This is a genomic window from Gordonia amicalis (assembly GCF_022059885.1).
GTDB classification, from domain to species: Bacteria; Actinomycetota; Actinomycetes; order Mycobacteriales; family Mycobacteriaceae; genus Gordonia; species Gordonia amicalis.
Genome location: NZ_CP091855.1, coordinates 3,514,192 through 3,571,862, shown reverse-complemented (window position 1 = coordinate 3,571,862; position 57,671 = coordinate 3,514,192). Strand labels below are relative to the sequence as shown.

General features: G+C 68.9%; 49 protein-coding genes and 1 pseudogene (2 of these 50 only partly in view). 42 read left to right on the top strand and 8 right to left on the bottom strand.

The genetic code is table 11. The annotated features are described in order from the left end of the window. Nucleotides 1-1,697, top strand: the 3' portion of a protein-coding gene (locus IHQ52_RS16300) for a RelA/SpoT family protein (protein WP_024497165.1). 679 nt of this gene lie to the left of the window's left edge; only the last 1,697 of its 2,376 coding nucleotides appear in the window; its start codon lies off the left edge, out of view; it ends in the stop codon at nucleotides 1,695-1,697. Nucleotides 1,698-2,072: 375 nt separating this feature from the next. Here the strand turns inward: IHQ52_RS16300 and IHQ52_RS16295 are convergent, their stop codons facing one another. Further along, nucleotides 2,073-2,993, bottom strand: coding sequence for a peptidylprolyl isomerase (locus IHQ52_RS16295; protein ID WP_024497164.1), 921 nt, complete (start codon nucleotides 2,991-2,993; stop codon nucleotides 2,073-2,075). 228 nt (nucleotides 2,994-3,221) lie between these two features. Between IHQ52_RS16295 and IHQ52_RS16290 the strand changes: the two genes are divergently transcribed. After that, entirely contained in the window at nucleotides 3,222-3,968 is a 747-nt protein-coding gene (locus IHQ52_RS16290) for an MBL fold metallo-hydrolase (protein ID WP_024497163.1), read from the top strand. Further along, a complete protein-coding gene (gene hisS / locus IHQ52_RS16285) occupies nucleotides 3,965-5,230 on the top strand; it encodes a histidine--tRNA ligase (protein ID WP_024497162.1) in 1,266 nt (421 codons plus the stop codon). Before IHQ52_RS16290 ends, hisS begins: the two co-directional genes overlap by 4 nt. Here hisS and IHQ52_RS16280 read toward each other — a convergent pair. Further along, nucleotides 5,211-5,879, bottom strand: coding sequence for a TetR/AcrR family transcriptional regulator (locus tag IHQ52_RS16280; protein ID WP_024497161.1), 669 nt, complete (start codon nucleotides 5,877-5,879; stop codon nucleotides 5,211-5,213). The genes hisS and IHQ52_RS16280 overlap by 20 nt on opposite strands. Nucleotides 5,880-5,990: 111 nt before the next feature. On the opposite strand from IHQ52_RS16280, the gene IHQ52_RS16275 reads away from it, so the two are divergent. The 3 genes from IHQ52_RS16275 to IHQ52_RS16270 are packed head-to-tail and all read left to right on the top strand — an operon-like array spanning nucleotide 5,991 to nucleotide 7,479. Further along, complete coding sequence (locus IHQ52_RS16275) at nucleotides 5,991-6,563, top strand: hypothetical protein (RefSeq protein WP_316249287.1); 573 nt, start codon at nucleotides 5,991-5,993, stop codon at nucleotides 6,561-6,563. Continuing rightward, nucleotides 6,515-6,667 (top strand): hypothetical protein, encoded by a 153-nt coding sequence (locus IHQ52_RS23705; protein WP_316249286.1) that lies wholly within the window; start codon nucleotides 6,515-6,517, stop codon nucleotides 6,665-6,667. The genes IHQ52_RS16275 and IHQ52_RS23705 overlap by 49 nt, the downstream gene beginning before the upstream one ends. Further along, nucleotides 6,664-7,479 (top strand): SDR family oxidoreductase, encoded by an 816-nt coding sequence (locus tag IHQ52_RS16270; RefSeq protein ID WP_024497160.1) that lies wholly within the window; start codon nucleotides 6,664-6,666, stop codon nucleotides 7,477-7,479. Before IHQ52_RS23705 ends, IHQ52_RS16270 begins: the two co-directional genes overlap by 4 nt. Before the next feature lie 3 nt (nucleotides 7,480-7,482). Here IHQ52_RS16270 and IHQ52_RS16265 read toward each other — a convergent pair whose 3' ends face one another. Together IHQ52_RS16265 and ypfJ are read right to left on the bottom strand one after the other, a co-directional pair. Then, a complete protein-coding gene (locus IHQ52_RS16265; protein WP_035760020.1) occupies nucleotides 7,483-9,153 on the bottom strand; it encodes a DUF885 domain-containing protein in 1,671 nt (556 codons plus the stop codon). A 21-nt stretch (nucleotides 9,154-9,174) separates the two neighbouring features. Next, nucleotides 9,175-10,029, bottom strand: a complete 855-nt coding sequence (ypfJ, locus tag IHQ52_RS16260) for a KPN_02809 family neutral zinc metallopeptidase (protein ID WP_024497158.1) — start codon at nucleotides 10,027-10,029, stop codon at nucleotides 9,175-9,177. A 193-nt stretch (nucleotides 10,030-10,222) separates the two neighbouring features. Between ypfJ and aspS the strand changes: the two genes are divergently transcribed. The 14 genes and pseudogenes from aspS to aroB all read left to right on the top strand — a co-directional run bounded on the left by aspS (nucleotide 10,223) and on the right by aroB (nucleotide 31,437). Further along, on the top strand, nucleotides 10,223-12,076 hold the full coding sequence (gene aspS, locus IHQ52_RS16255) for an aspartate--tRNA ligase (protein ID WP_024497157.1): 1,854 nt from the start codon (nucleotides 10,223-10,225) through the stop codon (nucleotides 12,074-12,076). A 143-nt stretch (nucleotides 12,077-12,219) separates the two neighbouring features. After that, nucleotides 12,220-15,710, top strand: a pseudogene (locus IHQ52_RS16250) (transglutaminase family protein). Further along, nucleotides 15,707-18,436: a circularly permuted type 2 ATP-grasp protein gene (locus IHQ52_RS16245; protein ID WP_024497156.1), complete on the top strand. Its 2,730-nt coding sequence runs from the start codon at nucleotides 15,707-15,709 to the stop codon at nucleotides 18,434-18,436. The pseudogene IHQ52_RS16250 and the gene IHQ52_RS16245 overlap by 4 nt, the downstream one beginning before the upstream one ends. Next, nucleotides 18,433-19,347 (top strand): transglutaminase family protein, encoded by a 915-nt coding sequence (locus IHQ52_RS16240; protein WP_024497155.1) that lies wholly within the window; start codon nucleotides 18,433-18,435, stop codon nucleotides 19,345-19,347. The genes IHQ52_RS16245 and IHQ52_RS16240 overlap by 4 nt, the downstream gene beginning before the upstream one ends. A 179-nt stretch (nucleotides 19,348-19,526) precedes the next feature. Then, a complete protein-coding gene (locus tag IHQ52_RS16235; RefSeq protein ID WP_024497154.1) occupies nucleotides 19,527-20,765 on the top strand; it encodes a protein kinase family protein in 1,239 nt (412 codons plus the stop codon). A 7-nt stretch (nucleotides 20,766-20,772) separates the two neighbouring features. Next, on the top strand, nucleotides 20,773-22,146 hold the full coding sequence (locus IHQ52_RS16230; RefSeq protein WP_024497153.1) for a replication-associated recombination protein A: 1,374 nt from the start codon (nucleotides 20,773-20,775) through the stop codon (nucleotides 22,144-22,146). Nucleotides 22,147-22,239: 93 nt separating this feature from the next. Then, complete coding sequence (alaS, locus tag IHQ52_RS16225; protein WP_024497152.1) at nucleotides 22,240-24,951, top strand: alanine--tRNA ligase; 2,712 nt, start codon at nucleotides 22,240-22,242, stop codon at nucleotides 24,949-24,951. Further along, nucleotides 24,951-25,400 carry a Holliday junction resolvase RuvX gene (gene ruvX / locus IHQ52_RS16220; protein WP_024497151.1) on the top strand — a complete coding sequence of 150 codons (450 nt, stop codon included), beginning with the start codon at nucleotides 24,951-24,953 and terminating at the stop codon, nucleotides 25,398-25,400. Before alaS ends, ruvX begins: the two co-directional genes overlap by 1 nt. Beyond that, nucleotides 25,387-27,207, top strand: a complete 1,821-nt coding sequence (gene mltG, locus IHQ52_RS16215) for an endolytic transglycosylase MltG (protein ID WP_024497150.1) — start codon at nucleotides 25,387-25,389, stop codon at nucleotides 27,205-27,207. The genes ruvX and mltG overlap by 14 nt, the downstream gene beginning before the upstream one ends. Next, the gene (locus tag IHQ52_RS16210; protein WP_051349534.1) at nucleotides 27,198-28,058 is read left to right on the top strand and encodes a shikimate dehydrogenase; all 861 of its coding nucleotides are present in this window, start codon (nucleotides 27,198-27,200) and stop codon (nucleotides 28,056-28,058) included. The genes mltG and IHQ52_RS16210 overlap by 10 nt, the downstream gene beginning before the upstream one ends. 52 nt (nucleotides 28,059-28,110) lie before the next feature. Then, nucleotides 28,111-28,518 carry an A24 family peptidase gene (locus IHQ52_RS16205; protein WP_024497148.1) on the top strand — a complete coding sequence of 136 codons (408 nt, stop codon included), beginning with the start codon at nucleotides 28,111-28,113 and terminating at the stop codon, nucleotides 28,516-28,518. 42 nt (nucleotides 28,519-28,560) lie between these two features. Further along, a complete protein-coding gene (gene aroC, locus IHQ52_RS16200) occupies nucleotides 28,561-29,769 on the top strand; it encodes a chorismate synthase (RefSeq protein WP_024497147.1) in 1,209 nt (402 codons plus the stop codon). Then, the gene (locus IHQ52_RS16195; protein ID WP_024497146.1) at nucleotides 29,766-30,314 is read left to right on the top strand and encodes a shikimate kinase; all 549 of its coding nucleotides are present in this window, start codon (nucleotides 29,766-29,768) and stop codon (nucleotides 30,312-30,314) included. The genes aroC and IHQ52_RS16195 overlap by 4 nt, the downstream gene beginning before the upstream one ends. Nucleotides 30,315-30,324: 10 nt before the next feature. Continuing rightward, nucleotides 30,325-31,437 (top strand): 3-dehydroquinate synthase, encoded by a 1,113-nt coding sequence (gene aroB / locus IHQ52_RS16190; RefSeq protein ID WP_024497145.1) that lies wholly within the window; start codon nucleotides 30,325-30,327, stop codon nucleotides 31,435-31,437. Nucleotides 31,438-31,517: 80 nt separating this feature from the next. On the opposite strand, the gene IHQ52_RS16185 is transcribed toward aroB, so the two are convergent. Then, entirely contained in the window at nucleotides 31,518-32,003 is a 486-nt protein-coding gene (locus IHQ52_RS16185) for a B-4DMT family transporter (protein ID WP_024497144.1), read from the bottom strand. 109 nt (nucleotides 32,004-32,112) lie between these two features. On the opposite strand from IHQ52_RS16185, the gene IHQ52_RS16180 reads away from it, so the two are divergent. The 18 genes from IHQ52_RS16180 (at nucleotide 32,113) to IHQ52_RS16095 (ending at nucleotide 52,113) form a co-directional block, all read left to right on the top strand. Beyond that, entirely contained in the window at nucleotides 32,113-33,231 is a 1,119-nt protein-coding gene (locus IHQ52_RS16180) for a M24 family metallopeptidase (RefSeq protein WP_024497143.1), read from the top strand. Nucleotides 33,232-33,252: 21 nt separating this feature from the next. Further along, nucleotides 33,253-33,816, top strand: a complete 564-nt coding sequence (gene efp, locus IHQ52_RS16175; RefSeq protein WP_006436310.1) for an elongation factor P — start codon at nucleotides 33,253-33,255, stop codon at nucleotides 33,814-33,816. A gap of 3 nt (nucleotides 33,817-33,819) precedes the next feature. Continuing rightward, nucleotides 33,820-34,305, top strand: coding sequence for a transcription antitermination factor NusB (nusB, locus tag IHQ52_RS16170; RefSeq protein WP_024497142.1), 486 nt, complete (start codon nucleotides 33,820-33,822; stop codon nucleotides 34,303-34,305). A gap of 150 nt (nucleotides 34,306-34,455) precedes the next feature. Further along, nucleotides 34,456-35,040 carry a bifunctional pyr operon transcriptional regulator/uracil phosphoribosyltransferase PyrR gene (gene pyrR, locus IHQ52_RS16165; protein ID WP_024497141.1) on the top strand — a complete coding sequence of 195 codons (585 nt, stop codon included), beginning with the start codon at nucleotides 34,456-34,458 and terminating at the stop codon, nucleotides 35,038-35,040. Continuing rightward, on the top strand, nucleotides 35,040-35,990 hold the full coding sequence (locus IHQ52_RS16160) for an aspartate carbamoyltransferase catalytic subunit (protein ID WP_006436307.1): 951 nt from the start codon (nucleotides 35,040-35,042) through the stop codon (nucleotides 35,988-35,990). The genes pyrR and IHQ52_RS16160 overlap by 1 nt, the downstream gene beginning before the upstream one ends. Before the next feature lie 31 nt (nucleotides 35,991-36,021). After that, the gene (locus tag IHQ52_RS16155) at nucleotides 36,022-37,332 is read left to right on the top strand and encodes a dihydroorotase (RefSeq protein WP_024497140.1); all 1,311 of its coding nucleotides are present in this window, start codon (nucleotides 36,022-36,024) and stop codon (nucleotides 37,330-37,332) included. Then, nucleotides 37,329-37,943 (top strand): PH-like domain-containing protein, encoded by a 615-nt coding sequence (locus IHQ52_RS16150; RefSeq protein WP_024497139.1) that lies wholly within the window; start codon nucleotides 37,329-37,331, stop codon nucleotides 37,941-37,943. The genes IHQ52_RS16155 and IHQ52_RS16150 overlap by 4 nt, the downstream gene beginning before the upstream one ends. Beyond that, a complete protein-coding gene (carA, locus tag IHQ52_RS16145; RefSeq protein WP_024497138.1) occupies nucleotides 37,940-39,127 on the top strand; it encodes a glutamine-hydrolyzing carbamoyl-phosphate synthase small subunit in 1,188 nt (395 codons plus the stop codon). Before IHQ52_RS16150 ends, carA begins: the two co-directional genes overlap by 4 nt. After that, entirely contained in the window at nucleotides 39,127-42,462 is a 3,336-nt protein-coding gene (gene carB, locus IHQ52_RS16140; protein ID WP_024497137.1) for a carbamoyl-phosphate synthase large subunit, read from the top strand. The genes carA and carB overlap by 1 nt, the downstream gene beginning before the upstream one ends. 13 nt (nucleotides 42,463-42,475) lie before the next feature. Continuing rightward, nucleotides 42,476-43,306 carry an orotidine-5'-phosphate decarboxylase gene (pyrF, locus tag IHQ52_RS16135; protein WP_024497136.1) on the top strand — a complete coding sequence of 277 codons (831 nt, stop codon included), beginning with the start codon at nucleotides 42,476-42,478 and terminating at the stop codon, nucleotides 43,304-43,306. Nucleotides 43,307-43,782: 476 nt separating this feature from the next. Continuing rightward, nucleotides 43,783-44,097, top strand: coding sequence for an integration host factor, actinobacterial type (gene mihF / locus IHQ52_RS16130; RefSeq protein ID WP_004021989.1), 315 nt, complete (start codon nucleotides 43,783-43,785; stop codon nucleotides 44,095-44,097). 40 nt (nucleotides 44,098-44,137) lie between these two features. Next, nucleotides 44,138-44,767 (top strand): guanylate kinase, encoded by a 630-nt coding sequence (gene gmk / locus IHQ52_RS16125; RefSeq protein WP_006436301.1) that lies wholly within the window; start codon nucleotides 44,138-44,140, stop codon nucleotides 44,765-44,767. A 41-nt stretch (nucleotides 44,768-44,808) separates the two neighbouring features. Continuing rightward, nucleotides 44,809-45,108 carry a DNA-directed RNA polymerase subunit omega gene (gene rpoZ / locus IHQ52_RS16120; protein WP_006436300.1) on the top strand — a complete coding sequence of 100 codons (300 nt, stop codon included), beginning with the start codon at nucleotides 44,809-44,811 and terminating at the stop codon, nucleotides 45,106-45,108. A 14-nt stretch (nucleotides 45,109-45,122) separates the two neighbouring features. Beyond that, on the top strand, nucleotides 45,123-46,382 hold the full coding sequence (gene coaBC, locus IHQ52_RS16115; protein WP_024497135.1) for a bifunctional phosphopantothenoylcysteine decarboxylase/phosphopantothenate--cysteine ligase CoaBC: 1,260 nt from the start codon (nucleotides 45,123-45,125) through the stop codon (nucleotides 46,380-46,382). A 122-nt stretch (nucleotides 46,383-46,504) separates the two neighbouring features. Next, nucleotides 46,505-47,713 (top strand): methionine adenosyltransferase, encoded by a 1,209-nt coding sequence (gene metK, locus IHQ52_RS16110; RefSeq protein ID WP_006436298.1) that lies wholly within the window; start codon nucleotides 46,505-46,507, stop codon nucleotides 47,711-47,713. Between the two features lie 60 nt (nucleotides 47,714-47,773). Continuing rightward, nucleotides 47,774-49,741 carry a primosomal protein N' gene (locus IHQ52_RS16105; protein ID WP_006436297.1) on the top strand — a complete coding sequence of 656 codons (1,968 nt, stop codon included), beginning with the start codon at nucleotides 47,774-47,776 and terminating at the stop codon, nucleotides 49,739-49,741. Next, nucleotides 49,742-50,701: a methionyl-tRNA formyltransferase gene (fmt, locus tag IHQ52_RS16100; protein WP_024497134.1), complete on the top strand. Its 960-nt coding sequence runs from the start codon at nucleotides 49,742-49,744 to the stop codon at nucleotides 50,699-50,701. Continuing rightward, nucleotides 50,698-52,113, top strand: a complete 1,416-nt coding sequence (locus IHQ52_RS16095; RefSeq protein ID WP_238063611.1) for an RsmB/NOP family class I SAM-dependent RNA methyltransferase — start codon at nucleotides 50,698-50,700, stop codon at nucleotides 52,111-52,113. The genes fmt and IHQ52_RS16095 overlap by 4 nt, the downstream gene beginning before the upstream one ends. Before the next feature lie 40 nt (nucleotides 52,114-52,153). Here the strand turns inward: IHQ52_RS16095 and IHQ52_RS16090 are convergent, their stop codons facing one another. Continuing rightward, a complete protein-coding gene (locus IHQ52_RS16090) occupies nucleotides 52,154-53,629 on the bottom strand; it encodes an MFS transporter (RefSeq protein ID WP_051349533.1) in 1,476 nt (491 codons plus the stop codon). Between the two features lie 190 nt (nucleotides 53,630-53,819). Here IHQ52_RS16090 and IHQ52_RS16085 point away from each other — a divergent pair, with 190 nt between their 5' ends. Next, nucleotides 53,820-54,395, top strand: a complete 576-nt coding sequence (locus IHQ52_RS16085; protein ID WP_024497131.1) for a TetR/AcrR family transcriptional regulator — start codon at nucleotides 53,820-53,822, stop codon at nucleotides 54,393-54,395. Between the two features lie 3 nt (nucleotides 54,396-54,398). On the opposite strand, the gene IHQ52_RS16080 is transcribed toward IHQ52_RS16085, so the two are convergent. After that, a complete protein-coding gene (locus IHQ52_RS16080) occupies nucleotides 54,399-54,878 on the bottom strand; it encodes an SRPBCC domain-containing protein (RefSeq protein WP_024497130.1) in 480 nt (159 codons plus the stop codon). After that, nucleotides 54,875-55,210, bottom strand: a complete 336-nt coding sequence (locus IHQ52_RS16075; RefSeq protein WP_024497129.1) for an ArsR/SmtB family transcription factor — start codon at nucleotides 55,208-55,210, stop codon at nucleotides 54,875-54,877. The genes IHQ52_RS16080 and IHQ52_RS16075 overlap by 4 nt, the downstream gene beginning before the upstream one ends. A 190-nt stretch (nucleotides 55,211-55,400) precedes the next feature. On the opposite strand from IHQ52_RS16075, the gene IHQ52_RS16070 reads away from it, so the two are divergent. From IHQ52_RS16070 to IHQ52_RS16055, 3 genes are all read left to right on the top strand, one after another. Continuing rightward, nucleotides 55,401-56,660 carry a 13E12 repeat family protein gene (locus IHQ52_RS16070; RefSeq protein WP_024497128.1) on the top strand — a complete coding sequence of 420 codons (1,260 nt, stop codon included), beginning with the start codon at nucleotides 55,401-55,403 and terminating at the stop codon, nucleotides 56,658-56,660. Nucleotides 56,661-57,239: 579 nt separating this feature from the next. Further along, nucleotides 57,240-57,545, top strand: a complete 306-nt coding sequence (locus IHQ52_RS16060) for a hypothetical protein (protein WP_024497127.1) — start codon at nucleotides 57,240-57,242, stop codon at nucleotides 57,543-57,545. Then, nucleotides 57,545-57,671, top strand: the start of a protein-coding gene (locus tag IHQ52_RS16055; RefSeq protein ID WP_024497126.1) for a TPR repeat domain-containing protein. The gene runs 2,387 nt beyond the window's last position; the window shows 127 of its 2,514 coding nt (coding positions 1-127); it begins with the start codon at nucleotides 57,545-57,547; the stop codon falls past the right edge of the window. Before IHQ52_RS16060 ends, IHQ52_RS16055 begins: the two co-directional genes overlap by 1 nt.

Below are 57,671 nucleotides of genomic sequence, written 5' to 3'. Positions count from 1 at the left end.
CGCCGCTTGCGCATCGGCTCGGTATGGCGACCGTGAAGTGGGAGCTCGAGGACCTCTCGTTCGCGATCCTGCATCCCAAGCGCTACGAGGAGATCGTGCGTCTGGTCGCCGACCGCGCCCCGTCGCGTGACACCTACCTCGCGCGGGTGCGGGCCGACATCAACAACGCGTTGTCCGCGGCGCGGATCCACGCGACGGTCGAGGGGCGTCCCAAGCACTACTGGTCGATCTATCAGAAGATGATCGTCAAGGGACGCGACTTCGACGACATCCACGACCTGGTCGGCATGCGCATCCTGTGCGAAGAGGACCGTGACTGCTACGCCGCGGTCGGCGTCGTCCACTCGCTGTGGCAGCCCATGGCGGGACGCTTCAAGGACTACATAGCCCAGCCGCGCTTCGGCGTCTATCAGTCGTTGCACACCACCGTGATCGGGCCCGAGGGCAAGCCGCTCGAGGTGCAGATCCGGACGCACGAGATGCACCGGACCGCCGAGTTCGGCATCGCCGCGCACTGGCGCTACAAGGAGAACGGCTACCGGAAGTCGGGCAAGAAGTCCGACACCACCGAGATCGACGACATGGCGTGGATGCGCCAGCTGCTCGACTGGCAGCGTGAGGCCGCCGACCCCGGTGAGTTCCTCGAATCGTTGCGGTACGACCTCGCGGTCCGGGAGATCTTCGTCTTCACGCCGAAGGGCGACGTGGTCACCCTCCCGGCCGGTTCGACGCCGGTCGACTTCGCCTACGCGGTCCACACCGAGGTCGGTCACCGCTGTATCGGTGCCCGCGTCAACGGCCGGCTGGTCGCGCTCGAACGCAAGCTCGAGAACGGCGAGGTGGTGGAGGTGTTCACCTCCAAGGCGCCCACCGCCGGCCCGTCGAAGGACTGGCAGACCTTCGTGGTGTCGCCGCGGGCCAAGGCCAAGATCCGCCAGTGGTTCGCCAAGGAACGCCGCGAGGAGGCCCTCGAAGCCGGTAAGGATGCGATCGCCAAGGAGGTCCGCCGCGGCGGACTTCCGTTGCAGCGCTTGCTGTCGGCGGAGTCGATGGCGGCGATCGCCAAGGAGCTGCGGTACACCGACGTCACCGCGCTGTACACGGCGGTGGGGGAGAATCATGTCTCCGCACGGCATGTCGTCAACCGGCTCGTGGCATCTCTGGGTGGTATCGAGGACGCGGAGGAGGCGCTCGCCGAGCGGTCCACACCGTCGACGATGCCGACCCGCTCGCGTCAGGGCGGGGATGCCGGCGTGGTCGTCGACGGCGTCGACAACGTGGTGATCAAACTCGCCAAATGTTGTACGCCCGTACCAGGCGACGACATCATGGGCTTCGTCACCCGCGGCGGCGGTATCAGCGTGCACCGCACGGACTGCACCAATGCGACCTCGCTCCAGCAGCAGTCGGAACGGATCCTCGACGTGTCGTGGGCGCCGTCCCCGGAGTCGGTCTTCCTCGTCGCCATCCAGGTCGAGGCCCTCGACCGTCACCGCCTGCTGTCCGACGTCACCAAGGTGCTCGCCGACGAACGCGTCAACATCCTCTCGGCGTCGGTGACCACCAGCCGCGACCGCGTGGCCATCAGCAAGTTCACCTTCGAGATGGGCGACCCCAAGCATCTCGGCCACGTGCTCAACGTGGTCCGCAACGTGGAGGGCGTCTACGACGTCTACCGCGTCACCTCGGCGGCGTGACCTCGATACGCGGCGTCCTCGCTACGCTCGGTCGACGCTACTCGGCCAGCGGGGCGCTGGTTGAGCCGGCACCGAGCGCGGCGAGGAACCCTCCTGCTGGTTGAGCCGGCACCGAGCGCAGCGAGGAACCTCCCTGCTGGTTGAGCCGGCACCGAGCGCAGCGAGGAACCTCCCTGCTGGTTGAGCCGGCACCGAGCGAAGCGAGGAACCCTCCCGCTGGTTGAGCCGACACCGAGCGAAGCGAGGAAACCTCCCGCTGGTTGAGCCGGCACCGAGCGCAGCGAGGAGCCGTGTCGAAACCACAGATCCCGTTGCGTCTTGTCCCGGTAGCCGGGCCAGAACGCAACGGGATCTGTGTCGTCGGAGCCGGTTTCGCTAGTCGATGACCGCGGTCTCGATCGTCACCGGGAGCTTCGGCTTGCCGTCGCCGGGTTGGCTGCCGGCCGGGCCGGGGGTGATGCCGCCGGCGTAGACCTTGTCCAGCACGGCGAGGCCGGGCTCGTCGACCTTGCCCACGATGGAGTAGTCGGGACCTAGTTCGCTGTCGTTGATCACGATGAACAACTGGCTGGACCCGGTGTTCGGGTTCTGCCCGCCCTGGCTGCTGTTGGCGATCGCCACCGTGCCGCGCGGGTAGACCACCGGCTGCGATCCGCTCATCGGGTCGGGCTGTCCGACCTTCTTCAGGTCGGTCGGTGGCTCGTCGGGGCTGGTCCAGCCGGGCCCGCTCATGCCGGTGCCGGTCGGGTCGCCGCACTGCAGGATCTTCAGCTTGTCGCTGGTGGTCATGCGGTGGCAGGTCGTGTCGTCGTAGAACTTGTTCTCGATCAGCGAGGTGACCGCGGCGACATTGCACGGGGCGCTGTCACGTTCCAGTGTGACCGGCAGGACACCCTGGGTGGTCGTGAAGGTGGCCTGCTCGGTGCCGGACTTCAGGACCTTGTCGTCGGGCTTGGGGGACTTGCGCTCGTTCTTCGCCGCCGCCTTCAGCTCGTCGAGTTCGGCCTGGTACTGCGGCTTCTGATCGGCCGGCACGGTGTCGGGAACCTGGTCGGGGAGCTGGTCGAACCGGCTCGGCGAGTCCTCGAACGCGCAGGTGGTCCAGCGTGCGGCCTCCCGGTCGTCCATGATCTTCTTCACCACGACGGCGGTCACGCCGGCGACGACGGCGACCACGACGGCGGTCGAGACCGAGGCGATGACGATCTTCCGCTTGCGCCGTGCGAGACGCTCGGTTTCGAGGCGTTCCTCGAGCTTCCGCTTGGCCGCCTCGCGGCGCTCCTCATTGGTGGTCACGCGGGTGGATCCTCCTGAATCCCGGCATAGTCTGCCGACGATCTGCGCGGACGTCACTTACTCGAGAGGCAAGTGTGCCAGTTGTACCTGAGAACAGCGTTCAGTGGGTGGTGGAGTGGGGTGTCGCGGCACGCGTGCCAGCGCGACCGCACCGCCTGTCGGCCGCCGTGGGCAGCTAGGACACAATGGAGGGACCCGCGACCCGATCCGAGACCCTCGAGGAGTGCCATGCTGATCACCGGATTCCCTGCCGGCATGTTTCAGACGAACTGCTACCTCGTGGCGGCCGAAGCCGGATCTGATGCGGTGATCATCGACCCGGGCCAGGACGCCGCGCCGCGCGTGCGCGAACTGCTCGCCGAGAACGACCTCACCCCGGTCGCCGTCCTGCTGACCCACGGCCATCTGGACCACACCTGGAACGCCACGCAGTTGTGCGACGAGTACTCCATTCCCGTCTACATCCATGCCGCCGACCGGCCGATGCTGACCGATCCCGGCCTGGGCATCGGGCGCGCGCTCGGCGCGATGATCGGCGACGAGAAGTTCCGCGAACCGGAGAAGGTCGTCGAGTTCGACGACGGTGAGCCCGTCGAACTCGCCGGCATCCACTTCTCGGTGGACCTCGCACCCGGCCACACCCAGGGCTCGGTGCTGTTGGGCATCGAGGTGACCGTTCCGGGGGAGCCCGGGTCCGACGCTCCGACGACGGTCCCGGTCTGCTTCTCCGGTGACGTGTTGTTCGCCGGGTCCATCGGACGCACCGACCTGCCCGGCGGCAACCATCAGCAGCTGCTCGACTCCATCGCCGCGAAGCTGCTGCCGTTGCCGGACGACACCCTGGTGCTGCCCGGGCACGGACCGCAGACCACGATCGCGCAGGAACGCGCTGCAAACCCCTTCCTGGTCGACCTTCGGGCACCGGGAACCGACACCATCGCCACTGATCGACCGAAGGGACGACACGGACTGTGAGCGGAGCATTTCAGGCACCCCGGGGTATCCCGGACTACTTCCCGCCGAGTTCGGCGGACTTCCGGAAGGTGCGGGACACGCTCACCGACGCGGCGCGTCGTGCGGGATACGGACACATCGAGCTGCCGATCTTCGAGGAGACGGCGCTGTTCGCCCGCGGCGTCGGCGAGTCGACCGACGTCGTCAGCAAGGAGATGTACACCTTCACCGACCGCGGTGACCGGTCGGTGACGCTGCGACCCGAGGGCACCGCGGGCGTGGTGCGCGCGGTCATCCAGCACGGCCTCGACCGCGGTCAGTTGCCGGTCAAGGTCTGCTACGCCGGACCGTTCTTCCGCTACGAGAAGCCGCAGACGGGTCGCTACCGGCAGCTGCAGCAGGTCGGCGTCGAGGCGATCGGCGTCGACGACCCGGCACTCGACGCCGAGGTCGTGGCCGTCGCCGACGAGGGTTACAAGCGACTCGGACTGTCCGGCTATCGCCTGGAGATCACCTCGCTCGGTGACGATGCGAGCCGTCCGCGCTACCGGGAGGCGTTGCAGGAGTTCCTCTTCGGGCTCGATCTCGACGAGGCGACCCGTAAGCGCGCCGAGATCAACCCGCTGCGCGTGCTCGACGACAAGCGTCCGGAGATCCGTGAGGCGACCGCGAACGCGCCGTTGCTGATCGACTACCTGTCCGACGAGTCGAAGACGCACTTCGACCTCGTGCTGGCCAACCTGGACCGCCTCGGCGTGGCCTACGAGATCAACCCGCGACTCGTGCGCGGCCTGGACTACTACACCAAGACCACCTTCGAGTTCGTGCACGACGGTCTCGGCGCGCAGTCGGGCATCGGCGGCGGCGGACGCTACGACGGACTGATGCGCCAGCTGGGCGCCAAACAGGATCTGTCGGGCATCGGTTTCGGCATCGGTGTCGACCGCACGATGCTGGCGCTCGAGGCCGAGGGTGTCGCCGGCACCCAGGCGGCGCGCTGCCAGGTCTTCGGCGTCCCGCTCGGTGCAGACGCCAAGGCTGAACTCGTCGGCGTCGCAGGCTCATTGCGTGCTGCGGGCATCAGCGTCGACATCGCCTACGGCGATCGCGGACTCAAGGGTGCGATGAAGGCCGCCGACCGCTCCGGCGCGCGTCTCGCGCTCGTGCTCGGCGAGAACGAACTCGCGGGGCGCCGCATCGAGATCAAGGATCTGGGCAACGGTGAGCAGCAGCAGGTCTCGCTCGACGACGTCGTCGCCGAGGTCACCCGCCTCCTGGGCTGAGGCGCGAGCGCGCCAGATCGCTCGCGGACGCGCCTATTCCGAGCCATAGTTCGGCGAGGTCGTCGGCAAGTTGCTCCCGGCTGACCGGGAGGGTGCCCTCGGCCCACGAGAGGATCGCCTGGGCCGTGCCGCCGATGACGAAGGCCGGCGCGGTGTGGGCGAGGGAATCGGCCTCGAGTTCGACGCCGTGGATGGTCCGCGCGTGTTCGACGAGGATCGCGGTGAGGCCGGCCATCGCGTCGCTTCGCCGGGTGAGCGCGGCAGGTGTCCCGGCTGCCCCGCCCAACAGGATTCGAGCCTTGCGCCGATCGGTGCCGAGCACACCGATGATCGCGTCGACCGCTCTGCGGGCCTGTACGTCGAGGGGGGCGTCCAGCGATGCCAGGTATGCGGCGATCGCCGACTGTGCGACCTCGGTCGAGATGGTGTCGATCACCGCGTCCGCGAGGGTGTCGAGATCGGGGAAGCTCTCGTAGAAGTAGCGCTTGTTGAGGCCGGCATCGGCGCAGATGCCGGCCACGGTCGCCGCCCGCCACCGTCCTTCACTCATGAGGGTCGAGGCGACGTCGACGAGCGCCGTGCGTCGGCGCGCGGACCTGTCCGCGGCGGACTCGCCGCCGTAGCTGCGCTCGCTGCTCGTCGAACTCACCGGCCCATCCTTCCATCCGCGATGCCTCGGGTGTTGACACCCCACACCCTATCTGGCACATTTCGGTACCACATGGATGTGGCACGCGCTGGTACCAGAAATGAGGATGCGATGAGTGCAGAGTTGACCACGGCCGATCAGAGACGCGGAGGGGAGCGGGCGCCGCTCGCCATGCTGTCCGAACTTCGAGCGCTTGCCGCCGACCATCCGCACCGGGCGCGCGTGGAGACCTGGAACTATCTGCGCCAGTTGGGATCTCGTCAGGACCGGGAAGCTCTGCGGTTGTTGTTCGGCGAGGGTGACGAACCGGAAGGCCTCGACGGCAAACTCGAAGGCCAGATCGTCGGCAAGCTGTTCGGGATCCACGAGGCCGCGCTGGCCAATCCGCTGATGAAGATCGATCCCACGTGGCGAGGGAAGTCGTTCGACGCGCGGGCGGGTACGGGTCTCAACCGGTTGTCTCCGATCGCGGCGGTGGTCATGCCGATCATCACCGCCGGCCACCTCGGTCTGCGCTACGTCGACGGTGAGATGGAGGGGTTCCACTTCGACCATGCCCCGGACATCGGGCTCATCGAGCCGCGGGTCCGGGTGCGGCCCTCGATTACGGTGTCCCGCAGTACAACAACCCGGCGGTGCGCACGTTCCCGATCCGCCGGACCCGCGACGAGATCGTCGAACTGACACCGGGCGTGTACCTCGGTCGTGCGCTGCTGTTCGCGTCGGACGAGGACGTGCGCCTGATCGCCTACTTCGCGCTGCGTCAGCCCGTGGGCAGCCCGCTGTGATCGCGCTTGCGGGTGCTCGCGTCTGCGTGACCGGCGGTGCTCGCGGGATCGGTGCCGCGACCGCCGCGGCGCTGGTCGAGCGTGGGGCGACGGTGTGGATCGGCGACCGTGACCTGGTGGCGGCCACCGCGACCGCCGACCGGCTCGGACCCCGGGCACACGCCCATCATCTCGATGTCACCGACACCGACTCCTTCGCCGGGTTCATCGACGCGGCCTCGGCACGCGGGCCGGTCGACATGCTGGTCAACAACGCCGGAATCCAACACATGGGACGTCTCGTCGACCAGGACCTCGACGCGTTGCAGCGCGAGCTGGACATCAATCTCGGCGCGGTGCTGACGGGCACCCGCCTCGTTCTGCCCGAGATGATCGAGCGCGGACGCGGCCACGTGGTCAACGTGTCGTCGATGGCGGGCAAGATCACCACGCCGGGGATCGCGACCTACTGCGCCTCGAAGTTCGGGGTCGTGGCGCTCTCACGGGCGGTCCGCGCCGAACTGGCGGGCACCGGTGTCACGTTGACGACGATCATGCCCGCGGCCACCCGCACCGACCTCACCTCGGGGGTGCTGCTGCGACTGCAGCCGACGCTCGATCCCGCGGAGGTGGCGGCGGCGATCGTCGACAGCGCGCGGCACGGCCGGGGAGAGGTCACCGTCCCGCGGTACCTCGCCGGCATGGGAGTCCTCGAGGAACTCATCCCGTCGCCGATCATGTGGTGGCTCAAGAGGTTCGTCGGGGGAGTCGACTACGGGGCCTTCGACCCCGCCAGGCGGAAGGCCTACCTGGACCGCAGTCGGGCGTCGTAGGGGTCAGGCCTCGTGCCGGCCGGTCATCTCGTCGGCCAGTACGTCCAGCGACACACCGCCCAACGCCAGTGCGCGCGAGTGGAAGTCCTTGAGCGTCCACTCCGGATGAGCGCTCAGTGCGGCGTGCCTGGTGTGCTCCCAGACCCGTTGTCCCAGTGCGTATGACGGCGCCTGCCCGGGCCAGCCGAGGTAGCGGTCGAGTTCGAAGCGCAGCACCGAGTGGTCCATGGCGACCGAGGCGGTCAGGAACTCCCAGGCCTTCTCCGCGTCCCAGATCCCGCCACCGAGCGGCTCCGGAGCCGGCAGGCGGCAGTGCACACCGATGTCGACGACCACCCGGGCCGCGCGCAGCCGCTGGGAATCGAGCATGCCCATCCGATCGCCCGGATCCTCGAGCCAGCCGAGTTCGTCCATCAGCCGCTCGGCGTAGAGTGCCCAGCCCTCACCGTGTCCCGAGGTGAACGACGCCAGCTTGCGCCACGCGTTGAGGTCGGGATCGACGATGGCCGAACCGAGTTGGAGATGATGGCCGGGGACGCCCTCGTGGTAGACGGTCGTCTTCTCCTGCCACGTGTGGAAAACGGTCTGGTCGTCGGGGACCGCCCACCACATGCGGCCCGGCCGCGACAGGTCGGCGGTCGGCTGGGTGTAGTAGATGATCCCGGTCGACGACGGCGCCAGGCGGCATTCGATGCGGGACAGTCGTTCCGGGATGTCGAAGTGGCGGCCGCCTAGTCCGGCGACGGCGGCGTCGGAGGTCTCCTGCATCCACTCCACGAATTCGTGACGATCGTGGATCTGGTACTGCGGCTGCCGATCCAGCCAGGCGAGGGTCTCGGCGACCCCGCGTCCGGGGAGGAGCCCCTCCGCGATCTCGTGCTGCTCGGCGACGATCTGTTCGAGGCGCGTGATCGCCCACGCGTAGGCCTCCTCCGGATCGGCGTCGGCGCCCAGATACGACGGCAGGTGGAGCAGGTAGCGGTCCCGGCCCACCGCGTCGTCGTCGACGGCGGACGGGAGGACCTGGGTCTCGAGGTAGTGGGCGAAGGTGCCGAACGCGGTCCGGGCCGCGTCGAGGGCGGTGCCCAGCGTGCCGGCGAGCGCCGGGTCGTCGGCGATGGCCCCCGTGTTCTCGGCGATGGCATCGGTGGCCGAATCGGCCTGCCGGACCACCGCGGCGACCTGACGGCGCGCGATCGGGGGACCGTGCCGCAGTCGGTGTGCCAACCCGTCGACGGCCCGGTTCAACGCGCCGGGGATCGCGGTGAGGCGGGCGAGGAACACCTCGCGATCGGACCGGGTGTCGGTGGGCATCAGGTCGAAGATGTCCCGCATGGCCTGCAGCGGTGAAGCGATGACGTTGCACTCGCCGATGTGCTCACCCGCGTCCGCGAGGGCGAGTTCCCGTCGCAGTGATGCGGTCATCGTCGCGACGGTCACCCGGTCGATCGCGTCGGCGACGGGAGCGTCGGCCAGTGCGGCCAGGGTGTCTGCGGCGACCGCGGCCCGTTCGGCACACCCGTGCGCGGAGAAGTCGGTCAGCGCGTCGTTCCGGCCGTCGTACCCGATCTCGGTGCTCAGCAGCGGATCGAGCTCGCACAGTCGATCGAGGTGGGCCTCGGCGATCGCGTCCACTTCGGTGCGTCGACGGGGACTCGTGGGGGTTGCGGCCATGGGGGTCATCTCGACATCGCGTCAGAGGTCGTTGGTGGCGAAGGTGTCACACCGGTTGGGGTCGCCGGACTGGTATCCGATGCCGAACCACCGCGCACGCTGCGTGGCCGAACCGTGCGTCCAGCCCTCCGGGTTGGAGCCCGGTCCCTGGATGGTGTCGTCGCCGATCGCCTTCGCGGTCTGGATGACGGTCGTGATCTGCTGCTCGGAGATGGGGGCGAGCAGGGCATCGGGACCGTCGTCGGCGTGATTGGCCCAGACGCCGGCGAGGCAGTCGGCCTGCAGTTCCACGCGCACCGACCCCGAGCGCGGGCCCTGCGAACCCATCCGCTGGCCCTTGGCGAGGGCACCGGTGAGGTTCTGCACGTGATGCCCGTACTCGTGGGCGACCACGTATTCCTGGGCGAGCGGACCGTCGCTGCCGCCCATGCGGCGCAGCTGCGTGAAGAAGGACGGATCGAAGTAGGCGGTACGGTCGGCGGGGCAGTAGAACGGCCCGGTCGCCGCACTGGCCGCGCCGCACCCGGTGTTGACCGAGTCGGCGAAGATGACGGTCTTCGGCGGCTGGTAACCCGGCATGAGGTCCGACCACACGTCGTCGACGCTGACCGTGGTCGCCTTGATGCGGCAGATGGTGTTCTCGTTCGCCATCTCATAGGTGCAGGCGTCGAGCTGCTGCTGGATCTCGGCCGCAGCCGACGACGTTCCCTGCTGGCCGGTCTCGCCGCCGAGTAGTTCGCCGGGGTTCACGCCGAACAGCAGGGCGACGATGGTGATGAGCAGCCCTGCACCGCCGCCGAGCGCGATCCGCCCGCCACCGCCGCCACCGCCGGAGACGTTGCCGGTGTCGATCGATCCGCTGCCTTGGAAGGTCACGCGGTCATTCTGGCACGCCGTGGTGCCCGCGCCGGACATCTCCGGGTGGCCGGATTCGGGGCACCGACGCCGATGCGGCACGATGGGTACCTGGCCTGCGTTTCCACCGGGTCACGAACAAGCCGACACAAACAACGCTTCTCCACGCCGCCCGCCAGCCGGGCCGGCCGTGTGACGTTGGGAAGGACTCTCAGTGCTCCGCACGCATTCCGCAGGTTCGCTGCGCCGCGCCGACACGTCGCAGACCGTCACCGTCGCCGGTTGGGTCGCGCGCCGACGCGACCACGGCGGTGTGGTGTTCATCGACCTGCGCGACTCCACCGGCCTGGTGCAGGTGGTGTTCCGCGAGGAGACGGTGGCCACGGCCGCCCACCGCCTGCGCGCCGAGTACTGCGTCGCCGTCACCGGTGTGGTCGAGGTCCGTCCGGAGGGCAGCGAGAACCCGAACCTCAGCTCCGGCGAGGTCGAGATCAACGCCGTCGAACTCGAGGTGCTCAACGAATCGGCACCGCTGCCGTTCCAGCTCGACGAGTCGCCGGGCGAGGAGGCGCGTCTGCGTCACCGCTACCTCGACCTCCGGCGCGAGGGGCCGAGCGCCGCTCTGCGTCTGCGGTCGAAGGCCAACGCCGCCGCCCGCGGTGTCCTCGCCGCCCACGAGTTCGTGGAGATCGAGACCCCGACGCTGACCCGTTCGACGCCGGAGGGCGCCCGCGACTTCCTGGTGCCCGCGCGTCTGCAGCCCGGCACCTTCTACGCCCTGCCGCAGAGCCCGCAGCTGTTCAAGCAGCTGCTGATGGTCGCGGGCATGGAACGCTACTACCAGATCGCGCGCTGCTACCGCGACGAGGATTTCCGCGCCGACCGCCAGCCCGAGTTCACCCAGCTCGACATCGAGATGAGCTTCGTCGACCAGGACGACGTCATCGCGGTCGCCGAGGAGGTCCTGGTGGCGCTGTGGAAGCTCATCGGCGTCGAGATCTCGACCCCGATCCCGCGCATGACCTATGCCGACGCGATGCGCCGGTTCGGTTCGGACAAGCCGGATCTGCGCTTCGACATCGAACTCGTCGAATGTGCCGAGTACTTCGCGAACACCCCGTTCCGCGTGTTCCAGGCGCCGTATGTCGGCGCCGTCGTCATGCCCGGTGGTGCCTCGCAGCCGCGCCGTCAGCTCGACGCCTGGCAGGAGTGGGCGAAGCAGCGCGGCGCCCGCGGCCTCGCGTACGTGCTCGTCGGCGAGGACGGAACCCTCACCGGTCCGGTCGCCAAGAACCTGTCCGAGGAGGAGCGCGCCGGGCTCGCCGCTCACGTCGGTGCACAGCCGGGCGACTGCGTCTTCTTCGCCGCCGGCGAGGTCAAGTCCTCCCGCGCCCTGCTCGGCGCCGCCCGCGGCGAGATCGCCTCGAAGCTCGGTCTGATCAAGCCGGACGACTGGGCATTCGTGTGGGTCGTCGACGCGCCGATGTTCGAGCCGACGGCCGAGGCCACCGCCTCCGGCGACGTCGCACTCGGCAACTCGGCATGGACCGCGGTGCACCACGCGTTCACCTCGCCCAAGCCGGAGTCGATCGAGAAGCTCGACACCGCTCCGGGTGAGGCGCTCGCCTATGCCTACGACATCGTCTGCAACGGCAACGAGATCGGCGGCGGCTCGATCCGTATCCATCAGCGTGACGTGCAGGAGCGCGTCTTCGAGATCATGGGCATCGGCCACGACGAGGCGCAGGAGAAGTTCGGCTTCCTCCTCGACGCCTTCGCCTACGGCGCCCCGCCGCACGGCGGCATCGCCTTCGGCTGGGACCGGATCACCGCGCTGCTCGCGGGTGAGGCCTCGATCCGCGAGGTCATCGCGTTCCCGAAGTCCGGCGGCGGCGTCGACCCGTTGACCGAGGCGCCCGCGGCGATCACCCCGCAGCAGCGCAAGGAGTCGGGCATCGACGCCAAGCCGGTGCCGCGTGGCGGTGCCGAGCAGGACGCGAGCGTCCCGGGCAAGGCGACGACGGACAAGGCAACGACGGACAAGGACAAGGCAACGACGGACAAGTAGTTCCGTCGAGCAACGAAAAGCGGTGGCCGAGCGTGAGTTCGGCCACCGCTTTCGTTTCCGGACGGTTGCCGCCGAGCGGGCGCCCACCACCTGTGAGAGATTCTCCCCATGTCTGCGAGCAAGGGATTCCCGGAGGTGCGTCGGTGACGATCAAGGTGGCTCTCGAACACCGGACGAGCTACTCCTTCGATCGCCCGACGAAGATCTACCCGCATGTGGTCCGCCTGCGCCCCGCGCCGCACTCGCGGACGCCGATCGAGGCCTATTCGCTGAGGGTCGAGCCCGGTGAGCACTTCCTCAACTGGCAGCAGGACGCGTTCAGCAACTACCTCGCGCGGCTCGTGTTCCCCGAGCCGTCGACCTCGCTGAGCATCACCGTCAGCCTCGTCGCCGACCTGACGGCGATCAACCCCTTCGACTTCTTCATCGAGGACTGGGCCGAGCACTACGGGTTCGAGTACCCCGAGGAGCTACGCCGCGATCTCGAGATCTTCCTGCGGCCGGTGGGCGTCGGCGAGGGCGAATTCGCCGGTGCGCCGGTCCATCCGGAGGTCGCCGCCTTCGCCGCGCAGAACAAGCCGGTCGGCAGGACGCGTGTCATCGACTTCCTGGTGGCGCTGAACACCGCCGTGCGCGAGGCCGTCGGTTACACCGTGCGTCTCGAGGCAGGGGTGCAGCCACCCGAGTTCACGCTGTCGAGTGCCATCGGTTCGTGCCGCGACTCGGCGTGGCTCCTCGTGGCGTTGCTCCGCGAACTCGGCCTGGCTGCGCGGTTCGTCTCCGGCTACCTCGTGCAGCTGACCTCCGACATCACGTCGCTCGACGGGCCCTCGGGTCCCGACGCCGACTTCACCGACCTGCACGCCTGGACCGAGGTCTACCTGCCCGGCGCCGGTTGGGTCGGTCTGGACCCGACGTCCGGCCTGTTCGCCGGCGAGGGACACATCCCGCTCGCGGCCACGCCGCATCCGGTGGGGGCCGCACCGATCACCGGCGCGACCGGTCCCTGTCACGCGACGCTCGATTTCTCCAACACCGTCACGAGATTCCACGAGGACCCGCGCGTCACCCTGCCGTACACACCCGAGCAGTGGAACCGCGTCGTCGACCTCGGTGCACTCGTGGACGAACGCATGGAGCGCGACGACGTCCGCCTCACGATGGGTGGCGAACCGACCTTCGTCTCCATCGACAACCAGGCCGACCCCGAGTGGAACACCGCCGCCGACGGACCCCACAAACGGCTCCTGGCATCCCGTCTCGCCGAACGGCTCAGGGGGGCCTACGCCCCGCAGGGTCTGGTGCGGCGCAGCCAGGGCAAGTGGTATCCCGGAGAACCGTTGCCGCGCTGGCAGATCGAGATCATCTGGCGCGCCGACGGCGAACCGATCTGGCGTGACCCAGACCTGCTCGCCGATCCGTGGTCGATGCCCGAACAGTGTGGCGCGGCGATCGAGACGGAGACCTACGGCGCCCACCCGGACACGAGCGGCGGTGGAGAACCGGCCCGGGCCGAACCGGCACACAAACTGCTGACCGCGTTCGCGGCGAATCTCGGTCTGCCCACGGAACAGGTGCTGCCCGCCTACGAGGATCCGCTCGTGCGGATGCGCGAGCTGTCCACCATGCCGCCCGGAGACCCCGGCGACGACCCGACCCTGCCCACCGCACGGAGGTTCACCCAGGCGGAGTTCGACGTCGAGCTGGATAGCCTGGCGGACGGCGACGAGGAGGTACTGGCGCCCGAGAACGATTCGGTGGCCCGGCGTCGCTCCGTGTTGTCCCGGCTCGACGCCGCGGTCACCGACCCCAGCGCCCACGTCCTTCCGCTGAACCGGTCGGAGGACCGGACCGCCTGGCAGAGTGCGGTGTGGTCGACCCGGCGCGGTCGGATCGTCCTCACGCCGGGTACCTCGCCCGCGGGTCTGCGCCTGCCGCTGAACTCACTGTCATGGGGGCCGTCGCCGACCCTGTTCGAGGCCGACCCGTCGGCGCGCCACGACGCTCTGCCCATCGACCCGGCCGCCGCACTCGGGCACACCGTGCGCGCGGTGGACCCGACGCAGTTCCTGCCGCGCACGGCGCTCGTCGCCGAGGTCCGCGACGGCGTCACATACGTGTTCATGCCGCCCACGTCGATGGGCGAGGAGTTCCTCGCCCTCGTCGAACTGGTGGAGGGCGCCGCCGCGACGACCGCGACCCCGGTCGTGATCGAAGGCTATGGGCCGCCGTCGGATCCGCGCCTGACGTCGCTGTCGGTGACTCCCGACCCGGGCGTCATCGAGGTCAACATCCAGCCGACGGCGAGCTTCGCCGAACAGTCCGAACTGCTCGAGTCCCTCTACGATCACGCCCGCCGCGTCCGGCTCGGCACGGAGAGCTTCGACCTCGACGGCAGCCACGGCGGCACCGGCGGCGGCAACCACATCACGCTGGGCGGTACGACGCCCGCCGACTCGCCGATGTTGCGCCGCCCCGATCTGCTGGTGTCGATGCTGACCTACTGGCAGCGCCACCCGTCGCTGTCCTATCTGTTCTCCGGACGCTTCGTCGGCACCACCTCGCAGGCGCCGCGCGTCGACGAGGGCCGGGAATCGGCGCTCTACGAGTTGGAGATCGCCTTCGCCGAGATCGACCGGCTCGCCGCGAGGACCGGAACCGGCGAGGGGTCGCCGCCGAATCCGTGGGTCGCCGACCGTGCGTTGCGGCATCTGCTCACCGACATCACCGGCAACACCCACCGCGCCGAGTTCTGCATCGACAAGCTCTACAGCCCCGACTCGGTGCGCGGGCGGCTCGGACTGCTGGAACTGCGTGCCTTCGAGATGCCGCCGCACCACCGGATGGCGATGGTCCAGTCGCTGCTGGTGCGCAGCCTGGTGTCGTGGTTCTGGGGCAAGCCCTACCGGGCCCGGCTCATCCGCCACGGCGGCGACCTGCACGGCAAACATCTGTTGCCGCACCACGTCATCGCCGACATCGCGCTCGTCGCCGAGGAACTCCGCGAGGCGGGCTACCCATCGAGACCGCCTGGCTCGATCCGTTCACCGAGTTCCGTTTCCCGCGGCTGGGGACCGTGCAGATCCGCGACCAGGAAGTCGAACTGCGCGGCGCCATCGAACCGTGGAACACGCTGGGGGAGGAGTCGACCGGAACCGGTACCGCCCGCTACGTCGATTCCTCGATCGAACGGGTCCAGGTGCGTGTCCTCGGCGGTGAGGACGATCGTTACCTGTTGACCTGCAACGGTTTCCCGATCCCGCTCCGGTCCACCGGCCGATCCGGCGAACGGGTGGCGGGCATCCGGTTCCGGGCCTGGCAGCCGCCGAGCGCTTTGCATCCGACGATCAGCATCGATACCCCGCTGACCTTCGACCTCGTCGACACCGTCAACGGGCGGTCGGTGGGCGGCGCGACCTACCACGTCGTCCATCCGGGTGGACGCGCCTACGACCGACCACCGGTGAACGCCGTGGAGGCCGAATCGCGCCGCAACGGGCGCTTCGAGGCGACCGGTCACACAACCGGCACCGTCGACGTCGGGCTTCTCCGGGAACGACAGGCCCGGCAGGCCATCGACTTCGGGGTCCCTGGGATCCTGGATCTGCGTCGGGCACGTACAGTTCTCCGGTGACTTCTTCGCCGGGCAACGCTTCCGCGGTGTTCGATGCCTCCACGGTCTTCGATCGTTACCGGAACGAGGGTTACACGCTCTTCGACGTCCCCGGACCCGGCGATGCCGAACCGGCCGCCGGCGCCCACCACGACGAGCTCCTCGACTCCGCCGGCATCGTTCGTCCCGCGTGGGAAGATCTCGTCCGGCTCTATCAGCGGCGCGGTGACGCCCGGTTGCGCGAGTCCGCGGATCGTCTCGCCGCGGCGGTCCGTGACGACGGTGTGGTCTACAACGAGTTCGACGGTCAGGCCACGCACACCCGAGACTGGGACATCGACGCGGTGCCGCTCATCGTCGACGGTGTCGAGTGGGCCGAGCTGGAGAGGGCCATCACCCAGCGGTCGATGCTGCTCGATCTGCTGCTGCGTGATCTCTACCGCGACCAGAAGACCATCACCTCCGGTCTCGTGGCCCCCGAGATGGTCTTCGGGCACCCCGGCTACATCCGCAAGGCGGCACGTCTCGAGGTCGCCGGACCTCACGCCCTGTTCCTGCACGCGGTCGACGTATCGCGTTCCGCCGATGGGCGTTTCGTGGTCTACCGGGACCGCACCCAGGCCCCGTCGGGCATCGGCTTCTCGATCGTCGGCCGCAGACTGCTGACCAAGACGTTCCCGCAGGTGTTCCAGGCCTGCGCGCCGCGACCGGTGACCGGTTTCGTCGGGACGATGCGCCTCGCGCTCGCCGAGTACGCCCCGCCCGGGGTCGACGACCCGACGGTCGCCGTGCTCAGCCCGGGAAGCATGTCCGAGACTGCCTTCGACCAGGCCTACCTCGCCTCGGTCCTCGGCTATCCGCTGGTCGAAGGTGCGGACCTCACCGTGCGTGACGGCGCGGTCTACATGCGTTCGCTCGGGCGGTACAAGCGGGTCGACGTCCTGCTGCGCCGCGTCGACGCCGCATATGCCGACCCGCTCGATCTGCGGACCGATTCCCGACTCGGCGTCGCCGGTCTGGTGGAGGCGATCTCGCGAGGCAACGTCACGGTGCTGAACACGCTGGGGTCCGGTGTTCTCGAGAATCCCGCGCTGCACACCGTGCTCGAACGGCTTGCGCCGGTCCTGCTCGACGAGGAACTCGCGCTCGGGTCGGTCACCACCTACTGGGCCGGAGATGCGCTGGAGCGCAGCAAGATCCAGAGTCGCATCGGTTCGCTGGTGCTGACCGACACCCGCACCGACGACGAGTTCATCGGGCCGTTGCTCGACGCGCGAACCCGTGCCGAGGTCGCCGCGCGGATCGAATCGCGACCGTGGGCCTGGGTCGGGCGCGAACTCGACGCCTACTCGGTGGCGCCGACCGTCACCGCCGGGACGCGACCCGGACGTCACACGACCGCGCTGCGTGCCGCGCCCGTGTCGGTGCGGGCCTTCAGCGTCGCCCAGGGGCCCACCTACGCGGTGATGCCGGGTGGTCTCGGCGCCGTCCTGGCCGACGGGGTCGAAGGGGCCGCCCACCACGTCGTGTCGGCCAAGGACGTCTGGGTCACCAGCACGGAGGTCGGCGGACACGTGTCGCGCCGTTCGGAGACCCGCGTCGAACCGGCCGGCGAGGTCGTACCGGAGACGGGCCGGCCCGTGCCGCTCGAGTACTCGGAGGTCGCGGCTGCCGCGAGTCCCCGCGTGCTCGCCGATCTGTTCTGGCTCGGCCGCTACGCCGAACGCACCGAGCAGGTCACCCGGCTGGCGAAGGTCTCGCGCCAGCGCTATCAGGATTTCCAGTACCGCCCATGGATGTCGGGGACCCCGGCGGTACCGCTGCTGCTGCACGCGGTCGCCACGATCACCGGAACCGACGGCTACCTCGACACCGCCGATCTGCTGGTCTCGGGCACCGACCGTCAGCCCTCGCCGGACCAGGTCAACGAGGCTATCGAGAAGATCGCCGATCTGACCGTCGCCCGCTCGATCCCGGGTACGGTCGCCTACTCGGTCGACCGGCTCGTCGGTTCTGCCCGGGCGGTCCGTGACCAGATGTCGACCAGTACCTGGATGGTCCTGGCGCCCGTCGAACGGGTCGTCGCGGGCACCGCGCGGCTGGTCTCGCGGTCGCGGGCGGAATCCGATTCCGCCCTGGACCTAGGTCCGGATCTGGCGCGGGCCCACGAGGAGGTCCTCCACGGCGTGCTCGCGCTGACCGGCCTGCAGGAGGAGTCGATGGTCCACGACCCGGGCTGGATGTTCATGGATCTGGGCCGGCGCATCGAACGCGCGATCACCCTCGCCCACCTGACTCTCGCGATGTTCGCGCAGGCGCACGACACCGACGTCGAACAGGCGCTGCTGGAGTCGTATCTGGTCGCCAACGAGTCGTCGGTGATCTACCGGCGCCGCAACCGCGGTCTGTACCGGTTCTCGAGCGTCGCCGAGTTGCTGCTGTTCGACCCGACCAACCCGCGGTCGATGATCTTCCAGCTCGAGAAGATGAACCACGATCTGACGTCGGTACCCGAACCGCTGCGCTCGGCCGGGGCCGAACGAGGTGTGCAGGACATGATCGCCGAGCTGCGTCGGAGCGGGCCGGCGGACCTCGCCGGCGTCGACTCACAGGGCCGCCGGGCAGCGCTCGCCGACCTGATGACCGCGCTCCGCGCGGGGGCCCGCGACCTGTCCGATCTGCTGGCCAGGAGCCGTTTCGCCATGCCTCGCCAGGCGCAGCCGATCTGGGGCGGAGGTGAGATGTGAGCACGCGCGTCTACCGGGTCATGCATCGCACCCGGTACACCTACAACGACGACGTGTCCTCGTCGTACGGCCGCTGCTACCTGACCCCGCGCGACCTGCCCGGACAACGGGTGCGGTCGACCACGGTCGACATCGAACCCGAACCCGACGACCGGTCGACGGGCATCGACGTCTACGGGAACCACGACAGCTACTTCCACGTCCGCACCGCGCACCGGGAACTGACGGTCACCGCACGGTCGGTCGTCGAGGTGGATCCGGTCGATCAGGGCGTGCTCATCGGCCCCGCGGCCCGGGCCCCGTGGGAGTCGGCACGCCCGGCGGTGCTCGGGGGCCGCGAGGCCGCGCTCGCCGTCGAGTTCGTCCTCGATCTCGACCCGCCGGAGATCACCCGGGCGGTACGCGACTACGCCGCCGCGGTGTTCACCCCTCAGCGTCCGCTGATCGAGGCGGTCACCGACCTCACGACCCGGATCTTCACCGACTTCGCCTATCGTTCCGGTTCGACGGCCATCTCGACTCGGGTCGACACCGTGATGCAACGACGCGAGGGCGTCTGCCAGGACTTCGCCCGGGTCGCGATCGCGTGCCTGCGCTCGGTCGGACTCGCCGCCCGCTACGAATCGGGCTACCTGGCGACCGACCCGCCGCCGGGCAAGGAGAAGATCTTCGGCGCCGACGCGAGCCATGCGTGGGCGGCGGTCTGGATGCCCGACGGCCGCTGGCTGGCGTTCGACCCGACCAACGACAAACTGGTCGACGAACGCCACGTCACGCTGGCCTGGGGCCGCGACTACGACGACGTCCCGCCGTTGCGCGGGGTCATCTACACCGACTCGACGAAGAGCCACATCGACGTATCCGTCGACGTGAGTCCGGCGCAGTCACCCGCACCCGGAACCGGGGCCTGAGACACCGCGCGTCGGGACCATCACGGGCACATCGCGGCACGAATGTGACGAGGGCACCGAAACCCCTGCGACGCAGTGGTTTCGACGCACACACTCGCGGGTACAAGATCCGCAACGTCGTACAGAAGGATGAAGAATGGTGTTGCACCCCCGTTGCAACGGGTACCTTGGGATACGCCATGACGGTCATTACTGAAAGCCGCATCACCAGCGTGGTGCGGGCGGCAGAGGCGCTGCTGTCACACCGCGCCGGTTCCTCGGTAGTCCTCGACGACCCCGAGGACCTCGGAGGTAGCGGCCGTACGACGGTCGTGCGGGTGCGGGTGGCGCAGAACCCCCTCAGCATGGACCGTTCGCTGGTGATCAAGGCGTTGCCCGAGCACGAGGACCCGCAGGCCTTCCACCGCGAGATCGCGTCGTACAAGTACGCCACCGCGCTCCCGAACGAATCGCGACCGGGCCCGCAGCTCATCGCCTCCGACCCCGACCTGCGCCTGATGGTTCTCTCTGATCTCGGTCACGGCCGGTCGATGATGGAGTTCCTCGACGGCGACGACCCGGTGGAGACCTCCCGCGCGGTGAGCGCCTGGGGTCAGGCCCTGGGCCGCATGCACGCGGCGACCGTCGGCGGCGAGATCGACTTCCTGGCGCTGGTCCGCCGCGGCCCGTCGGGTACCGAGGGGCGCGACATTCTCCGTGACGAGGCCAGACGCTCGGTCGATGCGCTCTCCGGACACGCCGCCGCGCTCGGCGTGCAGGTGCCGGATCGGGTTCTCGAGGCGCTCGAGGCCGCCGCCGCCCTGTTCGACGACGGCGAGCACCGCGCGTTCAGCCCGTCGGACGTCGGTCCCGAGAACATCATGCTCAACGACGACGGCGTGCAGTTCATGGACTACGAGTGGGGCGGGTTCCGCGACGCCACCCTCGACATCGCCTACGCCGTGGTCACCATGTCCGCGCAGCTGCCCGCGCGCGCCGCGTCCCGCGCCACCGACCTCGAGGTGTCCATGGTCGACGCCTGGCGCTCCGAGGTGAACCCGATCTGGCCGGCCCTCGCGCACGAGCGCGAGATGCAGCGCAAGGTGCTCGTCGCCCGGCTGCTGTGGGTGTGGCTGTCGACCGCCTGGATGCTGCCTGCCGACACCGACCTGGTCGACCCGGAGTCCGCGATCGGTCAGGACGCCGACGCGAGCCTGGAGATGCCCCCGTTCGACCCGGCACTCCAGAACTCCGCAGTGGGTACCCCGATCGAGAGTGGCGGATTCACCCACGACTGGGCGCTGCACACGAACGATCCGCGCGTCCTCGTGTCCCGCTGGACCGATCTCGCGGCAGCCGCCGGCCGTGCCGGTGAGGACGCGATCGCCGACTTCGCGACCGCAACGGGCCTCGCGTTGCAGCGCATCTGGATGGCCTGATCGGCTCGTGGACGGATTGTTCGACCCGCCCGTGGATCCCCGGGCCGGAACCGGTGTGCCGACGCCCGGCGCCAACGGACTGACCGCGGCGCCGTCACCGACCGCACCGCTCGCGGTCCGGATGCGCCCACAGACCCTCGACGAGATCGTCGGCCAGCAGCACCTGCTCGGCGACGGTTCTCCGCTGCGGCGACTGATCAGCGGGGTCGGTGCGGCATCGGTGCTGCTCTATGGCCCGCCCGGCACCGGCAAGACGACGATGGCGTCGCTGATCGCGCGCGCGACGGGCGGCCGGTTCGAGGCGCTGTCGGCGCTGTCCGCGGGCGTCAAGGAGGTGCGCGCCGTCATCGACGTGGCGAGGCGCCGCTTGATCGAGGGCCAGCAGACGGTCCTGTTCATCGACGAGGTCCATCGCTTCTCCAAGACCCAGCAGGACGCGCTGCTCGACGCGGTGGAGAACCGCATCGTGCTGCTCGTGGCGGCGACCACCGAGAACCCGTCGTTCTCTGTCGTCGCGCCCCTGCTGTCGCGGTCGCTCGTGCTCCAGTTGCGGTCGCTCACCGACGACGACATCCGTGAGGTGCTCATCCGGGCCGTCGCCGACCCGCGCGGCCTCGACGGGCAGGTGGAGGTGACCGACGCCGCCTACGACCACCTGGTGGCGGTCGCCGGCGGCGACGCCCGCCGGGCGCTGACGGCGCTCGAGGCGAGCGCCGACTCGACCACCCGGGTCGACCTCGCCGACGTCGAGACGGCCATCGACCGCGCGGCGGTGCGCTACGACCGCGACGGCGACCAGCATTACGACGTGACCAGCGCGTTCATCAAGTCGATCCGCGGTTCCGACGTCGATGCCGCGGTGCACTATCTGGCGCGGATGATCGCGGCGGGGGAGGACCCGCGCTTCATCGCGAGGCGCCTGATGATCCACGCCAGCGAGGACATCGGCATGGCCGATCCCACCGCGCTGCAGACCGCGGTGGCCGCCGCGCAGGTGGTCAACCTCGTCGGCATGCCCGAGGCCAAGCTGGCACTGACCCAGGCCACCATCCATCTGGCGACCGCACCCAAGTCGGCCGGAGTGGTGTCGGCGATCGGCGCCGCGCTCGCCGACGTCGAGGCCGGCAAGGCCCGAGCGGTACCCGCCCACCTGCGCGACAGCCACTACGCAGGTGCCAAGAAACTCGGCAACGGCGTCGCCTACCAGTACCCGCACGACCATCCGGACGGAGTGGTGGCCCAGCAGTACGCGCCGGACGAACTCGTCGGCGTCGACTACTACGAGCCCACCGATCACGGGCTCGAACGCGAGATCGGGCCGCGCGTCGCACGCCTGAGATCCATCGTGCGGGGTGCCGTCACACGTCGCCGATCCCGCTGATCACGGCGGGGATGACGTACCGGGACCGGTTCCGCGACGCGCCGACGGTACTCTGGGATGTCGCGACAACCAACGGCGAGGACAAGACCAACAGTGCAGACGCATGACATCCGGAAGCGTTTTCTGGACCACTTCATCAAGGCCGGCCACACCGAGGTGCCCAGCGCCTCGCTGTTGCTCGACGACCCCAACCTGCTGTTCGTCAACGCCGGCATGGTTCCGTTCAAGCCGTACTTCCTGGGCGAGCAGACCCCGCCGTACTCCCGCGCGACCAGCGTCCAGAAGTGTGTCCGTACCCTCGACATCGACGAGGTCGGCATCACCACCCGCCACAACACCTTCTTCCAGATGGCGGGCAACTTCGCCTTCGGTGACTACTTCAAGCGCGAGGCCATCAACTTCGCGTGGACGCTGCTGACCAACAGCGTGGAAGACGGCGGCTACGGCATCGATCCGCAGAAGCTGTGGCCCACCGTCTATCTCGACGACGACGAGGCCGAGGCCATCTGGCGCGACGAGATCGGCGTGCCCGCCGAGCGCATCCAGCGTCGCGGCCTGAAGGACAACTACTGGTCGATGGGCGTCCCCGGTCCGTGCGGTCCTTGTTCGGAGATCTTCTACGACCGCGGCCCCGAATACGGCGTCGAAGGCGGCCCGGAGGCCGACGAGGACCGCTACATCGAGATCTGGAATCTCGTGTTCATGCAGAACGTCCGTGGTCCGGGGGGTGGCAAGGACAATTACGAGATCCTCGGGCCCCTGCCCAAGAAGAACATCGACACCGGCATGGGCGTCGAGCGCGTCGCCTGCATCCTGCAGGGCGTCGACAACGTCTACGAGACCGACCTGCTCAAGCCGATCATCGATCTGGCCGCCGAACTCACCGGCCGCGCCTACGGCGCCGGCTCGCATGCCGACGATGTGCGCTTCCGCGTGATCGCCGACCACGCCCGCACCTCGGCGATGCTGATCGGTGACGGGGTGCTGCCCGGCAACGACGGCCGCGGCTACGTGCTGCGTCGCCTGCTGCGCCGCGTCGTGCGGTCGATGCGTCTGCTGGGCGCCGGGAGCGGAGCGAGCGGGCCGGATGGGCTGGGGGCCGGGGACAACCAGGCCACCATGGGCGCGATCATCGGCAAGGTCATCGACCTGATGGCCCCGTCGTATCCGGAACTCGAGACCGAGCGCACCCACATCGTGGACGTCGCGGTGGGCGAGGAGACCTCCTTCGCCAAGACGCTGGCCGCCGGTTCCAAGCTGTTCGCCGACGCCGCGACCGCCACCAAGAAGTCTTCGAGCACCACCATCACCGGCGCCGACGCGTTCACCCTGCACGACACGTACGGCTTCCCGATCGACCTCACGCTCGAGATGGCCGCCGAGGCCGGGCTGTCGGTGGACCAGGAGGGCTTCACCGCCCTGATGGCCGAGCAGAAGCAGCGCGCCAAGGCCGATGCCACGGCGCGCAAGACCGGGCACGCCGACCTGAGCGTGTACCGCGACTTCCTCGACCGCGGACCCACCGAGTTCACCGGCTTCGACGAGCTCGTCTCCGAGGCGCGCGTCCTCGGACTCGTCGCCGACGGCGCACGTGTGCCGGCGGCGACGGCCGGGCAGGAACTCACCCTCGTGCTCGACCGCACCCCGCTCTATGCCGAGTCGGGTGGCCAGATGGCCGACGTCGGCACCATCACCACCGGTTCCGGTGTGCGCCTGTCGGTCACCGACGTGCAGAAGGTCGGAAAGTCGGTGTGGCTGCACAAGGTTCGGGTGGACGAGGGCGAGATCGAGGAGGGCGACGAGGTCCTCGCCGCCGTCGACACCGCATGGCGCCACGGAGCGACGCAGGGCCACTCGGGCACCCACATGGTGCATGCCGCCCTGCGCGAGGTGCTCGGACCCGGTGCGACGCAGGCCGGTTCGCTGAACCGTCCGGGCTACCTGCGTTTCGACTTCAACGCCCGCGGCCCGGTGACCGAGTCCCAGCGTCGGGAGATCGAGGAGATCGCCAACGCGGCCGTCGAGGCCAACTATCAGGTCAACACCTTCGAGACCGGACTCACCGAGGCCAAGGCGATGGGCGCGATGGCGCTCTTCGGCGAGAACTACGGCGATGTCGTCCGCGTCGTCGAGATCGGCGGCCCGTTCTCGATGGAGCTGTGCGGTGGCACACATGTCGTGTCGTCGTCGCAGATCGGTCCGATCACGCTGATCGGCGAGTCCTCGGTCGGCTCCGGGGTGCGCCGCGTCGAGGCTTACGTCGGCATGGACTCGTTCCGTTTCCTGTCGAAGGAGCGAGCGCTGCTCGCCGGGCTGGCGTCGTCGCTGAAGGTGCCGTCCGAGGAGGTGCCCGGCCGCGTCGAGCAGCTCGTCACCAAGCTGCGCGACGCCGAGAAGGAACTCGCCCGGGTGCGTGCCGAACAGGCTCAGGCGGCCGTTTCCGGTCTCCTCGACACCGCGACCACCATCGGCTCCACGCTCGTCGTCGAGGGCCGGGTCCCCGGGCTCGACGCCAACGGACTGCGTTCGGTCGTCACCGACCTGCGTGGCCGGGTCGCCGACCGCCAGGCCGTGATCGCCATCTTCTCGCCGAACGGCGAGGGACCGGATGCCAAGGTGCCGTTCGTGATCGCCACGACTGCCGCGGCTCGCGACGCCGGTATCAAGGCCGGCGACCTCGTCAAGGAGGTGGCGCCGCTCGTCGGTGGCCGTGGAGGTGGCAAACCCGACCTCGCCCAGGGATCGGGAACCGAACCCGGTGGTGTCGACGCCGCCCTGTCGCGTGTCCGCGAGTTCGTCGGCTGATGCCGTCAGATCAGGGCCCGTCGCCCCGACGCGGTCGCCGGCTCGGCATCGACGTCGGGAGTGTCCGGATCGGTGTCGCGGTGTGCGACCCCGACGGCATCCTCGCCACACCGGTCGAGACGGTCCGCCGAACCCCTTCGGCCGCAACCGATCTCGACCGGATCGTAGCCCTGGTGAACGAGTACGAGGCGATCGGCGTCGTCATCGGGCTGCCGAAGACGCTGAAGAACACGACCGGGGTGGCCGCGGAGACCGCGCGCGCCTTCGGGGACCGGCTCGCCGAGCGCATCGCGCCGGCCGAAGTGCATTGGCAGGATGAACGTTTCACCACCGTGACCGCGCAGCAGGCCCTGCACGCGAGCGGCCGGTCGGTGAAGTCGTCACGAGGGGTCATCGATCAGGCGGCCGCGGTCGCTATCCTTCAGGGATGGCTGGATGCGCGACGGTGAGTCCGATGGTCCCTCGACAGAGTCGGGAGGGGAACCGGCGGTGACCGAAGAACGGCGTCGTACGCGACACCGGGACAACCATGGCGGTCGTGCCGAGGGCATGGATCCGGAACGTCTGCGGTATTTCACGCAGCCGGCCGAGGGGTCGCCCAACACACGGCATCGTCGTCGGCGTACGGGACAGCTCGGCCAGCCCGGTGACCTCGCGAACCCGCCTCAGGGCGGCACGGCCGATCAGGTCGGCGCCCCCCGGCGTGCGACGCCCGTCCGGATCCCGCCGGGCGGACAGCCCCCGCGGCCTCCGCGTACCCAGGCGGCACCTCCGCCGCCGGTCGCTCCGCGCCGGCCCGCGCCGCCGCCCCCTCCGCCGACGCCCACTCACGAGGCGGCCGACACCGCCGAGCCCGAGTTGCCGCAGGCCGCAACCGGGTACCTCGAACAACGCTACGACGAGCGCGAGTTCAGCGACGTCGACAATCAGGAGTCCGCGTACCCCGACTCCGCGTACACCGAACCCGCGTACACCGAACCCGCGTACGCCGAACCCGAGCCGGACGGCCGGCGCGGACACGGTGGTCGCGACGAGGAGGACTGGTGGCCGGGCGCCGACGACGTCGAGCCGGCACCGGCATCACGGCGCCCGCGACGACGCTCCCGCGCGAACCAGAAGAAGCGCCGGGTGATTCTGGCGCTCGCTGTCGTGTTCATGCTCGCGCTCGTCGGCGGTGTCGGATACTACGGTCTGCGTGCGACCGGGGTTCTGGAGTCGCGTAAGGACTACACCACCACGGCGGGCGCCGGCGACGTGATCGTCGACATCCCCGAGAACTCGACCCTCGCCGACTTCGGGCGCATCCTGGTCGACGCCGATGTCGTCGGCAGTGTGCGTGCCTTCATCGACGCCGCGGACGGTCAGCCGATGTCGGGTGGGCTCTACAAGATGAGGACCCAGATCCCGGCGTCGACCGCCGTGGAGATGCTCACCGACGACAGCGCCCAGCACCGCGTCGGGCGCGTGGTGATCCCGCCGGGTCTCCAACTCGACTCCAAGACCGGGATAGACGGCAAGATCACGCCGGGTATCTTCCAGATGATCCAGGACGCCACGTCGACCGAGGTCAACGGCCAGCCCGAGGGCGTCACCGTGGCCCAACTCGAGGAGGCGGCCGCGAAGGCGACCCCCGAGGAGCTCGGGGTGCCCGAGTGGGCGAAGGAGAACGTGGCGTCGATGACCGGGGACCACCGCCGCATCGAGGGCCTCATCGCGCCGACGACGTGGGAACGGGTCGAACCCGATCACACCGCCGTGCAGATCCTCAACGAGATGATCTCCCAGAGCGCGGTGATGTTCGACCAGTGGGGCCTGGTGGACAGCAACAAGTCGGGACTGGCGCCGTACGAGACGCTGATCGCCGCGTCGATCGTCGAACGCGAGGTGCGCCACGTCGAGGACGCCCCGAAGGTCGCCCGTGTCATCCGCAACCGTCTCGACGAGGATCAGCGGCTGGAGATGGACTCGACGCAGAACTACACCGCCGCTGTCACCAACATCGACGTGCACGGTGAGGCCTACAAGGCCGACAACGAGTGGAACACCTACCGCTACAAGGGTCTTCCGCCGACCCCGATCGCGGCCGTCGGTGTCCCGGCACTCGAGGCGATGCTCGACCCGGCACCGGGATCGTGGCTGTACTTCGTGACCGTCGACACGGCGGGAACCACGTTGTTCGCGAACACCTTCGAAGAACACAAGCGCAATCGCCTCGTCGCCTGTCAGAACAAGCTGGTGTCGACGGGATGCCGGTGATCCGTTCGCCGTACGGGGATCACCGTCGGGCGGCGGTGCTCGGTTCGCCGATCGGCCATTCGCGGTCACCGGCGGTGCACCTCGCCGCCTATCACGCCCTCGGACTCGACGGCTGGTCCTACGACCGGATCGAGTGCACGGCCGACGAGCTGCCCGGGATCGTGTCGGGCGCGGCACCCGAGTTCATCGGGTTCTCGGTGACGATGCCGAACAAGCTGGCCGCGCTGGACTTCGCGACCGAGCGGACCGAACGTGCTGCGCTGGTCGGATCGGCGAACACTCTGGTGCGCACCGATGACGGGTGGCGGGCCGACTGCACCGACATCGACGGCATGACGGGCGCGCTGGCGGCACTGGGCGTCGACGCCGACATCGCCGCGGGGGCCGCCCCCGATGCGGTCGTGATCGGCGCCGGCGGCACGGCGCTGCCGACCGTCGTGGCGCTCGCCGAGGTCGGCGTCTCGACGATCTCGATCGTGGCGCGCGACGCCGGACGTGCCGCGGCGGTCCTCGACCTGTGCGACCGCCTGGGCATCGCCGGTGAGGTCATCGCCTTCGCGGCCGGTGCCGCACTCGAACATCGCTGTCACGACGCCTCCGTCGTGGTGTCGACGGTGCCCGCGCCGGCCGCCGAGATCCTCGCGCCGGCCATCGCCCACGCGGGCAAGGTCGTGGACGTGATCTACGACCCCTGGCCGACGCCGCTGGCGCGGGCCGTCGAGGCGGCGGGTGGTGCCGTCGTCGGGGGACTGGTCATGCTGCTGAACCAGGCGTTCCGTCAGGTCGAACTGTTCACCGGGTTGCCGGCACCTCGCGAGGCGATGACGAAGGTGCTCATCCCCAACGCGTGAGGCTGTGGAGACCTCGCTCGCCGGCACCCACCGGGGGCGCGATGCTCGGCGCATGGTCGAGCTCTCGATTTCGGTGTGGCTGCTCACGATCGCCGTCACCGACGCGCGCACCCGGCGCATCCCCAACGTGATGGTCTGGCCCGGACTCGGGGCGGTGGCGCTCAGCGCGGTAGCGCAGCCGTCCGTCGGACTCGCCGCCGCGGCGGCCGCGACGCCGTATCTGCTGACCTTCGTCGCCGGGTGGTGCGGCGGCGGTGACGTGAAGCTGGCCTTCGCCTGCGGCGGTCTCACGCTGTCCTGGGACACCGCGCTGGTCATGGTGGCTCTCGCCGCCCTGCTCTCCCTGGTCGCGGTCCCGGTCCCGACGATGGCAGAGACATCGCCGACGGCGCAGTCACGAGGCCGGGCGCACGCACCGGCGCTCGTCGGCGCGTTGATCGTCGTGTCCGATCTGCTCTGACGACGCCCGCCCCACGACCGCTGTCGGCCACTCGTGGGGCACATGGAACAATTGATCACTGTGCTGCGCTGGATAACTGCCGGAGAATCCCACGGACCCGCCTTGGTCGCCCTCGTCGAGGGCATGGTCGCCGGGGTCGAGGTGACCTCGTCGGACATCGCCGAACAGCTCGCCCGCCGTCGCCTCGGTTACGGCCGGGGCGCGCGGATGAAGTTCGAGGCCGACAAGGTCACCGTGCTCGGTGGCGTGCGCCACGGCCGCACGATGGGCGGCCCGGTGGCCATCGAGATCGGCAACACCGAGTGGCCCAAGTGGGAGACCGTGATGGCGGCCGACCCGGTCGATCCCGCCGAACTCGAGGGCAGCGCCCGGAACGCGCCGCTGACCCGTCCGCGCCCCGGGCACGCCGACTACTCGGGCATGCTCAAATACGGCTTCGACGACGCCCGCCCGGTCCTCGAACGTGCCAGCGCCCGGGAGACCGCTGCCCGCGTGGCCGCGGGCACCGTCGCCCGCAACTTCCTCCGCCAGGTCTTCGGCATCGAGGTCGTCTCCCACGTCATCTCGATCGGCGCGAGCGATCCCTATGTCGGTCCGCCGCCGCGCTTCAGCGACCTCGAGGCCATCGACGCCAGCCCGGTCCGCGCGTTCGACGCCGCCGCCGAGAAGTCGATGATCGACGAGATCGAGGCCGCCAAGAAGGACGGCGACACCCTCGGCGGTGTCGTCGAGATCGTCGCCACCGGCGTGCCGGTCGGACTGGGTTCGCATGTCAGCGGAGAGACCCGGCTCGACGCGCGCCTGGCGGCCGCTCTCATGGGCATCCAGGCCATCAAGGGAGTGGAGGTCGGCGACGGCTTCACGACCGCCCGCCGCCGCGGCAGCGAGGCCCACGACGAGATGGTGCCCGGACCCGACGGCGTGCTGCGGTCGACCAACCGCGCGGGCGGCCTCGAGGGCGGCATGACCAACGGCGAGGACCTGCGCGTCCGGATCGCGATGAAGCCGATCTCGACGGTGCCGCGCGCGCTGTCGACGATCGACATGGAGACGGGGGAGACCGCCAGCGCGATCCACCAGCGTTCGGACGTGTGCGCGGTGCCCGCGGCCGGTGTGGTCGCCGAGGCGATGGTGGCGCTCGTCGTCGCCCAGGCGGCACTGGACAAGTTCGGCGGCGACTCGGTCGCCGAGACCTCCACGAACCTCGGCGCCTACCTGACAGCCGTCCACGCGCGCCCGCCGCGCCCATGACGCAGACGCCGACCCCCACGCGGCCGACCACGGGGCGCCGCCCCGCCGCAGTGCTGATCGGCTTCATGGGTGCGGGCAAGTCGACCGTCGGTCGTCTGCTCGCCGACCGGCTCGGGGTCGACTTCGTCGACACCGACATCGAGCTGGTCCGGCGTACCGGGCGCAGCATCCCCGAGATCTTCTCCTCCGACGGGGTCGACGGGTTCCGCATGATCGAGGAGAACGTCGTCACCGACGTCCTCGACAACCACAGCGGGGTGGTATCGCTCGGTGGAGGTGCGGTGACCACCGCCGGAGTGCGGGATGCACTGACCGGTCACCGTGTGGTCTACCTGCGGGTCAGCGCCGAACGCGGCTACGAGCGGGTCTCCGGCACCGACCGGCCGCTGCTCGACACCGAGGACCCGGCCGCCCGCTATGCCGAACTTCTCGCCGAGCGCACCGACATCTATTCGTCGGTGTGCTCCTTCGAGGTGGACGCCGATGCCGCTCCCGAGGACGTCGCCGACGCCATCGTCACCGAACTCGCCCGCGAACTGATGTGAGGACAGACCCATGACCGACACCGAACCCGTTGCGATCCGCGTCGATGCCGGCGCGCCCTATGACGTGACGATCGGCCGCGGGCTGCTCGGCGAGGTCGCCGCGGCCGCGGCCGGCGCCGACCGCATCGCGATCCTGTACCAGCCCCCGCTCAACAAGACCGCCGAGCAGATCCGGGAATTCCTGGCGGACAAGGGCTTCGACGCGCACCGCATCGAGATCCCGGACGCCGAGGCGGGCAAGGACCTGTCGGTGGCCGCGTTCTGCTGGGAGGTCTTCGGCCGGATCGGTCTCAAGCGCAACGACAAGGTCATCAGCCTCGGCGGCGGTGCCGCCACCGACCTCTCCGGGTTCGTCGCCGCCACCTGGATGCGCGGCATCGGGGTCATCCACGTCCCGACCACGCTGCTGGCGATGGTCGACGCCGCGGTGGGCGGCAAGACCGGCATCAACACCGAGGCGGGCAAGAACCTCGTCGGGTCGTTCCACGAGCCCGACGCGGTCCTGATCGACATCGGCACGCTCGAGACGGTGCCGCGCAACGAGATCGTGGCCGGGCTCGCGGAGGTCATCAAGACCGGCTTCATCGCCGACCCGACCATCCTCGACATCATCGAGGCCGATCCGGAGGCCGCCCTCGACCCGACCGGGCCGGTGCTCCCGGATCTCATCCGCCGGTCGGTGCAGGTGAAGGCCGACGTCGTCTCGGCCGACCTGAAGGAGTCCTCGCTGCGCGAGATCCTCAACTACGGCCACACCCTGGGTCATGCGATCGAGCGTCGCGAGCGCTACCGCTGGCGTCACGGTGCCGCGGTGTCGGTGGGCCTGGTGTTCGCCGCCGAACTGGCGCGCCTGGCCGGGCGTCTCGACGACGCGACGGCCGACCGTCACCGGTCGGTGCTCGAACTCGTGGGACTGCCGACCTCCTACGACCCCGACGCCTTCGCCGACCTGCTCGAGGGCATGGCGGGGGACAAGAAGAACCGTTCGGGTGTGCTCCGCTTCGTCGTGCTCGACGGACTGGCCAAGCCGGGCCGTCTGGAAGGACCCGATCCCGGCCTCCTCGCCGCCGCCTACTCCGCGGTGGCCGGTGGGGCGGGGAAGAGCACCTCGGTCCTCCTCTAGTCCGACGGCACCAACCGACAGACGAACGAACCCACCGCCTCGAAGCGGTGGGTTCGTTGCTGTCAGAGGTGCGAAACCGGTTACCGGGCCGCGTCGGCGTGCCGGTCCTCGTGGACCGACCAGTCGTCGGAGGCGCCCTTGTTCTGCTCGCGGCGGATCAACCAGCGGCCGATGGCGGCGCCGACGAACGCGGGGACGAACACGAGCAGCGCGGTGAACGAGGCACCGGCGATCAGCTCGACGAACAGGCCGGCCTGGCCGATCCCGGCGAGCACCGTGTTGCCGAGGATCCAGGAGATCAGCCCGGCGGCGACGCCGGCCAGGACGCCGGCCTTCAGCCAGCGCACGGTGAGGTCCTCGTAGTCGTCCGGATCGGGATTGGCGCGTGCATCGCGAATACCGTCGAAACCACCCCAGACCAGGGCTACCAGGACGACCGCCGCGATGGCGACGGTGCGCCACACGGTGGAGTTCAGCGGGGCCTCGACCACTGCGACGCCGAGCAGGATTCGGGCGAGGACGTGAACAGCGGTCATCGCCAGACCGCGTACCAACCACGTAGACATGCGCGTCATACTACGCATCCGTGCCGTGATTGCGGACACACCTGGCCGATGTGGCCGGCTCCGCGTGCCGGGTTCGCACAGTCGGACGTCCCGCCGTAGCGTTGCTCGGGTGCCGATCATCCACGACACCGCCGGCCGACGAGACCGGCTGCGGAACCAGCTACGCGACCACTCGGGTGCCGACGCGCAGGTCGCGGCGTTCATCGTCTCCGACCTCGTCAACGTCCGGTACCTGACCGGCTTCACGGGTTCCAACGCGGCAGTCCTCATCGACGTGTCCGACCCCGCGGGGGACCGGATCGCCACCGACGGCCGCTACCTCACCCAGGTCGCCGCGCAGGTCCCCGATGTCGAGCCCGTCATCGAACGCGCCTGCGTCCCCGCCCTGGTTGCGCACGCGCGGACCGCGGGTGCCGCCCGTATCGGCTTCGAGGCTGATGCCGAAACCGTCGCCGGGCACCGTGCCCTGACCGCGTCGATCGAGGATTCCGGGGTCGAACTGGTCGGTCTCGCCAGCGTCGTGCAGGGTCTGCGGGCCGTCAAGGATGCGGGGGAGATCGCGTTGCTGCGCGCTGCCTGCGCGATCGGCGATGCCGCGCTGGCCCGGATCATCGCCGACGGTGTCCTGCGCGCCGGAACCACCGAACGCGAAGCCGCCCGCGCCCTGGAGTTCGAGATGTATCGCCTCGGCGCCGACGGCATCGCCTTCGAGACGATCGTCGCCGCCGGGCCGCACTCGGCGATTCCGCACCACCGGCCCACGCACACCGCGCTGGCGGACGGCGACCTCGTCAAGATCGACTTCGGCGCCGTCGTCGGCGGCTACCACTCCGACATGACCCGAACCTTCGTGCTGCACCGCGCCGCGGACTGGCAGCGCGACATCTACGACCTCGTCGCCACCGCGCAGGCCGCCGGACGGACGGCTCTCGCTCCGGGCATGGAGCTGCGGGACGTCGACGCCGCGGCGCGTGCCGTCATCGACGACGCCGGGCACGGCGACCACTACGTGCACGGACTCGGCCACGGCGTGGGCCTCGAGATCCACGAAGCGCCGGGAATCGGCAAACTCTCGACGGGTACACTGCCATGCGGTGCTGCGGTCACCGTGGAGCCCGGTGTGTACCTACCCGGATGGGGTGGGGTCAGGATCGAGGACACCCTGGTCGTCACACAAGGCGACCCGGAACTGTTGACCACCACCGACAAGACATTCACCGTCATCTGACTGCAAGGGAAGAAACACCACATGGCGACCACCGCCGATTTCAAGAACGGCCTCGTGCTGCGCATGGACGACCAGCTCTGGCAGATCCAGGAGTTCCAGCACGTCAAGCCGGGCAAGGGTCCCGCATTCGTGCGCACCAAGATCAAGAACGTGATGAGCGGCAAGACCGTCGACAAGACCTTCAACGCCGGCGTCAAGGTCGAGACCGCCACCGTCGACCGTCGGGACATGACCTTCCTGTACAACGACGGCACCGACTACGTCTTCATGGACGCGCAGGACTACGAGCAGTTCGCCCTGCCGCCGGCCGTGGTCGGCGACGGCGCGCGCTTCCTGCTCGAGAACATGACCGTGCAGGTCTCGCTCAACGAGGGCACCCCGCTGTTCGTCGAACTCCCGGTCACCGTCGAGCTCATCGTCGCCCAGACCGACCCGGGTCTGCAGGGTGACCGCTCCACCGGCGGCACCAAGCCCGCCACGCTGGAGACCGGCGCCGAGATCCAGGTGCCGCTGTTCATCAACACCGGCGACAAGCTGAAGGTCGATTCGCGCGACGGCAGCTACCTCGGCCGCGTCAACTCCTGACCTGTGAAACAACCCGGAACCCGACACAAGGCGCGGCGGCGCGCGGTGGACCTGCTCTTCGAGGCCGAGGCCAAGAAGGTCAGTCCCAGCCAGCTCGTCGCCGAACGCCGAGAGTACGTCCGCAGCGACGAGAGCGTCGGCTCGATCCACGACTACACCGCCACGGTGATCGGGGGTCTCGCAGACGATCAGGACCAGATCGATGCGGTCATCTCCTCCCATCTGCGCGAGTGGACGCTGGAGCGTCTGCCCGCCGTCGACCGCGCCATCATGCGCCTGGCGACCTGGGAGCTGTTCAACTCGCTCGACGTCGACCCCATCGTGGTGGTCGACGAGGCGGTGGAGCTCGCCAAGGAGCTGTCCACCGATGATTCGCCGGCCTTCGTCAACGGCGTGCTCGCCAAGATCGCCGAGCTCGCACCGCAGGTGCGGGCGGCCGCATCGGCCGAGCCGAGCGGTCCGGCCGCCGGCGATTCCGCCGCCGACTGACGGCAGCCCTCCGGGTCTCCGGAGTGACGCGATGCGTCGAGAATGTGGCGCAGGTCGCGGGAATTCGTCTGTCTCGCGACGCGGTGTAAAGTGTCGCGAGACAGACATCCTTTAACGATCCGTCCTGCGAGGCGGAGAAGGAGGTCGGCTTTGGCCAGCCCCGCTCCCAGGGTGCTGCTCGATGCCGCTGACGTGTCGCGCACGATTGCTCGTGTCGCACACCAGGTGATCGAGAAGACAGCTCTGGACTCGCCCGACGCCCCGCGCGTCGTTCTCATCGGAATTCCCACTCGCGGAACATCTCTCGCGACTCGTCTGGGTTCCAAGATCGGCGAGTTCGCCGGTGTCGAGGTGCCGGTGGGCTACCTCGACATCACTCTCTACCGCGACGATCTGCGCGGCAAGCCACATCGCCCGCTCGAACGGACGATGGTCCCCGCCGGCGGCGTCGACGGCGCGATCGTGATCCTCGTCGACGACGTGCTCTACTCGGGGCGTACGGTCCGCGCCGCCCTGGACGCGCTGCGCGATCTCGGACGCCCCGCCGCGGTCCAGCTCGCGGTGCTGGTGGACCGCGGCCACCGCGAATTGCCGCTGCGCGCCGACTATGTCGGCAAGAACATCCCGACCGCTCGCGACGAGCAGGTGTCGGTGCATCTCACCGAACACGACGGAGTCGACGAGGTCGTCCTCAGCTCGGCTTCGAATGCCGTTGCCGCCGAGGGCGATTCGTGATGCGGCATCTGCTCTCCACGCAGGACCTGAACCGCGACGAGGCCACTGCGCTCCTCGATGACGCCGAGCGTTTCGAACAGGCCCTCACCGGTCGTGAGGTCCGCAAGCTCCCGACGCTCCGTGGCCGGACCGTCATGACGGTCTTCTACGAGAACTCCACCCGCACCCGCGTCTCCTTCGAGGTCGCCGGCAAGTGGATGAGCGCCGATGTCATCAACGTCAGCGCCTCGAGTTCCTCGGTGGGCAAAGGCGAATCGCTGCGCGACACGGTCAAGACCCTGCACGCCGCCGGTGCCGACGCCCTGATCGTCCGCCACCCCGCGTCGGGCGCGCCGGCCCAGATCGCCGACTGGACAACCGATTCGAACGGTGAGGGTCCGGCGATCATCAACGCCGGAGACGGCACACACGAACATCCCACGCAGGCCCTGCTCGACGCGCTCACGCTGCGCCAGCGGCTCGGCTCGCTGGAGGGACGTCGCATCGCGATCGTCGGCGACGTCGTGCACTCACGGGTCGCGCGGTCCAACGCGCACCTGCTGTCGACCCTCGGCGCCGAGGTCGTCCTCGTCGCCCCGCCGACCCTGCTCCCGGCGGGAGTGGGTGAGTGGCCGGTCACCGTCTCGGGCAACCTCGACGCCGAACTGCCCGCCGTCGACGCGGTGATGATGCTGCGCGTCCAGGCCGAGCGGATGAACGGCGGATACTTCCCGAGTCCCCGTGAGTACTCGGTCCGCTTCGGTCTCAGCGACCGCCGCCTGGCGATGCTCGCCGACGATGCGGTCGTCCTGCATCCGGGTCCGATGCTGCGCGGTATGGAGATCGGCTGGTCGGTCGCCGACTCGCCGAAGGCCACCGTCCTCGAGCAGGTCCGCAACGGCGTCCACGTACGCATGGCGGTCCTCTTCCGGCTGCTCGTCGGGTCCGACTCCGCGGGAGCCCACCTGTGACCACCACCCCCAGCACGTCAGGAGTTCGCCCGTGACCGCCCCGGCAACCGGAACCGTCCTCATCGGCGAGGTCCGTCCCTACGGCGAGGGCGAGCCGATCGATGTCCTCGTCGTCGATGGCGTGATCACCGACATCGGCGCGGGCCTGTCCGCACCCGAAGGTGCCGAGCGCATCGAGGGCAGAGGCGGTGTGCTGCTGCCCGGTTTCGTCGACCTCCACACCCATCTGCGTGAACCCGGCCGCGAGGACACCGAGACCATCCGGTCCGGCTCCGAGGCCGCCGCCCTGGGTGGTTACACCGCAGTGTTCGCGATGGCCAACACCAGCCCGGTCGCCGACAACTCCACCGTCACCGACAACGTGTGGCGCTCCGGCCGCGAGGTCGGGCTCGTCGACGTGTACCCGGTGGGTGCGGTCACCGTCGGGCTCGAGGGCGAACAGCTCGCCGAGATGGGCATGATGAACGCCGGCGCCGCGGGCGTCCGGATGTTCAGCGACGACGGCAAATGCGTCCACGACCCGCTCCTCATGCGCCGCGCCCTGGAGTACGCGACCGGACTGGGCGTGCTCATCGCCCAGCACGCCGAGGAGCCGCGCCTGACCGTCGGCGCCGTCGCCAACGAGGGCGCCACCGCGTCCCGGCTCGGACTGGCCGGCTGGCCGCGTGCCGCCGAGGAGTCGATCGTCATCCGCGACGCGCTTCTCGCCCGCGACGCCGGAGCGCGCATCCACATCTGCCACGCCTCGACCGAGGGCACCGTCGAGCTGCTGCGCTGGGCCAAGGACCAGGGGATCGCGATCACCGCCGAGGTGACCCCGCACCACCTGCTCCTCGACGATTCCCGACTTGAAACGTACGACCCGGTGAACAAGGTCAATCCGCCGCTGCGGGAGGTCCGTGACAAGGAAGCCCTGCGCCAGGCCCTGGCTGATGGGATCGTCGACTGTGTGGCCACCGACCATGCGCCGCACGCCGCGCAGGAGAAGTGCTGCGAGTTCGCCCAGGCGAAGCCGGGCATGCTCGGGCTGCAGACCGCGCTCCCGATCGTCGTCGAGACCCTGGTGAAGCCCGGGCTTCTCGATTGGCGAGGCGTCGCGCGGGTCATGAGCGAACGGCCGGCGCAGATCGTCGAACTGACCGATCAGGGCCGCCCGATCGAGGTCGGCGAGCCCGCCAACCTCACGGTCGTCGACCCGGACACCTCGTGGGTGGTCCGCGGAGACGAGCTGGCCAGCCTGTCGCGCAACACTCCGTTCGAGGAGATGACGATGCCGGCGACCATCACCGCCACCGTCCTGCGCGGGGTCGTCACCACACGCGAGGGCCAGGTGACCCGATGAACATCCGGCGCGGCCTCATCCCCGGCATCCTCGTGGTCGTCGTGGTCGCCTCGGTGATCGGCACCGTGCTCGGCTACGGGCGAGTGGTGTTCAACGCGTGGTTCATCGGCGTATGCGTGCTCATCGTGCTCGGCCTGCTGTCGATGTTCTACCTGCTGATCACCGGCAACAAGAAGAAGCAGACGGCACAGGCCGAACTCATCGGCGAACTACCGTCCACCCCGGCCGATCCCGGGGCGCAACAACGCGGCCCCGACACCGGCCTCTACCTCGGTTCCACGATGGCGCCGAGTTGGCAGAACCGCGTGGTCGTCGGTGACATCTCCGACCGCGCGTCGGCGACGATCGCCGAGTTCGCAGCGGGCGTCCTCATCTCCCGCCAGGGTGCGAGCGACATCTGGATCCCGCGAGAGGCGATCACCGCGGTCCGCACCGAACGCGGTATCGCGGGCAAGGTGATGAGCGCCGACGGCGTCCTGGTGATCCGATGGGTCCTGCCCAGCGGCACCGAGATCGACTCGGGAATCCGCGCCGACGACAAATCGATCTACCCCGGCTGGGTGAACGCCTTTGCCGGGCAGCATGACAGTGGACAGGGGACACAGGAATGAACACAGCGGTCTTGGTGCTGGAGAACGGCCAGGTGTTCACCGGCCGGAGCTTCGGCGCAGTGGGCGAGACCCTCGGTGAAGCGGTGTTCTGCACCGCGATGACCGGCTACCAGGAAACCCTGACCGACCCGAGTTACCACCGGCAGATCGTCGTGGCCACCGCGCCGCAGATCGGCAACACCGGCTGGAACACCGAGGACGGCGAGAGCACCGGCAGCGCGGGCAGCACCGGGGTCGACGGCGACTCCGGAAAGATCTGGGTGGCCGGATATGCGGTGCGAAACCCCACCCGACGAGTCTCGAACTGGCGCGCGACCACCTCGCTCGAGGACGAACTCGTCAAGCAGGGGATCGTCGGCATCGGCGGGATCGACACCCGCACCGTGGTCCGCATCCTCCGCGACCACGGCTCGATGAAGGCCGGCATCTTCTCCGGACCGGCGCTCGCCGACACCGACGAACTCGTCGGCCGGGTGCGCAACCAGCCGGACATGAAGGGCGCCAGGCTCGCCGACGAGGTCACCACGTCCGACGGGTATGTCGTGGAGCCCCTCGAGGCGCACCGGTTCACCGTCGCCGCCATCGACCTCGGGATCAAGACCAACACCCCGCGGATGTTCGCCGAGCGTGGCGTCCGTACGCATGTGCTGCCGGCGACGGTCGCGCTCGACGCGATCGCCGACCTCAGGCCCGACGGCGTGTTCCTGTCCAACGGTCCGGGCGACCCGGCGACCGCCGACGACATCGTCGAGCTCACGCGTGGTGTCCTCGGGCAGGACCTGCCGCTGTTCGGCATCTGCTTCGGCAACCAGATCCTGGGCCGGGCCCTCGGCCGGTCCACCTACAAGATGAAGTTCGGGCACCGGGGCATCAACATCCCGGTTGTCGACCACGCCACCGGCAAGGTCTCGATCACCTCGCAGAACCACGGCTTCGCACTCGAGGGCGAGGCGGGGGAGGAGTTCGACTCCGACTTCGGCCGCGCACGGGTCAGTCACGTCTGCGCCAACGACGGCACCGTGGAGGGCGTCGAGCTGCTTTCCGGCCGCGCCTTCTCCGTGCAGTACCACCCGGAAGCGGCCGCCGGCCCCCACGACGCCGCGTATCTGTTCGACAAATTCGTCACCCTGCTCGAGGGTGACCGTGCGTCCCGGAAGACCAAGAATCAAGGAGCGAGTGCCTGATGCCGCGCCGCGAAGACATCAACCACGTCCTGGTCATCGGCTCGGGGCCGATCGTCATCGGTCAGGCTTGTGAATTCGACTACTCGGGTACCCAGGCCTGCCGCGTCCTCAAGGCCGAAGGCCTGCGTGTCAGCCTGGTGAACTCCAACCCGGCGACGATCATGACCGACCCCGAGTTCGCCGATGCCACCTACATCGAGCCGATCACCGCCGAGTTCGTCGAGAAGGTGATCGAGGCCGAGCGCGACGCCGGACATCCCATCGACGCCGTGCTCGCCACCCTCGGCGGGCAGACCGCGTTGAACACCGCGGTCGCGCTGCACGACCGCGGCTCGCTGGAGAAGTACGGCATCGAGCTGATCGGCGCCGACTTCGACGCCATCCAGCGCGGTGAGGACCGCCAGATGTTCAAGGACATCGTGGAGAAGGTCGGCGGCGAGAGCGCGCGCTCCCGCGTCTGCCACACGATGGACGAGGTCCGCGAGACCGTCGCCGAACTCGGCTTCCCGGTCGTCGTGCGTCCGTCGTTCACCATGGGCGGCCTCGGCTCGGGCATGGCCTACGACGACAACGATCTGGAGCGGATCGCCGGCGGCGGTCTCGCCGCGTCGCCGACCGCCAACGTCCTCATCGAGGAGTCGATCCTGGGCTGGAAGGAGTACGAGCTCGAGCTGATGCGCGACAACCGCGACAACGTCGTGGTCGTCTGCTCCATCGAGAACCTCGACCCGGTCGGTGTGCACACCGGCGACTCGGTGACCGTCGCCCCGGCGATGACCCTCACCGACCGCGAGTACCAGATCATGCGTGACCTCTCGATCGACATCCTGCGCGAGGTCGGCGTCGACACCGGCGGCTGCAACATCCAGTTCGCCCAGGACCCGCGCGACGGACGCCTCGTCGTGATCGAGATGAACCCGCGTGTGTCGCGGTCGTCGGCACTGGCGTCGAAGGCGACCGGCTTCCCGATCGCCAAGATCGCCGCGAAGCTGGCCATCGGCTACAGCCTCGACGAGATCGTCAACGACATCACCAAGGAGACCCCGGCCTGTTTCGAGCCCACGCTCGACTATGTCGTGGTCAAGGCGCCGCGGTTCGCGTTCGAGAAGTTCCCGGGCGCCGACGACACGCTGACCACCACGATGAAGTCGGTGGGCGAGGCGATGAGCCTCGGCCGCAGCTTCGCCGAGGCGCTCGGCAAGGTCATGCGCTCGCTGGAGACCAAGGCCGGCGGTTTCTGGGCGGAGGCCAACCGGCCCGACCCGGAGACCGTCGATCTGCCCGCGCTGCTCGAGGAGATCAAGACGCCGAAGGACGGGCGTCTCTACAAGCTGATGCTGGCCTTCGAGGCCGGCGCCACGATCGAGGACCTGTACGAGGCCACCGCCATCGATCCGTGGTTCCTGGCCGAGATCGGCGGGATCGCCGCGCTGGGTGCGGAGATCCGCGACGCCGACATCCTCGACGAGGCCTTGCTGCGCGAGGCGAAGTCGACCGGCTTCTCCGACCGTCAGATCGCCGCTCTCCGTTCGGATTTCGAGGACGAGGCCGCGGTGCGTACGCATCGCCTGTCGCTCGGTGTGCGCCCGGTCTACAAGACCGTGGACACCTGTGCGGCCGAGTTCGAGGCGAAGACGCCCTACCACTACTCGACCTATGAGCTCGATCCCGCGGCCACCAGCGAGATCGCGCCGCAGCCGGATCGTCCCAAGGTGCTGATCCTCGGTTCGGGCCCGAACCGCATCGGACAGGGCATCGAATTCGACTACTCGTGTGTCCACGCCGCACTCACGCTGAGCGAGGCCGGCTACGAGACCGTGATGGTCAACTGCAACCCGGAGACGGTCTCGACCGACTACGACACCGCCGATCGCCTGTACTTCGAGCCGCTGACCTTCGAGGACGTGCTCGAGGTCTACCACGCCGAATCCCAGTCGGGCACCGTCGCCGGTGTCATCGTGCAGCTCGGTGGCCAGACTCCGCTGGGTCTCGCACGTCGCCTCGAGGAGGCGGGTGTCCCGATAGTCGGGACCAGCCCGGCCGCCATCGACCTCGCCGAGGATCGCGGCGAGTTCGGCAAGGTCCTCGCCGAGGCCGGTCTGCCGGCCCCGGCGTTCGGCACCGCGACGAGCTTCGCCGAGGCCCGTGACACCGCCGCTCGCATCGGCTATCCGGTGCTGGTGCGTCCGTCCTACGTCCTGGGCGGCCGCGGCATGGAGATCGTCTACGACGAGAAGTCCCTGGAGGACTACATCTCCCGCGCCACGGAACTGACCCCCGACCATCCGGTGCTGGTCGACCGGTTCCTCGAGGATGCGGTGGAGATCGACGTCGACGCCCTGTGCGACGGCGAGGAGGTCTTCATCGGCGGCGTGATGGAGCACATCGAAGAGGCCGGTATCCACTCCGGTGACTCGGCGTGTGCGCTGCCGCCGGTCACCCTCGGCCGCGCCGACCTGGCGATGGTCCGCACCTCCACCGAGGCACTCGCCAGGGGTATCGGGGTGAAGGGTCTGCTCAACGTCCAGTACGCGCTCAAGGACGACATCCTCTATGTCCTGGAGGCGAATCCGCGCGCGAGCCGCACGGTGCCGTTCGTGTCGAAGGCGACCGCGGTGCCGCTGGCCAAGGCGTGTGCCCGCGTCATGCTCGGGTCGTCGATCGCCGACCTGCGCAAGCAGGGCATCCTGCCGGAGGCCGGCGACGGTGGCGAGACCCCGGCGACCGCGCCGATCTCGGTGAAGGAAGCGGTCCTGCCGTTCAACCGGTTCCGTCGCCACGACGGCAGCGGGGTCGACAACCTGCTGAGCCCGGAGATGAAGTCCACCGGCGAGGTGATGGGCATCGACGCCGACTTCGGTCGCGCGTTCGCCAAGTCGCAGACCGCCGCCTACGGGTCGCTGCCGACCAGCGGCAAGATCTTCGTGTCGGTGGCCAACAAGGACAAGCGGGCGCTGATCTTCCCGGTCAAGCACCTCGCCGACCTCGGCTTCGAGATCCTGGCCACCGAGGGAACCGCAGATGTGTTGCGCCGCAACGGAATCAAGTGTGAGACCGTCCTCAAGCACTTCGAGGCCACCGCGGGAGAGCGGACGGTTGTGGACATCATCCGGGCGGGCGAGGTCACGATGGTGATCAACACCCCGTTCGGCAACTCCGGCCCGCGCGTCGACGGCTACGAGATCCGCAGTGCCGCGGTGTCGGTGAACATCCCGTGCATCACCACGGTGCAGGGCGCCAGTGCAGCGGTGCAGGGCATCGAGGCCGCGATCAACGGCGATGTCCGGGTCCGCTCCATCCAGCGACGCCACGCGGACATGGCCGGCCTCTCATGACGGTGGCGTCCGCATGACGGGGGCGTCCGGCTTCGGCGCCCGCTACCGGCGGGTGACGGCCGAACGCGGACGCCTGTGCGCGGGTATCGACCCGCACGCGGGGCTGCTGACCGGCTGGGGCCTGGACATGTCCGTCGACGGGTTGTCGCGGTTCGCCGACATCTGCGTCGAGGCGCTGGCCCCGTCGGCGGCGGTGATCAAGCCCCAGGTCGCCTTCTTCGAGCCGTTCGGCGCCGCGGGCTTCGCGGTGCTCGAACGGGTCATCGCGGGCTGCCGCGAGGCGGGTGCCCTGGTGATCGCCGACGCCAAGCGCGGTGACATCGGCTCGACCATGTCGGCGTACGCACAGGCGTGGTTGGCCGACGCCTCACCGCTGTGCGCCGACTCGGTGACCGCCTCGCCGTACCTCGGCTACGAATCGCTGCGCCCGGCGCTTGACCTGGCACGGGCGGGGGAACGCAGCGTGTTCGTCCTCGCGCGAACCTCCAACCCGGAGGGCGGGGACGTGCAGCAGGCGCGGACGGGGGAGCGGACGGTCGCCCAGTCGATCGTCGATGCCGCGGCGGCCGAGAACGCCGACGGCACCGCGACCGCCGGCCTCGTCGTGGGTGCGACCCGCGAGCACGGACTCGACCTGGCCGACCTGAACGGCCCGATCCTGGCGCCGGGTCTGGGTGCTCAGGGAGCCACCGCCGAGGATCTGAAGGTGGTCTTCGCCGACGCCGACCCCGGGTGGGTGCTGCCGGCGAGTTCGCGCGGAGTGCTCCGCGCCGGTCCCGACGTCGACGCACTGCGCGACGCGTTCGTCCGGGCCCGCGACGAGGTCGAGACCGCACTGGGCTGAGGCGACCGCCCGGTTCCGTGCGACGGCGCGACACGCGCAAAGCGCCGTCGAATTCCAGACGAATCTGGTCACACCACTCCAGTCACATCTGTCTCAGTACGTCGATCGCTCGATCGCGAGTACTTCGCATTGCTATCGATCTCGTTCACCGGCGCCACTGTCGTGACCTGCGGGTATGATGTAAAACCCGTCGTCAGAGCGGTGCAACACCGAGTGGAGCGCCGGTGTGCCGGGCCGAAGTGCCGCGGTGCACTACAACATGAGAAAACACCGCGAAAACGGGGGGTCGCGCTCGCAAATGCCTGATCACGTGGGTACGGTCGCATTCGCCGCCAACAATCGGCAGTGCCGGACGGGTACCCCACCCGACCGCATCGTTGCGAAGACGACGCAGCGCCGCCCGCGTGGCAACAGCCGTCGGACGCCTCACGGCGGACGACGACAGTCCCAATCAAGAACGAAAGACGGAGGAACCCGTGGCCCTTCCCCAGTTGACTGACGAGCAGCGCGCCGCTGCGTTGGAGAAGGCAGCTGCCGCTCGTCGCGTCCGCGCTGAGCTCAAGGAGCGCCTGAAGCGCGGTGGCACCGATCTCCAGCAGGTGCTCAAGGACGCCGAGAACGACGAGATCCTGGGCAAGATGAAGGTCTCGGCACTGCTCGAGGCCCTGCCCAAGGTCGGCAAGGTCAAGGCTCAGGAGATCATGACCGAGCTGGAGATCGCTCCGACCCGCCGCCTGCGCGGTCTCGGCGACCGTCAGCGCAAGGCCCTGCTCGAGAAGTTCAGCTCCTGAACGTGAGCAATGCAACCGAACACGGCAGCGTGACGGTTTCGTGGGACCGGCGGTGACCAACCGGCCGGAAACCGCGGGAGCCGCACGCACGAGGGGTCGACTGATCGTCTTGGTCGGCCCCTCGGCCGTCGGCAAGTCCACCGTCGTCGCCAGGGTGCGCGCCGCATTGCCGGACCTGTACTTCAGCGTCTCGGCGACGACCCGCGCACCGCGTCCCGGTGAGGTCGACGGCCGCGACTACCACTTCGTCTCGGCCGAGGACTTCGACCGGATGATCGCCGGCGACGAGCTCTTGGAGTGGGCGGAGATCCACGGTGGCCTGCAGCGATCGGGTACCCCGCTCGCGCCCGTCCTCGCTGCCCTGGAGGCCGGTAAACCCGTTCTGGTGGAGGTCGACCTCGTCGGTGCGCGCAACGTCGTCACCCGTCTGCCCGAGGCGACCACCGTCTTCCTCGCCCCGCCGAGCTGGGACGAACTCGTCGCCCGGCTGACCGGCCGCGGCACCGAGAGCCCCGAGGCGATCGAGCGCCGGCTCGCCACCGCGAAGGTCGAGATGGCTGCCCGAGACGAGTTCGACCACGTCATCGTGAACAGCGAAGTCGACCGAGCGGCCTCCGACTTGGTATCCTTGCTGGTCGGACCTGAGCAGCCCACCGCGCCCGCGACCTGACCAGCCTCTCTGACATCCCAGACCTCGACGCAGGAGTTTGTGTGACCACCCCGACCAATTTCGACATCACCGAGATCGCCGACGCACCGGCATACGACACACCGCTGGGTATCACCAATCCCCCGATCGACGATCTCCTCGAGCGCGCCTCGTCGAAGTACGCCCTCGTCATCTACGCGGCCAAGCGTGCGCGCCAGATCAACGACTACTACAACCAGCTCGGTGACGGCATCCTCGAGTACGTCGGCCCGCTGGTCGAGCCCGGCCTCCAGGAGAAGCCGCTGTCGATCGCGCTCCGCGAGATCCACTCCGATCTGCTCGAGCACACCGAGGGCGAATAGTCGCGGCGTCGGGTATGACCACACCGACCAAGAAACGACGCCGAATCCTCATCGGCGTCGGTGGAGGCATCGCCGCATACAAGGTGTGCTCGGTGATCCGCCACTTCACCGAGTCCGGGCACGACGTCCGCGTGGTGCCGACCCCGGCGGCCCTCGAGTTCGTCGGCAAGGCCACCTTCGAGGCGCTCAGCGGTAACCCGGTCAGCACCACCGTCTTCGACGACGTCGACGAGGTCGCGCATGTGCGTCTGGGCCAGGGCGCCGACCTCGTGATCATCGCGCCGGCGACCGCGGACCTCATGGCCCGCGCTGCTCAGGGACGCGCCGACGATCTGCTCACCGCATCGCTGCTCACCGTGCGGTGCCCGGTGCTGTTCGTGCCGGCCATGCACACCGAGATGTGGGAGCACCCCGCCACCCAGGCCAACATCGCGACCCTGCGCGAACACGGTTCGACCGTCATGACGCCGGCGTTCGGTCGCCTCACCGGCACCGACTCCGGCCGCGGTCGTCTCCCGGACCCGCAGGAGATCGCCCTCATCGGCGAGCTGCTCCTCGACCGCGCCGACGCACTGCCGTACGACCTCGCCGGTGTCCGCGTGCTGATCAGTGCCGGCGGCACCCGCGAACCGCTCGATCCGGTGCGCTACCTGGGCAATCACAGCTCGGGCAAGCAGGGATTCGCCCTGGCCCGGGCAGCTGCACAGCGTGGGGCGAGCGTCACCGTCGTCGCCGGTTCGACGACCGACCCCGGTGACCCCGCCGGCGTGCACATCGTCCGGATCTCGAACGCCCAGGAACTCTCCGAGGAGATGACCAAGCGCGCGGCCGACGCCGACGTCGTCATCATGGCCGCCGCCGTGGCCGACTTCCGGCCCGTCGCGGTGGCCGACGCCAAGATCAAGAAGGGCGATCAGGGTCCGGCCCCGATCGAGCTGACCACCAACCCGGACATTCTCCGCGGGCTCGTCGAGGCGCGGGACGACGGCCGTATCCCCTCGGAGACCGTCATCGTCGGATTCGCCGCCGAGACCGGCGACGAGACCGGCGGGGTCCTCGACCACGGTCGCGCAAAGCTCGCCCGCAAGGGTTGCGACCTGCTGGTGGTGAACGCGGTCGGCGACGGCAAGGCGTTCGGCACCGAGGACAACACCGGCTGGCTGCTGTCGGCCAAGGGCGACGAGACCGCGCTGCCCTTCGGGTCGAAAACACTCATGTCGAGTCGAATACTTGACGAAGTGCGACAACTGGTGCCTGATGGTCCGGGGGCCTGAGCGGCACCGCAGCGAAACCGACCGCTGTGTAGTTTTGAAGTGACTCCCACCGGCCACGACGACCGGACGATACCTGCCAAACGGCGCCGGAAGATCCGCGCGCGAGATCTCGAGAGGATCTGATGACCACCTCGTCACGCCTGTTCACGAGCGAATCCGTCACCGAGGGGCATCCCGACAAGATCTGTGACGCGATCAGCGACTCGATCCTCGACGCCATCCTCACCGACGACCCCAACGCGCGGGTCGCGGTGGAGACGCTGGTGACCACCGGCCAGGTCCACGTCGCGGGTGAGGTCACGACCACCGCGTACGCAGACATCCCCGGCATCGTCCGCGCCAAGATCCTCGAGATCGGCTACGACTCCTCCACCAAGGGCTTCGACGGCGCGTCGTGCGGCGTCAACGTCGCGATCGGCGCTCAGTCGCCGGACATCGCCGGCGGCGTCTTCAACTCCCACGAGAGCCGCAGCGGTATCTCCGAGGACGAGATCGACAGCCAGGGCGCCGGTGACCAGGGCCTGATGTTCGGTTACGCCACCAACGAGACCCCCGAGCTGATGCCGGTGCCGATCGCGCTGGCCCACCGTCTCTCCCGTCGTCTCACCGAGGTCCGCAAGGACGGCACGCTGCCGTACCTGCGTCCCGACGGCAAGACCCAGGTCACCATCGAGTACGACGGTGACACCCCGGTCCGCCTCGACACCGTCGTCCTGTCGACCCAGCATGCGGCCGACATCGACCTCCACAACCTCCTGGCTCCCGACATCAAGAAGCAGGTCGTCGACGCGGTGCTCGCCGACATCGACCTGCCGACCCTCGACACCTCCGACTACCGACTGCTGGTCAACCCGACCGGCAAATTCGTCCTCGGCGGCCCGATGGGTGACGCCGGCCTGACCGGCCGAAAGATCATCGTCGACACCTACGGCGGCATGGCCCGCCACGGCGGCGGCGCCTTCTCCGGCAAGGACCCGTCGAAGGTCGATCGCAGCGCCGCCTATGCGATGCGCTGGGTCGCCAAGAACGCGGTCGCCGCCGGCCTGGCCGATCGCATCGAGGTCCAGGTGGCCTACGCGATCGGCAAGGCCGCGCCGGTCGGTCTGTTCGTCGAGACCTTCGGCACCGAACACGTCGACCCCGCGGTCATCGAGCGGGTCATCAAGGAGAACTTCGACCTGCGTCCGCTCGCGATCATCCGCGACCTGGACCTGCTGCGACCGATCTACGGCCCGACCGCCGCGTACGGCCACTTCGGTCGTACCGACGTCGATCTGCCGTGGGAGCGGACCGACCGCGCGGACAAGCTGCGCGCGGCCGCCGGTCTCTGACCCCGAAGGGCGCAGTCCCTGCCCCCGAAAGGCGCACGGGTCCCGGCTGATTCGCTGCCGGTGGCCCGTGTTCTGCCCATTCTCGGACTCGCACACCTCGACCGGCCGTTCGACTACCTGATCGACTCCGATCAGGATGCGACGGCGGTTCCGGGCGTGCGGGTCCGTGTTCGGTTCTCCGGTCGTCTCGTCGACGGGTACCTGCTCGACCGGATCGAGAAGAGCGATCACCCCGGCAAACTGGGGTGGCTCGACCGGGTCGTCTCCGCCGAGCCGGTCCTGTCGCCGGAGTTGGCGACGCTGTGCCGTGCGGTCGCCGATCGCTACGCCGGCACGATGGGAGACGTTGTCCGTCTGGCGATCCCGCCGCGCCATGCGCGGACCGAGAAGGAGACGACGCCCGAGCCCGCGACTGTCGTCGAGGCGCCCGACCTGGAGGCGTGGTGTCGCTATCCGTTGGCCGAATCGTTCCTCGAGGCGCTCGCCGACGGTGGGCACCCGCGGGCGGCGTGGCAGGCCCTGCCGGGTGAGGACTGGGCGCGTCGGCTCGCCGAACTCGCCGCGGCGACCCTGGCGGTCGGACGCGGATGCATCATCGTCGTGCCCGACCAGCGGGACCTCGACCGGGTGTGGGCGGAATGTGAACCACTCATCGGCGATCGGGGAGTGGCTCTGGCCGCCGGGCTCGGGCCCACCGCGCGGTACCGCCGCTGGCTGGCCGCGCGCCGGGGTGCGGCGAAGCTCGTGATCGGCACGCGCAGTGCGATTTTCGCGCCGGTCACCGACCTCGGTCTGGTGGTCGTCTGGGACGACGGCGACGACAGCATGGCCGATCCGCGGGCGCCGTATCCGCACCCGCGGGAAGTCGCGGTGCTGCGGTCGCACCGGGAACGCTGCGGACTCATCCTCGGCGGCTTCGCCCGGACGGCGGAGGCGCAGGCGCTCGTCGCATCGGGCTGGGCACACGACCTCGTCGCCGACCGTCCGCTCGTCCGCCACCGCAGCCCACGGGTGCAGGCCATCTCCGACGACGACCGCCAGATCGCGCGCGATCCGATGGCGAGGTCCGCACGCATCCCCGAGGTCGCCTTCGATGCAGCCCGTTCGGCGTTCGCCGCCGACCAGCCGGTGGTGTTCAGCGTTCCGCGCCGCGGTTACGTGCCGTCGCTGGCGTGTACCCGGTGCCGGGAACACGCGCGGTGTCGTGCCTGCAACGGACCACTGCAGATGGACGGCCACCAACGTCTCAGTTGCCGATGGTGTGGCCGCCCGGAGCGATCGTTCCGCTGCCCCGAGTGCGGCAACACGAAGGTGCGGGCGACGGTCACCGGCGCCCGACGGACCGCCGAGGAACTCGGACGCGCCTTCGCGGGCGTGCCGGTCCACACCAGTGGCGGAGACACCATCATCGACGAGATCGAGCCCGGCGCACGGCTCGTCGTCGCGACACCGGGGGCCGAACCGGTCGCCCCGGACGGCTACGGGGCGGCGATCGTCGTCGACACGTGGGCACAACTCGACCGCGCCGATCTTCGTGCGGAGGAACACGCGGTGCGACGCTGGATGGCGCTGGCCGGCATGGTCCGACCGCACGGCGACGGAGGTCGCGTGGTGATCGTCGCCGACTCGACGCTGGCGCCGGTCCAGGCGCTGATCCGTTGGGATCCGGTCGGTTTCGCGTCGCTGCAGCTGACTCAGCGTGTCGAACTGGGCTTCCCGCCGGCGGTCACGATGGCGTCGGTGGACGGTCCGACGCAGGTGATCACCGACTTCGTGGAACATCTCGAACTACCCGAGGGGTCGGACGTGCTCGGGCCCGTGCCGCTTCCACCGGGGGTGCGGCCGCCGGCCGGTAGCGCCGAGTGGGAGGCCGCCGCGGACGACGAGATGGACCGCATCCTGGTGCGGTTGCCGCGCAAGCACGGACGGCTCCTCGCGCAGGCTCTCGCCGCGGGGCAGGCGCGGCGCAACACGCACCGGCAGACCGGGCCGATCCGGGTTCAGGTGGACCCGCCTACGATCGGATGAATGCGCATCGTTTTCGCCGGCACCCCCGAGGTGGCCGTGCCGTCGTTGCAGGCCCTGCTGGACTCGCCGTCGCATGAGGTCGTCGGCGTCATCACCCGGCCCGACGCGGTGTCGGGCCGTGGTCGCAAGGTCGTGCGGTCACCGATCGGCGTGCTCGCCGACGAGCACGGCCTCGAGGTGATCACCCCGCGACGGATGTCCGAGCCGGACGTCGCCGAGGTTCTGCGACGCTGGGCCCCGGATTGCGGTGCGGTGGTGGCCTACGGCGGACTCGTGCCGGAGGATCTTCTCGCGCTCCCGACCCACGGCTGGATCAACCTGCATCTCTCGGTGCTGCCGGCCTGGCGTGGCGCCGCGCCGGTGCAGGCAGCGATCGCCGCGGGCGATGAGGTGACCGGTGCGAGCACCTTCCGCCTGGAGAAGGGTCTCGACACCGGGCCGGTGTTCGGCGTCCTCACCGAGACCATCCGGCCCACCGACACGAGCGGTGATCTCCTCGGGCGTCTGGCCGAGGCCGGGTCGGGTCTACTGGTGAACACGCTCGACGGCATCGAGGCCGGGGGACTCGTCCCGGAACCGCAGCCCGCTGCTGGTGTCAGCCACGCGCCGAAGGTCGAGGTCGAGGATGCGCGGATCCGCTGGGATCTGCCCGCGCACATCATCGATCGTCTCATCCGCGCCTACACGCCGGCGCCGGGATCGTGGACGAGTCTCGACGACGCGCGGATCAAGGTGGGTCCGGTGCGGCCCGTCGATTCCGATGACGCGGCACTCCCGGAAGCAGTGCGTGCCGAATCGCCGGCGCCGGGAGTCATCGCGGTGACCAAGAAGGCGGTGTTCGTCGGTACCGGTTCGACGCCGGTGAAACTCGGCACCGTGCAGCCGCCGGGGAAGAAGCCGATGCCGGCCGCCGACTGGGCCCGTGGCGCCCGACTCACCGATGGGACGGTGCTGGGATGAGTACAGATCGACGACCGAACCAGGGCAAGCGCGACAACAGCTCCGCGAAGTTCCGGCAGAAGGATCTGGACCCGGCGCGCGTCGCGGCGCGGGACACGCTGCGCGCGATCCGTGAGCGTGACGCCTACGCGAATCTGGTTCTCCCGAAGATGCTGCGGGACCGCAGGATCGAAGGTCGCGACGCGGCCTTCGCGACCGAACTCGCCTACGGCACGGCGCGGGCCCAGGGGCTGCTGGATGCGGTGATCGCCTCGGCCGCCAAGCGTCCCGTCGACGAGATCGACGGCCCGGTGCTCGATGTGCTGCGGTTGGGCGCTTACCAATTGCTGCGTACGCGCGTCGGATCCCATGCCGCGGTGTCGACGTCGGTGGACCTGGTGCGTTCCGAGAACGGGATGGGGCCTTCGGGTTTCGCGAATGCCGTGCTGCGCAAGGTGTCGCAGAAGACCGAGGAGATGTGGGTCGACGAGCTCGCGCCGTCGCCCGCCGAGGATCTCGTCGGCTACCTTGCCTTCCAGTATGCGCATCCCCGCTGGATCGCGGAGGTGTTCCGGGATGCCCTCGGCGGGTCGGCAGGCCAGTTGCAGGCGGCACTCGCTGCCGACGACGAACGTCCGCCCGTACATCTGGTCGCCCGGCCGGGTTACATCACCGCCGAGGAGCTGGCGCTGACCAGCGGGGGAGAGGAAGGCAGGTTCTCGCCGTACTGCGTGTATCTGCCGAGCGGTGATCCGGGCGACGTGGATGCGATCCGTGATGGCTATGCCGGTGTGCAGGACGAGGGCAGCCAGCTTATCGCGCGCGCGGTGACGGTCGCCGAGGTCGCCGACGACTCCGGCCGCTGGCTCGACATGTGCGCCGGCCCGGGCGGCAAGGCCGCGCTGATCGGTGCGCTCGCCGACATCGACGGCGCCCGGCTGGATGCGATCGAGGTGTCGAAGCATCGCGCTGAGCTGATCCGAAAGGTGGTCAGCGACCTGCCGGTGACGATCCATGTCGCCGACGCCCGGTCGAGTGGTCTCGAACCGGGATACGACCGCATCCTGCTCGACGCACCCTGTTCCGGGCTCGGCTCGCTGCGTCGTCGGCCCGAATCGCGTTGGCGCCGAACCGCTGCCGATGTCGACGAGCTCGTCGCGCTGCAGAAGCAGTTGCTGACCGAGGCGCTTCGGCTCGTGAAACCCGGTGGAATCGTGGTCTATTCGACCTGTTCACCGCACCCGGCCGAGACCACCGCGGTGGTCGCCGACGTGCTGGCTTCGGTCGACGGGGCCCGCCGGCTCGACGCCCGCCCGCTGGTGACCGTCGGGGAGCTCGGACCGGAACTGCTCGGCGATGGTCCGCATGTGCAGTTGTGGCCGCACGTCCACGGCACGGATGCGATGTTCATGGCCGCCCTGACCCGCGACTGACGCGGGCCAGGACGGCCACGGAGAGAAGGAGGCGTCGGGACTAGACCGACGCCTTGTCGTCATCGGTATCGGCGACTGCCGCGGAGACTGATTCCGCCGCACCGCGATCCTTGGGGATGAGGGCCGCGACCACGAAGGCGACCAGGGCGACACCGGCACCGATCGTCAGCGCCACGCGGAAGCCGCTCTCCGAGGCGAGTTCGTGGCCGCCGAGGTTGATCGTCATCTGGGCGAGCACCGCACCGACAACGGCGGCGCCCACCGAGGTGCCGATCGACCGCATCAGGGTGTTGAAACCGTTGGCGGCCGCGGTCTCGGTGACCGGGACCGATCCCATGATGAGTGCGGGCATCGAGCCGTACGCGAGGCCGACGCCGCTGTTGATCACCATCATCGCCAGCATCAGGCCCCAGGTGGTACCGAGCAGCAGCAGCGACAGGCCGTAACCGGCGGCGATCACGAGCACACCGGACATCAAGGTGAACTTGGGTCCGCGTGTGTCGGTGAGCTTTCCGCCGAGCGGGGAGACGACCATCATCATCAAGCCGCCGGGCAGCATCCACAGGCCGGCCGCCAGCATCGACTGGCCGAGCCCGTAGCCGGTGGCCTCGGGGAACTGCAGGATCTGGGGCACTACGAGCATGGCCGCGTACATGCCCATGCCGACGAAGATCGACGCGATGTTGGTGGTCAGCACGCGCGGACGTGCAGTCGTACGGAGGTCGACGAGCGGTTCGACAATGCGGAGCTCCCAGAAGCCCCAGCCGAGCAGCAGTACGACGGCGGTGATGAACAGGCCCACGATGGAGCCGGACGCCCATCCCCAGTCAGCACCCTTCGACACGGCGAGGAGCAGGCAGACGAGGCCGGCGCCGAGACCGACCGCACCCAAATAGTCGAACTTCTGGCCCTTGGCCGCCGGCGGAACATCGGGGATCTGGGTGAAGATGAGTGCGAGGATCATCGCGCCCAGGGCGGCGGTCACCCAGAACAGCACGCGCCAGTTGGTGTACTCGGCGATCGCCGCCGACAGCGGCAGGCCGATACCGCCACCGATGCCCATCGAGGCGCTGACGAGCGCGATCGAGGAGCTGAGTTTCTCCGGCGGAACGGCGTCTCGGAGAAGGGCGATGCCGAGCGGGATCATGCCCATACCGAGGCCTTGGAGGCCGCGGCCGACAATCATCGGGATCACCGACGACGCCAGTGCGCACAGGATCGAACCCGCGATGAGCGGGACGGTGAGCGCGAGCAGGACGCGACGCTTGCCGAGGAGGTCGCCGAGGCGACCGGTGATCGGTACGAAGACACCGCCGACGAGAAGGGTCACGGTGATGACCCAGTTGGAGTTGGACGCAGTGGTGTTGAGGATGCGCGGCAACTCGGGAAGCAACGGCGTTACGAGAGTTTGCGTGATTGCGGCCACCGTGCCCGCGAGGGCCAGTGTGAGGATCACGCCACCCGGTCGCGTTGTGGCGCCGCTTGGCGTAATGGCGACGGTCTTGGATGAGGACATGGTGACGAACTCCTCGAGGAGGTTAGGGCTGAAGGCCGCCAGAACCGGTAAGTCAACGATTGACGACTTAGCGACGGTAGGTTACTCCGGACCTATTAGTCAATGCCTGATGACTTGGGACACAGTCGGGCCGGATTTGCGACGTCGTCGACGCTAAGCTTGCGGGCAACACTGTCCGGACGAGTGGGAGATGATGGCTGACCCGACCCAGCGGCGTCGTAATGCAGAGGCGACCCGCGAGGCTCTGCTGGAGGCTGCCCGGACCCTGCTCGCCGAACGCGGGGCCACGCAGACGACGACTCGCGACATCGCTGCCGTCGTGGGGGTCAACCAGGCGTTGATCAACCGTTATTTCGGCTCCAAGGAGAATCTGTTCGTCGAGGCGGTGCGGACTGGCGGAAGCGGCGCCGCGGGACTGGTGGCCTCAACCCCGCTGGCGGATCTGCCCGACAAGATCCTGCGCGAGGTCCTCGACGTGAGCGCCTCGGGTGGCGGCAGCACCGCCCTGCTCGCCGGGGTGGTCAACAACGAGACCATCAACGACCTGATCCGCAGCATCATCGAGGATGTGTTCACCCGGCAGCTGGGAGACCGGCTCGGCGGTGATTCGGGTGGATTGCGGGCGGAGTTGCTCAACGCCCTGGTCGTCGGGATCACCATCATGCGGCACAAGATCGAGAGTCCGGCCCTCTCTCAGGCCTCCATGGACGAGATTTCGGACTATGTCACGCGGATGGCTGCGCCGTTGCTGACCGACGATCGGTGATTTTCATTGCGTGGCCTCGCTTTCCACCAGTTCGGCGAGCGCGGCGGTCACCGAATCCCAGCCGTCGTAGAAGCCGAGTTCATGATGTCGGTGGCGATCGGATGGATTGCCGTGGCGGACGACGACGCTGTACTCGGTTCCGTCGGCGTGTTCGGCGAAGGTGATCTCGGCGGTCATGGGGACCGGCGCGGGTTCGGCGGGCCGCCAGGAACTGTCGATCGCGTTGGTGAACACCAGGCGTTCGTTGTCGTCGACGACGAGGAAGACAGCATCCATGTGCGGGACGAAGGTCTCGCCGTCGTCGCTCATCTGCGTGACGAGAGCGCCGCCGGGGCGTGGCTCGAGTCGTTCGACCCGGGTGATGGTCGGGGAGGGCGTCCACCATTTCGCAAGCTGCTCGGGTCGGGTCCACGCATTCCAGATCCGTTGTCGCGGTGCGCGGATGATGCGTTGCAGGGTCAGGTCGAGTTCGGGGTCGATCATGGTGTCTCCTCGGGTTCGGTGACGAAGGCTTCGAGTCGGTCGGTGCGTTCGGTCCAGACGATGCGCTGGTGTTCGAGCCAGGTCTGCAGGCGTCGCAGGCGTCGACGGTCGAGCGTGCACATTCGGGTTCTGCCGGTCTTCTTGGTCATCACCAGTCCGCTGTCCTCGAGGACCTTCAGGTGCTTCATGAACGACGGAAGGGTCATGGGGAAGGGGTCGGCGAGTTCGCCGACGCTCGCGGGTCCGCGCCCGAGGCGTTCGACGACGGCGCGGCGGGTCGGATCCGACAGTGCGCCGAAGAGGTCGTCGAGTGTGACCGAACTGTTTGCCATGTGGCTAAGTGTTGCATGATTGTTCACTGAACTCAACAGCTAAGTGATCCGGGTGGGATGTGGTTGTGGAAAGATGCGGCGGAGCAGTAAGTATTCACGTACTATCGAACGTATGTACGAGACTGATGTACCGGAAACACGGAGGCCGGCAACGGGCGACTTGCGCGCTCTCGTGAGCCTCCTTGCCGGCATGGCTGCGGGGGCTGGCGAGGCCGAGTCGGTGGAGCGGCTGACTCTGCTCGAGGAGATCAAGTCGGCGTGCACTGCGGCCCAGGTGCGTGAGACCGCGAATCTCGACCGGCTGCGTGCGGACGACGAGGCCGCGCGCAATGTTCCGCAACCGCGCCGGGGTCGAGGGCTCGCCGCCGAAGTCGGCTTGGCGCGCAAGGCCTCACCGCAGAAGGGGAGTCAGTACCTCGGGTTCGCTCGTGCTCTGGCGCACGAGATGCCGCACACGATGGCCGCACTCACGGACGGGGTGTTGACAGAATGGCGAGCCACGATCCTCGTCCGCGAAACCGCTTATCTGACTCGCGAATCGCGGGAGGAGATCGACCGGCGGGTGTGTGGCGATCCGGAGGCGCTGGTGGGCGCCTCGGACCGAGAGATCGAAGCGCGGGCGAAGCGTCACGCGTACGAACTCGAGCCGGCGGCCGTGGTCGCGCGAAAGGCCAAGGCCGAGAAAGACCGTCGCGTCAGCGTGCGGCCGGCGCCCGATCTGATGACCAAGCTGTCGGCGCTGTTGCCGATGACGCAGGGGATCTCGGTGTATGCCGCGCTCAAGAAGCACGCCGATTCGGTCGTCGGTGCGGACGATCGCACGCATGCGCAGATCATGGCCGACGCGCTGGTCGAACGAGTCACCGGTCGATCCGCAGCGGAACCGGTTCCGGTGTCGGTGGACATGGTCCTGTCCGACGAGTGCCTGCTCGGGCTCAACGATTCGGCGGCCGAAGTGAAGGGGTACGGACCGATTCCGGCAGCAGTGGCACGGGAACTCGTCGCCGCGTCGGTGTCGCCCGATGGTGAGACCGCCTCGACGCTGCGCCGTGTCTATGCGCGTCCGTCCGATGGTGTGCTGGTGGCGATGGAGTCCCGTTCCCGCGGATTCCCGCCCGCACTGGCGCATTTCATCCGGTTGCGAGATCAGCGGTGTCGCACCCCGTACTGCGGGGCGCCTATCGCCGAGATCGACCACGCCAAACCGCATCGGCATGAAGGCCCGACCAGCGAGGCGAATGCCGACGGCATCTGCGTCACCCATAATCGCGCGAAAGAGGCCGATGGCTGGACGTACTCGGTCCGCATGTCCGGCGACATCCGGGTCATCGACGTCATCACTCCGACCGGTGCACGACATCGGAGTACGGCACCGCCGGCCGTCGGGCATCGAGACCCTGAACAAAGCGTCATCGAAACGAAGCTGCTGCAGCTGTTCGCGGTCGCCTGAGCGGTGTCGGCGCCGGGTAACGTCCAACGGCGTGACGATCCGCGCTTTTGATTCGGCAGGCGACTCCGGCTGACGTCGACGCTGCGCAGAAACCCTCGGCCAGGCCTTCGCCGACTATCCGTTCACATGGCGCACGGTGGATGCGCGTGACCATGGCGACCGAGTGCGGTCGTTGCAGCGGTTGTTCCTCGCCGAGAATGGCAGCGGTGCGGCCGCGTCTGGGTATCGGACGACCTTGCCGCCGTGGCGGTGTGGATCACTCCGTCCTCGACAGGTCTCGACGAGGCGTTCGGCGACATCGCATCCCGAGTTGTCGACCTGTACGGAGACAGAGCGGACATTGCCGCGCGGGCGGACGACTCGGGTTCGAGGTGGCCGGGAAGGTGTCTTTGCCCGACGACGGTCCAGATGTGTGGGCGATGGTGAGGGTTCCGTAAACGAACCTTGCGCTACCTGGGCGGTGTGCGACTCGGCTCGGCCGGTTGTGGATGCTGAATCCCCACTTCGTAGTGTCTCGTACTAGGTTGTCTGAGTCGAGGGGCGTCAAGGGGCATTGATGCCGGGGACGGGGGACTCACAGTGACTTATCGCCTGGAAGCTGAAAAGGGAGTGATCGAGGGCGTCGGCAAGACGTTGGCCGGGTGTTCGGATGCCACGCGGGCGCTCTGGTCGGGCAGTGCCGGTCTCGCTGACGCAGCTGCCGCGATGCCTGGATCAGCGTTCAGCGCCGCTTGCGCCGGTAAGGACGACGTCGTTCGTACCCTTCTCGGACGCGCGGCCGCCCGCATGGATGCGGTGTCGCAGACGTGCTACCAGGTGGCCACCGAGTTCGCCGATACCGATGAAGAGTTGGCGAGCGGTTTCCGAGCCATTTCCGTGTTCTGATGAGCCGTCCGACTCGATCGACGGTCACCAGCTGGGATGTGATGGTCCTGCTCCAGTCTGCGAAATCGCTGGAGACAACGGCCGAAAACCTACGAACCCAGACCAGGACAATGGCCGACGCCCCGA

Coding starts and splice junctions, on each gene's coding strand:
- IHQ52_RS16290 (WP_024497163.1), top strand. CDS start 3,222: ATGCTGATCACCGGATTCCCTGCCGGCATGTTTCAGACGAACTGCTAC.
- IHQ52_RS16275 (WP_316249287.1), top strand. CDS start 5,991: ATGAGTGCAGAGTTGACCACGGCCGATCAGAGACGCGGAGGGGAGCGG.
- IHQ52_RS16265 (WP_035760020.1), bottom strand. CDS start 9,153: ATGGCCGCAACCCCCACGAGTCCCCGTCGACGCACCGAAGTGGACGCG.
- IHQ52_RS16235 (WP_024497154.1), top strand. CDS start 19,527: ATGACGGTCATTACTGAAAGCCGCATCACCAGCGTGGTGCGGGCGGCA.
- ruvX (WP_024497151.1), top strand. CDS start 24,951: ATGCCGTCAGATCAGGGCCCGTCGCCCCGACGCGGTCGCCGGCTCGGC.
- mltG (WP_024497150.1), top strand. CDS start 25,387: ATGCGCGACGGTGAGTCCGATGGTCCCTCGACAGAGTCGGGAGGGGAA.
- IHQ52_RS16210 (WP_051349534.1), top strand. CDS start 27,198: ATGCCGGTGATCCGTTCGCCGTACGGGGATCACCGTCGGGCGGCGGTG.
- IHQ52_RS16205 (WP_024497148.1), top strand. CDS start 28,111: ATGGTCGAGCTCTCGATTTCGGTGTGGCTGCTCACGATCGCCGTCACC.
- aroC (WP_024497147.1), top strand. CDS start 28,561: ATGGAACAATTGATCACTGTGCTGCGCTGGATAACTGCCGGAGAATCC.
- IHQ52_RS16195 (WP_024497146.1), top strand. CDS start 29,766: ATGACGCAGACGCCGACCCCCACGCGGCCGACCACGGGGCGCCGCCCC.
- aroB (WP_024497145.1), top strand. CDS start 30,325: ATGACCGACACCGAACCCGTTGCGATCCGCGTCGATGCCGGCGCGCCC.
- IHQ52_RS16185 (WP_024497144.1), bottom strand. CDS start 32,003: ATGTCTACGTGGTTGGTACGCGGTCTGGCGATGACCGCTGTTCACGTC.
- efp (WP_006436310.1), top strand. CDS start 33,253: ATGGCGACCACCGCCGATTTCAAGAACGGCCTCGTGCTGCGCATGGAC.
- IHQ52_RS16160 (WP_006436307.1), top strand. CDS start 35,040: ATGCGGCATCTGCTCTCCACGCAGGACCTGAACCGCGACGAGGCCACT.
- IHQ52_RS16150 (WP_024497139.1), top strand. CDS start 37,329: ATGAACATCCGGCGCGGCCTCATCCCCGGCATCCTCGTGGTCGTCGTG.
- carA (WP_024497138.1), top strand. CDS start 37,940: ATGAACACAGCGGTCTTGGTGCTGGAGAACGGCCAGGTGTTCACCGGC.
- carB (WP_024497137.1), top strand. CDS start 39,127: ATGCCGCGCCGCGAAGACATCAACCACGTCCTGGTCATCGGCTCGGGG.
- pyrF (WP_024497136.1), top strand. CDS start 42,476: ATGACGGGGGCGTCCGGCTTCGGCGCCCGCTACCGGCGGGTGACGGCC.
- coaBC (WP_024497135.1), top strand. CDS start 45,123: ATGACCACACCGACCAAGAAACGACGCCGAATCCTCATCGGCGTCGGT.
- metK (WP_006436298.1), top strand. CDS start 46,505: ATGACCACCTCGTCACGCCTGTTCACGAGCGAATCCGTCACCGAGGGG.
- fmt (WP_024497134.1), top strand. CDS start 49,742: ATGCGCATCGTTTTCGCCGGCACCCCCGAGGTGGCCGTGCCGTCGTTG.
- IHQ52_RS16095 (WP_238063611.1), top strand. CDS start 50,698: ATGAGTACAGATCGACGACCGAACCAGGGCAAGCGCGACAACAGCTCC.
- IHQ52_RS16090 (WP_051349533.1), bottom strand. CDS start 53,629: ATGTCCTCATCCAAGACCGTCGCCATTACGCCAAGCGGCGCCACAACG.
- IHQ52_RS16085 (WP_024497131.1), top strand. CDS start 53,820: ATGATGGCTGACCCGACCCAGCGGCGTCGTAATGCAGAGGCGACCCGC.
- IHQ52_RS16080 (WP_024497130.1), bottom strand. CDS start 54,878: ATGATCGACCCCGAACTCGACCTGACCCTGCAACGCATCATCCGCGCA.
- IHQ52_RS16075 (WP_024497129.1), bottom strand. CDS start 55,210: ATGGCAAACAGTTCGGTCACACTCGACGACCTCTTCGGCGCACTGTCG.
- IHQ52_RS16070 (WP_024497128.1), top strand. CDS start 55,401: ATGGCTGCGGGGGCTGGCGAGGCCGAGTCGGTGGAGCGGCTGACTCTG.